This window comes from Streptacidiphilus neutrinimicus (genome assembly GCF_000787815.1).
Taxonomy (GTDB): Bacteria; Actinomycetota; Actinomycetes; order Streptomycetales; family Streptomycetaceae; genus Streptacidiphilus; species Streptacidiphilus neutrinimicus.
Genome location: NZ_BBPO01000006.1, coordinates 46,278 through 102,637, shown reverse-complemented (window position 1 = coordinate 102,637; position 56,360 = coordinate 46,278). Strand labels below are relative to the sequence as shown.

The window sequence follows — 56,360 nt, the reverse complement described above, 5'->3', positions numbered from 1 at the left end:
AGGACGGCCCGCACCGGCTCCGACCGCTGCTCGCCGCACGCAGCGACGGGATCCGCGCGCACCCGCGTGCCCTGCTGCAGTCCCTGCGCCAGGAGCTGCCGCCGGCGGATCTCAACGCGATCCGCGACCCCGGCCTGCGCAGCACCATCGCCCGCAACTTCGCCGAGGCGGTCCGGGTGGGCGACGACGGCTGGAACGACGACGTGCTGGCCTTCGTCCGCCCCTGGGGCTTCGACCCGGCCGAGATCAAGGGACGGGTCGACCTGTGGCACGGCGAGGCCGACGTCTTCTCCCCCGTCGACCACACCCGCTGGCTGGCCGCGCACATCCCGGAAGCACACCCGATGGTGGAGCCGGGGCAGTCCCACTTCGCCGCCTGGCGCCTGCTCCCCGACATCCTCTCCCGGGTCGCCCTCAACACCTCGTGACCGCCCGTGGCCGGGCGCCCGGAACGGGGCGCCGGCCGTCGGTCGCGGATGCGTGGGTCAGGCCGGGAGGAGTTCCAGGTCGCGGCCCATGCGGCGCCAGGCGCGGGCGTCGTGCACCGTCTGGTGGTTCTCGCCCAGCCCCGCGATGAGCTGGTCGATGGCGCGCCGGCGCAGGTCCTGCGCCTCGGCCTCGCGACCCAGGCCGCGCAGGGTGATGGCCAGGTTGCTCTGGCAGACCAGCGTGTCCGGGTGGCCGGCGCCGTACCGGGTCAGCATGCCGTCCAGCGCGGCGCGTCCCAGCTCCTCCGCCTGGACGAGGTCGCCTATGTCGCCGTAGGTGTTCGCCAGGTTGAGCATCGCGCAGTGGGTGTAGGGGTGCGTCGCGCCCACGGTGTGCCGCAGCGCCTCCAGCGTGCGCTCTCCGAGCCCTACCGCCTCGCGCAGCTCGTTCGGCTGGCCTATGTCGCGCTGGTAGATGGTCAGGTTGTTGGCGCAGATCAGGGTGAACGGGTGGGCGTCGCCGACGCGCTCGAGGTAGGTGTCGAACACCTCCTTGGCGGTGTCCCTGGCCCGTTCCTTGTCACCCGCGGAGGAGTACTCCGCGGCCAGGTTGAGCGCGCAGGACAGCGCGTCCGGCACCTTGGCGTCGTAGCGCTCCAGATAGCGGTTGTACGTCTCGATGGTCAGCCGGCGGGCCTCGTTCTGCTGTCCGGCCCGACGCAGCGAGACCGCGTAGGACTTGGCGTAGCGCAGGGACGCCAGGTCAGGAACGGGGACGGAGTACTCCTCCCGGAACTCGCTGAGCAGGCTGATCGAGCGCGTGTAGTTGCCGAGGGCGCGCTCGTCGTCGGCGAGATTGGCCTTGGAGCTGAGCGTGTACGGGTGCGTGGCGCCGAGCACCGCGGTGCGCAGGTTGTAGACCTCCTCGTCGAGGATCCGCGCGGACTCGTAGTCGCCGGTGAACCGGTAGTCGATGGCGAGGTTGTTGGCGATGTTGAGGGTGCGCGGGTCCTCCTCGCCGAGTTCCTCCTTCATCTTCAGGTAGGTCTCCTGGTCGCGCTTGAGCGCCTCGGTGAAGCGGCCCAGCACGCGGAGGTCGGCGGCGAGGTTGCCGGCGGTCTGCAGGGTCAGCGGATGGTCGGGACGCAGCACGCGGCTCTGCCGCTGCAGCGTGTTCTCGTCCAGCTCCAGGCACTCCTGGGCCAGGCCCTTGCTTCGCAGCACGCTCGCGAGCTGGAAGCGCAACTGGAGGGTCTGCCGGTCGTCCTCGCCCAGCTTCTCCGTCCACGCGGTGTTCAGCCGTCGGCCCAGGTCCTCCGCCCGGTCCAGGTCGCCGCGCTTCCACAGGTACCGGACACGGTCGATCAGCAGCTGCCGGGTGTCGGCCTCGTCGCACGTCTCCGCGCTGGACGGGCCGAGGTGCGGCCAGATCAGTTCGAACCGCGGCCAGTTCTCCGGGTCGTCGGTGTCGCCGATGTCGGGGCGCGCGCCGACGAGGACCCGGTGCACCTCGTGGACCAGCTCCTCCTGCTCCTCGAAGCTCAGGCCGGACCGGATGACCGCCTGCACCATGCGGTGAACCTGGAAGGTCCGGCTGCTGTTGTCGACCTTGGCCAGCGCGTACCGGCCGATGGCCCGGATGACGCGGCCCATCATGTTCTTGTCGCGCAGCTCGTCGTCGAAGGGCAGCAGCGCGTTCATCATCTGGTCGCTGTAGAAGATGCTGATGGCGATCGAGTCCGGTGACAGGAACGCGCACAGCTGGAGCAGCCGGACCGCCGCCGGCATCTGCTGCCCCAGGCGCTCGATGGAGACCTTCCAGGCTCGGCCGAAGCTGTCCGGGTAGTCGTCGGGGGTCGCGCCGCCGAGCGCCTTGTCCGGCTGGCTCTGCAGCTCCTCGACGTACTCGCCGACGGGGACGCCGGTGGTCTCCAGCCAGGCCGCGGCTATCTCGACCGCCAGCGGCAGGTCGCCGACCGCCTCGGCGACGAGCGCCGCCTCCTGCTGCGACAGGGCCGGTGCGCGCCGGCAGAGGTGCTCGACCGACTCCTCGCGACGGAAGACGTCGACCTCCAGCGCCTCGGCGTGGCTGGTCCACGCCTGGTTCCGGGAGGTGACCAGCACGTCGCCGGAGCCGCCGGGCAGGAAGCGGACGATCTGCGCCGGGTCGTCGGCGTTGTCGAAGATCAGCAGCCAGCGCTTGGCCTTCGGGTGCATGCCCAGTCGCAGCGTCTCCTTGACCAGTTCGGCGTTCTCGTTCGCGTTCTCGCCCATGCGCAGGTCCAGGCGGCGGCCGAGCTCGGAGAGCGAGGTGGCGACCTGCTCCGGCTCCTCGGACTCGATCCACCAGACCAGGTCGTAGTCGGCCATGAAGCGGTAGGCGTACTCCAGCGCGACCTGGGTCTTGCCGACGCCGCCGAGCCCGTAGAGGGTCTGCGGGGTCGGCAGCACCACCGTGGAGCGCCGGTCCCGTTGCTGGCCGCGCAGTTGGTCGCGCAGGCGGTCCAGCACGGCGGCGCGACCGGTGAAGGACGGGTTGCGCAGCCGGAGGTTCCAGATCGCCGGGCGGCGTCCGGGAAAGCGCGGCCCCTCGCCGGGGACGGAGTCCATCAGCAGCGTCTCGGGCAGGCCGACGGCCCGCAGCAGCACCGCCCGCGCGGCGTCCTCCTCCAGGCGGACCAGCTCGACGGAGTTGCCGCCGAAGTTGGAGGCGGACCGCACGTCGCCGACCCGCACGGTGATCAACTCGGGCTGGTCCGGGGTGCGTTCGCCGACCAGCAGGTCGCGGGCCTGGCGCGACTGGACGGCCTTGGCGTAGGCCTGGCTCCAGACCGCCAGCGTCCGGGTCACCGCCTCGCGGACCCGGTCGGAGTCGACCCTCGGCAGCGAGCCCAGCTCGCGCGGCACGACCCGCAGCCCGGCCCGGGTCAGCACCCACTCGATCCACTCCGCCCACATCCGGTCCTCGGAGGCGTAGGACACGATGATGTCCTCGCGCGCGGTGGGACGCGGGCGGGTGAACAGGTCCACGTAGTGCAGCCGGACGTCCTCGTCCATCGGCGGCAGCCCGATCACCCGGTCCTTGGTGACCGAGGCGACCAGCCGCTCGACGGCCGAGAGCATGGACAGCGGCGACCCCGGCTTGTCCCCGAACGGCGCCAGGATCTCCTCGTAGGCGTAGTACGGCAGGTAGGGGATCTCGACGGAGTCCCAGTGGCGCTCCCGCGCGCTCTCGGAGAGCCCCTGCGGCAGGCCGCTGAACCGCTTGCGGGCCAGCGCACGCCCGGCGTCGGCCTTGCCCTTCTCACCGTCGTCGATGCGCATGGGCACCGGCAGGATCCGGATGCCGCGGTTGTAGTGCCGCTCGGTGATCTTCCGGGCGATCTCGGAGGCGCCCTCGATGCTCTGGTTGCTGAGCGTGAAGCAGATGACCAGGTCGTCCGGCAGCTCGACGGTGCAGATCTCCTGGATGTCGGAGAGGCCGGTGCGGCTGTCGAGCAGGATGTAGTCGTACTGGCGGCTCATGTCGGCGCGCAGCGCCTTGAAGAACTCGGCGCCGTGCCGCCGGGCGTAGAACTCGTCCCAGTTGATGTTGGCGACCATCGCGCCGTAGTCGCTGTGCGCCTGACCGGCGGGCAGGAAGTCCAGGCACCCCTCGCCGGGGAAGCCGGTCCAGGTGAGCGAGAGCACGTGCGGCAGCACCCGCGCCCACTGCCGCATCGCCGTCGGATCGAACTCCTCGCTCTCCAGCGGCGCGTCGCAGTAGTCGTAGATCAGGTCGATGACGCCGGTGGAGGCGTCGAGCGCCGCCTGCTCCAGAAAGGGAGCGAAGAAGCGGTGCAGGCCTGGCGCCTCCAGGTCCCAGTCGACGGCGAGGACCCGGTAGCCGTTGGCCGCCAGGATCCAGGCCATGTTGGCTAGGGCCATGGTCCGGCCGGTACCGCCCTTGTAGGAGTAGAAGGTGATGACCCGTCCGTCACGCTGGTCGCGCATCGGCAGCAGCACCGGCTCGGCCCCGTCGCTCTCGGGTGCGGTCGCGCTCATGGATTCCCTCCCCCGGAACCGGTTGCCGGCCCCTCGTCGGCGGCGGCGTGGTCGGACGCGGTCGGCGCGGTCGGCGGGCTGCCGTCCGGTCGGCCGTTCCCGCGCTTGATGTGCTCGTCTCGCAGATTCGGGCGTGGCGGCGACCCGCTCGCCTCCGGCGCCGCGGCCGACCCTCCGTCCGCCTCGTCCAGTTCCTCGAAGGCGTGCATGGCGCTCAGCGCCACATGCGGCAGCATGCTCTCGAACTCGTCGAGGCTGGACACCACGTCGACGCCGCGCAGCTTGGCCCGTTGATGACGTTGGGCCCGCAGGTTCACCAGTGTGCGCTCGGAGAGGGCGCGCAACTCCTCGTGCCGGGCGATGTTCTCCGGATCGTGCGGGTCCCAGGGTTCCATCAGCCCCAGCCAGGTCGGGTTACAGGCGTCCACCTGCCGTAACGTCTCCCGGCGTTGGGTGTCGAGGAGGGTCCAGCGGTCCAGCAGCAGCAGCGCGGGGGCCTTCGGCCGTTCGCCCGCGAGCACCCGGGCCGCCTCCTCGGCGAAGGGCTCGATGCTGGCGTGGAACTCCCACTCGCGGGCCACGGCAGCGGCGCGACGGGCGATCGCCTCCTCGCTCTGCCCCCCGAAGGGCCGCCACTCGTGCGCCCAGGTGCCGTAACCCGCCGCGGAGCGGCCCTCCGGCAGGTGGTGGACGTCGCAGGCGGCGACGGAGATCCGCAGCGTGCGTCGGCGTTCGGGGGCCGGGAAAGCCGAGTCGTAGTCCTGGAAGTCCCGGCGGGCGCCGATGCGCACGCGCATCCGCTCGGACACGTCGACGATGCGCTGCGCCAGCCGGTAGACGGCCAGCTGGTAGTCCGACTGGAACTTGTTGACCTTGAGGAGCGGTTGCATGCCCTCGGTCCGGTAACCCTCGCCGAAGGCCTGGTGGTCGAACTGCAGCGCCTTGGCCACCGGCGGCAGCCGCTCCTCCTGCACCCGGACCCACTGCACCGGCACGATCGCGGACGGCAGCCCGCCGCCCGGCGTCACCGAGAGCACGTCCCGGGAGGCGAAGGCGGCCCATTCCTGGCCGCACGCCTGGCTCTTGAAATAGTGCACCGAGTACAGCGGCACGAAGACCCGGCAGTGCGCCAGCGACTCACTGATCCGCTCGGACCAGCCCTCGCCGACATTGAGGCCCGAATCCATGAATCCGGGCGGCTCGTTCGCGTCCCATCCGGACAGATCCACCACGGCTTCGCACAGATCCCGGAATAAGCGGGCCTCCCAGAGGTTCGAGACGCTCCTTGGCCGCCCGGCGCCCCGAGGGGAATGTGCGTAACTCAGAAAGAAGATGGGCCGAGGTATGTCCTCGTCCCAGCCCTCTTGTTCCGCCACGCGCGCACCCCCGAACGATGTTGCCCGTGCTGTAGAAATGATGGAACCGCGCCGCTTGATGGTCCGTCAACACCGTCAGCCGGCAACGCCCGTCGCACGGACGGCCACCTTGGCCGCGAGGTCCACGACGGCACGGATGGGCACCAGGGCGACGCTGGTCCCGCCGATCGGCGCCCGGGGGATCCGCAGCGGCGGCTCCGCCGCGCGGCCCAGCGCCAGGACCCGGCGGCCGAGCTCGGGAAAGTGCAGGTCGTCCAGGGACACCCCCTGGAACGCGTGCCAGTAGGGCCGGCCCGCCCGGTCGAGACGCTTGGCCCGGTAGGTCTGCACGGGCGCGTCCAGGCGGTAGTCCAGCAGGTGGAACGGGGTGAAGCTGCGCGCGCCGGTGCCGATGAGCAGCGCCTGGGCGCCGCAGCCGTACAACCGGCCCAGCGGCGAGTCCCAGCCCAGGTGCTGCGCCAGCGGGTGCTCGCCGGTGATCTCCTCCGCCAGCGGGCCGACCGCGGCGAAGGAGGTCTGCGGGTGCGCGCTGCGCCGCGCGCCCGGCAGCAACCGGATCGCCTCGGAGAGCCGGCCCACGGTGGGCGAGCTCGGCGTCCGGACGGGGTCGAACGCGGGCATGCGCTCGTGGTAAATCTCCAGCTTGGCCGCACTGAGCCCCGCCGTGGCCTCCCGGTAGAGCCGGGAGGTCTGCGAGTTCTCCGGGGTCGCGGTGTAGGCGACCAGCGTGCCGTCCTCCCCGAGCGCCTCGCGGAGCGCCCGCGCGACCACGCCGGCCCGGCCCTGCGGATCGTCCTCCTCGCCCGCGACCGGCCCGAGGCGGTGCAGCGACGCCTGGACCAGGAGGACGCCACCCGGCGGCCGACCCAGGGCCCCGAGCAGGCCTCGCCACGCTTGGACGTCCACCCGGCCGCCGCGGTCCGCCATCAGCCCTCCTCGCCTGTGGCGGCCTCGCGGACCCATGGCTCGACGGTGGCCCGCATCCCCGCCACGAAGCGGCGGCCGCGTTCGGTCAGGGCTCCAGAGTCCGTCATGACCCCGATGGCGCGAAAGGTGTGGTCGAGCCAACGTGTGTACTCGGCTCGAGCCTCCTTCGAGCCGGTCGCCCGCCACCGCGAGCGCCAGAACTCCACCACGGCGATGTGCGCGTAGGCGCCCTGGAACAGCCCCTCGAAGGGGCGCGGGTCGGGCCGCCAGGGGGCGTCGAAAGTCCTGGTGTCAGCACGGTCGAACAAGTCCTCGACGTCGAAGACCGCGCCGAGCTTGACGTGCTGGAACTCGTGGATCAGCAGCAGTGCGAGCAACTCCTCCGCACCCGGCCGGGCGATGCCGACGGTGCCGAACAGGTCGCGCGCGGCGCCGCTGACGTAGCTGCCGTCGGCGGCGGGCCGCAGCGGCACGACCGTGCCGAGACCAGCCCGCAGACCGGGCGCGTAGCCGGGGAGGGTCTCGTCGACCAGCCGCCAGGCGCCGGCCAGCTCCGCCTCCCAGCGCGCCGCCTCCGCGTCGTCCATCGGCTCGGCCGGGGTCCAGTGGTGGGCGCGGCGCTGCGGATCGGTGTCGTCGAGCCGCAGCAGCCAGCCCTGCGTGTCGGCCCGCGCCGCGACATCCCGGGCGGTCGCGGGGCCCGACACCGGCCGGACCGGGCGCCAGCGGGGCTCGTGCCCGGGCGCCCGCAGCCGGACCTCGACCCGCTCCTGGGCCGTCTCGGCCGCGAACCTGCCGTGCTCGGTCGCGACGAGGGCGGAGCGGCCCCCGACCGCCGTCAGCACCCCGTGTCCCGGCAGCCGGAGCTCGCCACCGGGGCGAACGGGCAGCGTCAGCTTCTCCTCGCGGCCGGCGAACAGCGCCGCCGCGGCCGCGAGTTCGGCGACACCGCCGAAGCGCTCGGCGGCGGGCCCCGACCGCCGGAGGCACTCCAGCGCCCAGGAGCGGGTGAACGGGTGGGCCAAAGCGCGGTCCAGCGCCTGCGGGGCGCTCTCGTCGAGGCGGGCGATCAGCTCCCACGCCTCCCCGTACGGCAGCTCAGCCTCGGGCGCCGCCGCCCAGGCCTCGGCGACCTGGTCGAGCAGCGCGCGGTTCAGCTCCACCTGGGCCTCGGCCAGCACCGCGACGGCGTCGGCACTGCCGTACCCCGAGGCCAGCTCGTCGAAGTGCCGGTCCGACAGCAGGCCGGTTGCCATGGGGCGTTGCTCCTTGGGGGCGGAGCCGCCTGCGGACGCGTCCTGGGCGTCGCGCACGGCGGTGATCAGGGAGAGGAGGTCGGGGCAGAAGACGCTGGGGTGGTCGAAGCCGCCGTCGGGTGCGTGGAAGCCGCCCTGCGGGCTGCGGTAGCGGTGCGCGTAGAGGCCGCCGCCGCAGGACTCCACCACGGGGCAGGCGCGGCACTGGGCGCTCAGCCCCGCCAGGCCCTGCTGACGGTCGATCATGCCCGGGTGACGGGCCGCGGTGTCGAAGTCATGGCGGAACACGTCGAAGCCGGTCGCGGCCGCGCCGTCGTAGGCGGTCTTCAGCGAATCGGCCTGTTCCAGGGTGCCGTCCGTCTCGACGACGACGAGGTCGGCGGGGGCGAGGCCGAGGGACTCGGTCAGGCTGCTCAGGCCGCGCAGCGTCCGGTGCAGCGAGTCGAACATCCGGACCGGCACCGGTCGGTCCTGGGCGTTCCAGCGCTCGTAGACGCGCCAGAGCCAGTCGGCGTACGGGGTCGTGCCGGGGCCTTCGGGCCGCAGCGGGGGCTCGTCCCAGGTGGCGTGGGGCAGCAGGAAGTCGATGCGGGGCGGTTCGAGCGCCACCAGGGCGTCGTAGACGGCGACGGGGTCGCTGCGCACGTCGACGGTGCAGAGCAGGCCGGCGTAGAGATGGCGCCAGCGGGGCAGGCGGAGCAGGTCGACCGCCCGGACCACCCGGTCGTAGCTGCTACGGCCGTTCGCATAACGGCGGTGCAGATCGTTGGCGGCGCGGTCCCCGTCGAGGGACACGCCGACCTTCACGTCGTACTGGTCGAAGATCTCAAGGAACCGCTCGTCGAGGGTCACCGCGTTGGTGTGGATCCTCAGATCCAGCTCGCACACCCCGCGCAGGGCGTCGTGCAGCACCTGCGCGGCACGCCGCAACCGGACCGGCCCAGCCAACAGAGGCTCTCCGCCGTGGAGCACCACATGGACCCGCGCCAACCGGTGTTCCCGCGCGTGCTCCGCGATCCTGCCGGCCGTCCGCACGAGGACCTCGTCGGGCGGCACCGTGGGGCGCCCGCGCCAACTCGTGTCGGCGTGCTCGTACACGTAGCAGTGGTCGCACGACAGATCGCATCGACTTTCGAGTTTGATGACGAACTGTCTGAACGGCGTGGTGACAGAACGGTTGAGATCCATGGTAGTTTTTTGTCTACAGACAGACAGCCTCTGCGCCTCGTCAGATCGAGGAGTTGAAGGCTGCCACGTCCAGCCGGGAGACGCCGCTGTCGGGCAGCACGCGGCTCAGCATCATGCTGTGCGCGGCATCACCCCGCCTGGCGAGCCGGACCGGGGCGGGACGGGTGCCCTGGCCCTCGGCGACGGACGAATCCGCCTCTGTGGCCTGGGACTTGGTGTCGCGGGATGCGGACATTGAGGACCCCTTGGGTTTGAAGGGAACGGTGACCGGGCAGTTGGCTGCCAGGCGGCCTTCTCCTCGCCCCGTTCGATGGTCTGCATCGCCAAGAGCCAGGAACCGTACGGCAAACCATCCACCCGCGCGGAAACTTACCCCTCCACGGAAGATTCACGTAATCGCCGGGCGGGCGGCACCCCGGCCCCGCGCGCCCACCACCGCCCAACGGCGCAGGTCATGGGCAATGCCCTCACCCTGACGACTGCAAAAAGGCGATGTCGAGGAATCACTCGTGCGAGTCAGCGCCTACTCCAGCTGTCGTAGGTTTTCTCATCACCCGTCCGCATCAGTGGAGACTCCGGCGCACGACCGTCGCAGGGGGCGCACACCCTGGCGCGCACAGCGGCCGCCGGGAGGCGCCCGATGGGGAGGCTCAGGGGCAGAGCCGGTCCACCCGCCAGCCGGTCGGGGCGGTGGGGTCGGCGTCGAAGCGCAGACGGTCGTGCAGGCGGTTCTCGCGGCCCTGCCAGAACTCGACGGAGGTCGGGGAGACCCGGAAGCCGCCCCAGAACGGCGGAACGGGGACGCCCTCGCCCTCCGGGTAGCGGGTGGCGAGGTCCGCGTAGCGGCGTTCCAGCTCCTCGCGGGAGGCGACCGGCTGGGACTGGGCGCTGGCCCAGGCGCCGAGCTGGGAGCCGTGCGGGCGGGAGCGGAAGTACCCGGCCGTCTCGTCGCGGCCGACCCGGGTCGCGGTGCCGGTGACGATCACCTGGCGCGCGATCGGGTGCCACGGGAAGAGCAGCGCGACGTGCGGGTTGTCCGCGATCTCGCGGCCCTTGCGGCTTTCGTAGTTCGTGTAGAAGACGAAGCCGCGCTCGTCGTAGCCCTTCAGCAGCACGGTGCGCATGCTGGGCCGGCCGGCCCGGTCCACCGTGGAGACGATCATCGCGTTCGGCTCGTCGATGCCGGCGTGCTGCGCGTCGACGAACCAGCGGGTGAACTGCTGGACCGGGTCCGCGGCGAGCTCCGCCTCCAGCAGGCCCTCGGCCCGGTACTGGCGGCGCATGTCCGCGGGGTCGACGTGGCCGAGCGGCGCGAGGGGTCCGTGGTCCGGCGCGAGAGGAGCATCCGATGCGTGCACGTCGCCATCATCCCAGTCCGAGCCGGACAGCCGGGCTGAACGTACCGGGAAGATCGTCCGACAACCAGGCGGCCGGCGCGTCATCCGCGCGGTACGGCGGGACGCACCGGGACGAGCGTGGATTCTCTCGACGTCGAGAGAGTATCGTTGCCGCGCTCCGTCGACGAAGCCGGCAGCAACAGGTGAATACGACGCGTGTGCAGGGCATCACCGACGTGGGATCTGGCGCGATGCACCCAGTGCCTGAGAGGCTGACACCGCGTGCCACGCGCGCCGCACCGTCACCCGCGCAACCGCGCGGCCACAAAAACAGAGACGACTTGGCCACACCACCAAGCCTTCCGCCGATCCGACCAGTCAGAACCGACCGGTCAGAACCGATCCGAGGAGCCGCCTGATGTCCGACTTCGTACCCGGACTCGAAGGAGTCGTTGCGTTCGAGACGGAGATCGCCGAACCCGACAAGGAGGGCGGCTCCCTCCGCTACCGCGGTGTCGACATCGAGGAGCTCGTCGGGCACGTCTCCTTCGGCAACACCTGGGGCCTGCTGGTCGACGGCAAGTTCAACCCGGGCCTGCCCCCGGCGGAGCCCTTCCCGATCCCGGTCCACTCCGGCGACATCCGCGTCGACGTGCAGTCCGCGCTGGCCATGCTCGCGCCGGTGTGGGGCCTTCGCCCGCTGCTCGACATCAGCGCCGACCAGGCCCGTGACGACCTCGCCCGCGCCGCGGTCATGGCCCTCTCCTACGTGGCCCAGTCCGCCCGCGGCCAGGGCCTGCCGATGGTCCCGCAGAGCGAGATCGACAAGGCCGAGACCATCGTCGAGCGCTTCATGATCCGCTGGCGCGGCGAGCCCGACCCGAAGCACGTCAAGGCCGTCGACGCGTACTGGACCTCCGCGGCCGAGCACGGCATGAACGCCTCCACGTTCACCGCCCGCGTCATCGCCTCCACCGGCGCGGACGTGGCCGCCGCCCTGTCCGGCGCCGTCGGCGCCATGTCCGGCCCGCTGCACGGCGGTGCGCCGTCCCGCGTGCTGGGCATGATCGAGGACATCGAGCGCAGCGGCGACGCCGTCGCCTACGTCAAGAACGCCCTCGACAAGGGCGAGCGCCTGATGGGCTTCGGCCACCGCGTCTACCGCGCCGAGGACCCGCGCGCCCGCGTGCTGCGCCGCACCGCCCAGGAGCTGGACGCTCCGCGCTTCGAGGTCGCCGCCGCGCTGGAGAAGGCGGCCCTGGAGGAGCTGCACGCGCGTCGCCCCGACCGCGTCCTGGCCACCAACGTCGAGTTCTGGGCGGCCATCGTCCTGGACTTCGCCGAGGTCCCGGCGCACATGTTCACCTCGATGTTCACCTGCGCCCGCACCGCGGGTTGGTCGGCGCACATCCTGGAGCAGAAGCGCACCGGCCGTCTGGTCCGTCCCTCCGCGCGCTACATCGGCCCGGCGTCCCGCAGCGTCACCACGATCGAGGGCTACGAGTCCATCTCCAAGTGACGGACCCGTACCCACCCGGGGTTCACCCCCCGTCCACGGGGGCGCGAGGAACTGTTCCCTTCGGTTCCCTGCGCCCCTGAGGTGCGCCTGAGCACCGTCTCACTCGACGGACTCTCCACTTCGAGACGGCCGTCAGCCGATACGATTCCACCGTGGCTGATATCCAGATCCCCGCTGACATCAGGCCCGCTGACGGCCGTTTCGGCGCAGGTCCGTCCAAGGTCCGGCCGGAGGCGCTCGGCGCCCTCGCCGCCGCCGGCGACTCTCTGCTCGGCACCTCCCACCGCCAGGCCCCGGTCAAGAACCTGGTCAAGCGTGTGCGCGAGGGCATCAGCAGCCTCTTCTCCCTGCCGGAGGGCTACGAGGTCGTCCTCGGCAACGGCGGCTCCACCGCCTTCTGGGACATCGCCGCCTTCGGGCTGGTCGAGAACAAGTCCCAGCACCTCAACTTCGGCGAGTTCTCCTCCAAGTTCGCCGGCAGCGTCAAGGCCGCGCCGTGGCTGGCCGAGCCCACCGTGATCAAGTCCGAGCCCGGCACGCACCCGCTGCCGCAGGCCGAGGCCGGCGTCGACGTGTACGCGCTGACGCACAACGAGACCTCGACCGGTGTGGCCATGCCGATCCGTCGGGTCGCGGGCGCGGACGAGGGCGCGCTGATCCTGGTCGACGCCACCTCCGGGGCCGGCGGTCTGCCGGTGGACATCACGGAGTCGGACGTCTACTACTTCGCGCCGCAGAAGTCCTTCGCCTCCGAGGGCGGGCTGTGGATCGCGGTCTTCTCCCCCGCCGCGCTGGAGCGCGCCGCGCGGATCGCCGCGTCCGGCCGCTACATCCCGCCGTTCTTCGACCTGCCGACGGCGATCGACAACTCGTCGAAGGACCAGACGTACAACACCCCGTCCATCTCCACGCTGTTCCTGCTCGCGGACCAGCTGGACTGGATGAACGGCAACGGCGGGCTGGAGTTCACCACCGGCCGCACCGCGGACTCCTCCTCGCGCCTGTACACCTGGGCCGAGAAGTCCTCCTACGCCACCCCGTTCGTCGCCACCCCGGCCGAGCGCTCGCAGGTCATCGGCACGATCGACTTCGACGACGCGATCGACGCCGCCGCGGTCGCCAAGGCGCTGCGCGCCAACGGCATCGTGGACACCGAGCCCTACCGCAAGCTGGGCCGCAACCAGCTGCGCATCGCGATGTTCCCGGCCATCGACCCGGCGGACGTCGAGGCGCTGACGGCCTGCGTCGACTACGTGATCGAGCAGCTGTAGCCGGACGCGCACGACACGCGCGAAGGGGCGGGCCGCCAGGCCCGCCCCTTCGCGCGTTCACCGGATCAGTGCTGCGTCACCGGCAGCGGCACGGGCAGGCTCAGCCCGAGGCTCGCGACGGTCTGGGTGACCACGGCCAGCAGGTCGGCGACGATCGCCGTCAGCGCCGCCGTGACCTTGGTCAGATCCGCCGGCACCGCCGTCAGCGCGGACACCAGGCTGGTGACGTCGCCCTGAAGCTTCGTCAGCGCGTCGCCGATCGCGTCCGTCGGCGCCGCAGCGGGGGTGTCGCGGCCGACCACCGGCACCTTCGTGGGAATGGACTTCTGCAGGTCGGTGATGGCCGCGGTGACCTTGGCCGCCGCAGCCTGGACCTCGGCGGCACTGGGTGCCGGCTTGGCCTGGGCCAGCGCGGTGAGCTGAGCGATGGCGTTCTGCACGGCGCCGAGGTTGCCGAGCACCGTCAGCACGGTGGAGGGGTCGGCCGCAGGCAGCACGGCGCCGGGCTGGGCCACGTGCTGGGTCGAGCTGTCGGCGGGCTTGGGTGCGGCTTCCGCTGTCGCCACGAGCGAGCTGCCCGCCAGGACGGCGGCGAGCGTGGCACCGGCGATCACGGAGTGGACGCGACTGACATGCATGAGCGTGACTTCCCTAACTCAAAAGGGGTTGGTCGGACACGCTCAAACTTCGCCCCGCTCGTCACCCTCGGCAACGCGAGAGATCCGAACGGTTATCACCCACATGGCTAGCGCAGGGCCGCGCCGATCACCACGGCGATCAGGAGCAGCACCAAGGCACCGGTGACGATGCGCGTTCTGGTCTTGGGATCCACACGTTCAGCCTATCCCCCGCCCGTCCCCCGTCCGCCCCGGGTCAGCGTCCGGTGGACCCGCGCACGACGAGATGCGTCGGCAGCGGGTCGGGCTCCGGCGGCCGCACGCCCGCGCCCGAGCGTGCTCCCGGCCCGGCGGGGGCGGTGAGCGCGGTGAGCAGTCTCACGCCCGCCGCGCCGAGGCGCTCGCCGGGCAGGTCGACGGTGGTGAGCGCGGGTGAGAAGAGCGGCGCGGCGACGATGTTGTCGATGCCGACGACCGACAGGTCCTCGGGGATGCGCAGACCCAACTCGGCGGCGACGTGGTAGACGCCCGCGGCGACCACGTCGTCGTCGCAGACGACGGCGCGAGGGCGGTCCTGCGCGTCGGCCAGCAGCAGCCGCGCGGCGGCCCGGGCGGCGTCCAGGCCGCCGTTCACCGAGACGCCGACCTCGACGACGCGCGCGCCCGCCGCGGCGGTCTCGAAGCCCGCCTGGCGAGCTCGGAAGGTGTGCGCCGACTCAATCGAGCGCAGGTGTCCCAGCCGCTCGTGTCCGAGCGCGCGCAGGTGCGTCACGGCGGCGGCCATGCCGGTGCCGACGTCCAGCTCCTGGGTGCGGCGGCGCGGGTGACCGGCGCTGAGGGCCGGGTCGGCGTCGAGGAAGACGACCGGGACGTCGTCGGGGAGGTCGCCGCCGAGCTGGCTGTCGTCGGGCGAGCAGATCAGCAGGCCGTCGTACTGGCCGCCGCGGGCGGCGCGGGCCAGCGCGGCGTGGTCCCAGGCCGAGGAGACGACGACGGACAGGCCGCCATCGCCGGCCCCGGCGGACCCGACCTGCGCGGCCTCCGTCTGCGCGCCCGCGACCACCCGGGCGAAGAACGGGCCGAGGATGTTCGGCACCGCGAGCAGCAGCAGACCGGTGCGGCCGAGCCGCAGCTGGCGCCCGGCCGCCTGCGGCGCGTAGCCGAGCTCGGCGGCGGCGGCGAGCACCCGCTCGCGCGTGGCCTCGGAGACCCGGTGCGCGGCCGCGCCCGAGCCCGTCCCGGAGCCGGAGAAGACCAGCGAGACGGTGGCCTGGGACACCCCGGCGCGCTCGGCGACGTCACGCCCGGTCGGACGCCTGCTCACCCGCACCGCCCGGCCTGGTCCAAGAGAGGCCGGGGTTACTTCTGCTCGGCGCGGACCGCGTCGTCCAGCGCGTCCTCGGCGGCGTTCTGCGCGGCGATGCGGGCGCCCATGCTCCGCTTGTCCGCCTTGCGGCGCTCGATGCCGCCGGTGATCTGCTCCGACATCGCGTCGCGCTGACGGCTCAGCACGACGAAGCTGATCGGCGCGGAGACCAGACCCGCGATGAGCAGCAGCAGGAAGACCCCGGAGGCGCCGGCCGTCACCGGCAGCACGCCGACGTGCGCGAGCACGAGGGCGATCAGGAAGCAGGCGAGGAAGATGCTGGCCCGCATCGCGCTGTAGCGGAGGGTGGCGTGCGACTTGGTGCTCACGGCACGGATTCTCTTTCCCTACGGGGTCCCTACGGGAGGGCAATACCCAACAAGTGAAGCACGCCGCCCGCGGCGATCTTCACAGGGCTGTGGACGACCCTCGGAGCCGTACCTCAGAAGCGCATCGGCTGCGGCGCCTCCCGGCGGGACGCGTCCGGGCCCGGGTACTCGCGGATGATCTCGTAGCGGGTGTTCCGCTCGACCGGGCGGAAGCCCGCGTCGCGGATCAGGTCCAGCAGGTCGTCCCGGGTCAGCTTGTTCGGCGTGCCGAAGCCGTCCGCGTCGTGGGTGATCTTGTACTCGACGACCGAGCCGTCCATGTCGTCCGCGCCGTGGTTCAGCATCAGCTGGGCCCCGGCCAGGCCGTGCATCACCCAGAAGACCTTGACGTGCGGGACGTTGTCGAAGAGCAGCCGGGAGACGGCGAAGGTGCGGATCATGTCCGCGCCGGTGGCCATGGTGGTCCGCGCCTGCAGCGTGTTGCGGATCTTGCCGTCGCGCGAGTCGTGGAAGTCGTGCTGGTAGCGCAGCGGGATGAAGACCTGGAAGCCGCCGGTCTCGTCCTGCAGCTCGCGCAGCCGCAGCACGTGGTCCACCCGGTGGCGCGGCTCCTCGACGTGGCCGTAGAGCATGGTGGAGGGCGTCTTGAGGCCCTTGCTGTGCGCCAGGCGGTGGATCCGCGACCAGTCCTCCCAGTGGGTGTCGTGGTCGACGATGTGCTGGCGCACCTCCCAGTCGAAGATCTCGGCGCCTCCGCCGGTCAACGACTCCAGGCCGGCGTCGATCAGCTCGTCGAGGATCTCGTCGGCCGAGAGGCCGGAGATCTTCTCGAAGTGGTGGATCTCGGTGGCGGTGAACGCCTTCAGTGCGACGTTCGGCAGCGCCTCCTTGAGGGCGCGCAGCGAACGCGGGTAGTACCGCCAGGGCAGCGTCGGGTGCAGGCCGTTGACGATGTGCAGCTCGGTCAGCTGGTCGTTCTCCATCGCCTTGGCGAGCTTGACCGCTTCCTCGATGCGCATCGTGTAGGCGTCCTTCTCGCCCGGCTTGCGCTGGAACGAGCAGTACGCACAGGACGCGGTGCAGACGTTGGTCATGTTCAGGTGACGGTTGACGTTGAAGTGGACGACGTCGCCGTTCTTCCGGGTCCGCACGTGGTGGGCCAGCCCACCGAGCCAGGCCAGGTCGTCGGTCTCGTAGAGGGCGATCCCGTCCTCGCGGGTGAGCCGCTCCCCGGCGTAGACCTTCGCCTCCAGCTCGCGCTTCAGCCCTGCGTCCATCCGAGTCCCGCCTCCATCAGCGCGTTGAACAATCCGTACGAGCCTACGCCCCCGAGCGGTGCGTCAGTTGCAGGCCCCCTCCGGGGCGTGGGGTTCCGGTCAGACGGCGAGGATCCGCGCCAGCAGCGCCGGCTCCACGTTTCCGCCGCTCACCACCGCGGCGAAGCGGCTGCCCGGCAGCTCCTCGCCGTGGAAGAGGTAGGCCGCCGTCGCCACCGCGCCCGAGGGCTCGGCGACCAGCCGGCCGCGTCGGGCCAGGACGGCCACCGCCTCGGCGATCTCCTCCTCCGAGACCGTGACGATGTCGTCCACGTACGCCTGCACGTGCTCCCAGGGGAGCTCGCCCAGTGACGTCGTGCGCAGGCCGTCGGCGATCGTGCGGTAGGTGTCCGCATGGGCCCAGGCGCGCCGCTCCCCGGCGCGGAAGCTTTCCGCCGCGTCCCCGGCGAGCGCCGGCTCGACGCCGATGATCCGCACGCCGGGCATGGTGAGCTTCAGCGCCGTCGCGACGCCGCTGATCAGGCCGCCGCCGCTGACCGGGACCAGGACCGTCTGCAGGTCGAGGTCGAGCGCCGCGGCGTCGTCGGAGATCTCCAGCCCGGTCGTCCCCTGGCCCGCGATGATGTACGGGTCGTCGTACGGCGGCACCCAGACGTAGCCGTGACGCTCCACCAGCTCCCGCGGGAGGTCGTCCCGCTGCGTCATGTCCACCAGGATCACCTCGGCCCCGTAGGAGCGGGTGTTCTCGATCTTCACCTCGGGCGAGGTGTCCGGCATGACGATGACGGCCTTGATGCCGAGCTCGCGGGCGGCGTAGGCCACGGCCTGGGCGTGGTTGCCGCTGGACTGGGCGACCACGCCGCGCGCCCGCTCCTCGGCCGTCAGCGCCGCCAGGCGGTTGTACGCGCCGCGGATCTTGAACGCGCCGGTGGGCTGGAGGTTCTCCGGCTTCAGATGCAGGCTCCGGCCCGCCCGTCGCCCGCCACCACCCTTGTCCGAACTGCTTCGCAGCGCACCCTCTGACTGGTCCGCCCACGGGCAGGGCATCAGCGGGGTGCGCACCGCGACCCCGGCGATCCGTCGCTGGGCCTCGCGCAGTTCGTCCAGTGTCACCAGGGCCATGTGCGGATCACGCCTTCCGTGTGGCGTCCGTGAACTCGGTGTCGGGCAGTTCGACCGCCCGGTTCTCCCACTTGGTGGAGAGCACGACGGTGGTGCGGGTGCGGGCCACGCCCTTGGTGCCGGAGAGGCGCTTCACGATCGACTCCAGGCCGTCCACGTTGGGAACGCGGACCTTGAGCATGTAGGAGTCGTCGCCCGCGATGAACCAGCAGTCCTCGACGTCGGGCAGGTCACGCAGGCGCCCGGCCACGTCCTCGTGGTCCGCGGCGTCGGTCAGCTGCAGACCGATCAGGGCGGTGACGCCCAGGCCCAGCGAGGCCGGGTTCACCGTGGCGCGGTAGCCGGTGATGACGCCCGCCTGTTCGAGGCGGTTGATCCGGTCGGTGACACTGGGGCCCGACAGGCCGACGAGCCGTCCCAGCTCGGCGTAGGAGGCGCGCCCGTTCTCGCGCAGCGCCTGGATGAGCTGCCTGTCCACCGCGTCCATGGTCGAAAACCTGGCCTTCCAATCGTTGGGGAACCTGCCGACAGTATCCGGAATCAAAAACTCCAGGCCCATGCGGCCCCCGGTTCGCAAAGAAGATACTCCGACGAGGTGACCTCCATCACGTCGAGGTGGCGCCACCGCCCAGTTCACCCGCCCAGCGGAGGTACAGCCGGTGCTCGACCCCGACCGCGTCGAGCACGCGTCCGGCGACGAAATCCACGAGCTGCTGGACACTGGCCGAGCCCGCGTAGAAGCCCGGCGAGGCCGGGATCACGATCGCGCCCTGCTGGTCCAGGTCGGCAAGTTGACGCAGGGTCACCCCGCTGAGCGGGGTCTCCCTGACGCACAGCACGAGCCGACGGCGCTCCTTGAGCGTGACGCTCGCGGCCCGTTGCAGCAGGTCCTTGCTCAGGCCGATCGCGATCCCCGCGACGGCCGCCGCGCTGCACGGCACCACGATCATCCCTTTGGCAGGGTACGACCCGCTGGACGGGCCGGCGGCGAAGTCTCCGGCCGTCCAGTACCGCACGTCGTCCAGCTCGAACGGCTCCGGCTTGCCCCGGTCCAGCGGCCGCTCCAGCCACTCCCGCAGGTCCTCGCGCCAGTGCCCGTCGCGGAACGGGATCCCCGTCTCGTCGATCAACGTCAGCCGCGCCGCGCGGCTGACCACCACGTCCACGGCCTCCCCGGCCCCGAGCAGCCCCCGCACGACCGCAGCCGCATACGGCGTCCCGGACGCCCCCGTCACCCCAACGACCCACGGTTCACGCTTCACGCCATCGACCCTAGCGCCGCCTCAGACCTTGACGATCTCGACTCCGGGCCCACAGAGCAACGTCAGGTCCTCCGGATCAGAGGTGAGCACGGTGACGGGCTTACTCGCCGCCAGTGCCGCCGCCGCGAGGACGGCGTCGCTGGCGTACTTGCGGCCCCGCAGGCCGTGCGTCCGCAGCAGGCCTGCGGACGACTTCATCAGCGGGACCGTCACCTCGACCACGTCGATGCGGGAGAGCACCCAGGCACACCGCGCCTGATTCACGCGCTCGGAGTCCGCCTCCAACACCGTCATCACGGTCGTGGCCACGCGGACGCCTTCCTGCATCGCGGCGGCGACATACGCCACGATCAGGCGGTCGTTCAGGTAGAGCTTGGACAGGCCCTCGGAGTCGAGCAGGAGCGTTCCCGCCATGTTAGGCCGCTGCCCCCTCAGCGGCGCGGCCGTCGCGCCGAAGCACCGCCGCGGCCGCGGCGATCTCCTCGCGGCTCAGCGGACCGTTGTCCGCCTCGAAGTCGGACACGATCTCTGCCAGCCGATCCATGGCCAGCTTCTGCTCGAGCGCCTCGGCAAGATAGGCCGAGAACCCACCCGGCCCGGTGCGCTCACGCACGGTCTCGGCGAGGTCTTCGGGAAGGCTGACGGAGTACTTCCTGCTACCGGACATGCTCCCGATGCTACCGCCGGTAGCATCGGGAGCCAAGGGGCTCTAAAGAGTGAGTCCGCGCAGCGCCAGGTCCAGCAGGGCGAAGCAGAACAGCGAGATCCCGACGAAGCCGTTCACCTGGAAGAAGGCCCGGTTCAGACGGCTCAGGTCACCCGGGCGGACGATGGAGTGCTCGTAGACGAAGGCGGCGCTCACCACCGCCAGGCCCATCCAGAACGCCCAGCCGGCCGCCGTCAGCCACGCGTACCAGCCGAGCAGCAGCATGGTGACCACGTGGGCGGCGCGGGCGCCGTAGAGGGCCTTGGCGACGCCGAAGCGGGCCGGGACGGAGCGGACGCCGTCGGCGCGGTCCGCCATCACGTCCTGGCAGGCGAAGATGAGGTCGAAGCCGCCGATCCAGACGCCGACCGCCAGGCCCAGCACGCAGGCCTCCCAGGACCAGGTGCCGGTGACCGCGATCCACGCGCCGACCGGGCCCATCGCCTGGGCGAGGCCGAGGATCGCGTGCGGGAAGTCGGTGAACCGCTTGCCGTACGGGTAGACGACCATCGGGATCACCGCGATCGGCGCCAGCGCCAGGCAGAGCGGGTTGAGCAGCGCCGCCGCGGCCAGGAAGACGACCAGCGCGACCGCCGAGCCCGTGTACGCGGTCCGCAGCGAGACCGCGCCGGTGACCAGCTCCCGCCCGGCCGTGCGCGGGTTCCGCGCGTCGATCTCGCGGTCGATGATCCGGTTCGCGGCCATGGCGAAGGTCCGCAGGCCGACCATGCACACCGTCACCAGCAGCAGCTGGACCCAGTGCACGTGCGCGTCCTGCAGGAACATCGCCGTCAGCGCGGCGATGTAGGCGAAGGGCAGCGCGAAGACCGAGTGCTCGATCATCACAAGCCGCAGGAACGCCTTCGTTCTGCCGATCTCCGGCGTGGCGACAGCCGTCGTCATGAGAGCCCGTACTCCTTCCAGCGGTTGTCCACGAGTGAGGCCGTGGCGGGGTCCGAGAGCACCATCTCGGGCCAGCCGCCGTCGCGGGTGTAGCCCTCCTCGGGGAGCTTGCGGGTCGCGTCGATGCCCGCCTTGCCGCCCCAGAACTGCTGGTAGGAGGCGTGGTCGAGATGGTCGACCGGCCCCTCCACCACCGACAGGTCACGGCTGTAGTCCACGTTGCCGAGCGCCCGCCAGGCGACCTCGTGGTAGTCGTGGACGTCGCAGTCCGAGTCGACCACGATGATCAGCTTGGTCAGCGACATCATGTGAGCGCCCCAGATCGCGTGCATGACCTTCTGCGCGTGCTTGGGGTACTTCTTGTCGATCGAGACGATCACGCAGTTGTGGAAACCGCCGGCCTCGGGCAGGTCGTAGTCGACGATGTCCGGGACGATCACCTTCAGCAGCGGCAGGAAGAACCGCTCGGTGAACTTGCCCAGCGGGCCGTCCTCGGTCGGCGGGCGGCCGACCACGATGGACTGGAGCAGCGGTCGGCGGCGCATCGTCACGCAGTCGATGGTCAGCGCCGGGAACGGCTCCTGCGGCGTGTAGAAGCCGGTGTGGTCGCCGAACGGGCCCTCGGGCAGCATCTCGTCCGGGTCAAGCCACCCCTCCAGCACGACCTCGGCGTCGGCCGGGACCTGGAGCGGGACGGTCCTGCAGTCGACCATCCTGACGCGCTCGCCGCCGACGAAGCCCGCGAACAGGTACTCGTCGATGTCCCCGGGCAGCGGCGCGGTGGCCGCGTAGGTGACGGCCGGCGGGCAGCCGAAGGCGATCGCGACCGGCAGCTTCTCGCCGCGCCTGGCCGCGACGGCGGCGTGGTTGCGGCTGTCCTTGTGGATCTGCCAGTGCATGCCGATGGTGCGCCTGTCGTGACGCTGCAGGCGGTACAGCCCGAGGTTGCGCACGCCGCTGTCCGGGTCCTTGGTGTGGGTCAGGCCCAGGTTGAAGAAGGACCCGCCGTCCTGCGGCCAGGTGAACAACGCCGGCAGCTGCATCAGGTCCACGTCGTCGCCGGTGAGCACGACCTCCTGGACCTTGGCCTCTCCCGGCTTCACCTTCCTCGGCGGCACGTGCGTCATCCCGGCCAGCTTGCCGAAGGCCTCGCGCACGCCGGTGAAGCCGTGCGGCAGCTCCGGCTTGAGCAGCCCCGCGATCTTCTCGCCGATCTCGTCGGCGGACTTGAGGCCCAGCGCCTTGGCGAGGCGCCGCTCGGTGCCGAAGACGTTCATGGCCAGCGGCATCGCCGAGCCCTTCACGTTCTCGAAGAGCAGCGCCGGTCCCTTGGCCTTCTGGACCCGGTCGACGATCTCACCGACCTCCAGGTAGGGATCGACCTCCACCTTGATGCGCTTGAGGTCGCCCTCGCGCTCCAGCGCCCGGAGGAAGGACCGTAGATCGTCGTAAGCCATGGTGCTCAGTATCCGTCACCGTGTGGTGGCGCCATTCTCCGGGGCCGGGCGCCGAACGCGTGTCGCCGGGCCTCGGGCCGGTTCGGGCGGGGCCGGCCGAGGCATCGTAAGGGCATGTCCTCTCTCGACTACCGCGCACTTCTCTCCGTCGCCGTCGACGAGGCCCGCCGCGGCCTCGCCGAGGGCGGCATCCCCATCGGCGCGGCGCTGTTCGGTCCCGACGGCGAGCTGCTGGGCGCGGGCCACAACCGCCGCGTCCAGGACGGCGACCCGTCCATGCACGCGGAGACGGCCGCGTTCCGCGCGGCCGGCCGCCTGCGCGGCTACCGCCGCACCACGATGGTGACGACGCTCTCCCCGTGCTGGTACTGCTCGGGCCTGGTCCGCCAGTTCGGCATCGGCCGCGTCGTCGTCGGCGAGGCGACGACCTTCCACGGCGGCCACGCGTGGCTCTCCGAGCACGGAGTCGAGATCGTCCTGCTGGACGACCAGGACTGCGTCGGCATGATGACGGACTTCATCCGCACCCACCCGGACCTCTGGAACGAGGACATCGGCGAGTAACCGTTCGGGGCCGCGGGGCCGCGCCCATGTGCGGCTCCTCCGCGCGCGCGGCAAGCCACCGATGAGCGGATGGTCCGAGGCGTGCAGGGCCATCCGCACAGGGTGGTTGCTCGCGCCCACGCTGGGGGCACCTCCCGGCCGAAGGCTGGGGGAGGTGCCGCACATCACCAGAGCCTCGCGCCCCTGGAGGCTCCGCCCCCGAAAGCGGGTCAGCTGTGGCCGAGTTCCTCGGCCGGGGTGCTCTCCTCGACGGAGCCGCCGGAGCGGTCGGGGTGGAGGGGGAGGGGTTCGAGGCTGAGCTCGTCCAGGACCGGCGGGGCCGGGACCACCGGGGCCGGCATCACCGCCGCCTCGGAGTGCGCGCCGCACCCGTACGCCAGCGAGACGATACGGCCGTCCGCGGGGCTGAACTCGTTGCTGCACACGCCGAAGGCCTGGCTGAGCGACGAACCGCTCAGGGGGACTAGGAAGCCGCACGAGACGCACGCCGCCGGCGCCGCCTGCGCCATCGGCGAGTGCGCGCCGAACTCCTTCTCCCAGCGGTCCGCGGCCAGGTTGAGGCCCAGTCGGCTCAGCACACGCGCGCGGCCCATGCCCAGCTCGTTCGCGACGGACGCGATCTCCGCGCGCTCCGTCTCGGGCGCGACCGCGACCCGCTCGCCGTTCGGCTCGATCGCCACGTCCTCGCCGGCGATGCCGGAGAGCCGGTCCTCCGCGAGGACCGAGTTCGGCGCGGGCTCGTCGTCACCGGAGTAGCCGGGCTCCAGGCGCAGGTCGTCCGCCTCGGTGGGGAGCAGGTCGCCGGGGCCGAGGTCGCCGGGGCGCAGGCGCTCGCTCCACGGGACCCACTCCGGCGCGATCAGCGCCTCGGGGCCGGGCAGCAGCACCGTTTCATCGAGAGTGACCTGCTTGGCGCGCGCGGCGCGGGTCACGGTGACCGCCCAGCGCCAGCCTCGGTAGGCCTTCTCCGTCGTGGCGAAATAGTGCGTGACCACGCGGTCGCCCTCGACGTCCAGGCCGAGGTGCGCGCCGACTGCGGTCGCGCCGACCGCCGCGACGGCCGCGTGCCGGGCGAACTCCACGGCCTCGGCGCACAGGCGGTCAGGGGTACGGCTTCGCGTCGTCGCAGCACTCATCACGGACTGATTCTCTCCCAACCATCGTCGCGGCCATAACCACGGACTCCGCACCACCGCCGGGGCGACGAGTGCGCGCGGTTCCGGTCGGACTCCTATTCTTGCCGACCGGCCCGTCCCGTGTCCCGCGTGGACGCGGAACCGGATCCCGAAAGTACCGTGCCAAGTGCCACGGCTTCTCTTTCCCGTCGTGCACCATGGGAGATATGGCCGAGGCGGGAGTGGGCAAGGCGCGGCGCGCGGCGTCCTCCGTGCACCGGTTCGCCTCGGCTGCGGCGGTGCGCACCGGCAAGGTCGCGAACGCGACCGGACGGCGGATCCGCCGCGCCACCTCCGCCGAGGGCGCGGGCGAGTCGGGCCTGGCCAAGCTGATCGAACTGCACGCGGTCAACTCCGCCGGCGACATGATGATCACGCTCGCACTGGCGTCCACCATCTTCTTCTCCGTGCCGACGCACGAGGCGCGCGGGCGCGTCGCGCTGTACCTGCTGATCACCATGGCGCCGTTCGTCCTCCTCGCGCCGGTCATCGGGCCGATGCTGGACAAGATCCCGAGCGGACGGCGCGCCGCCATGGCGGGCAGTCTGCTGGCCCGGGCCGGGCTGGCCTGGATGATGACGGGGGCCATCGCCGGAGCAAGCCTGGCGATCTACCCGTTGGCGCTGGGCGTGCTGGTGGCCTCGAAGGCCTACGGGGTCGTCCGCAGCGTCGTGGTGCCGCGGCTGAGACCGCCACAGCTGCCGCTGGTGAAGGCGAACTCGCGGGTCTCGCTGGCCGGGCTGCTGTCGACCGGCGTCGCCGCCGCGCTCGGCGGGCTGCTGCACCTGATCGGCCCGGACTGGCCGCTGCGCGGCGCGTTCCTGATCTACATCGTCGGCGCCGGGCTCGCCTTCGCGCTGCCGCACACCGTGGACGTGGCCAAGGGCGAGGAGCGCGCCCTCCTGCACGCGGAGGTCACACCGGCCGACGGGGCCAAGGTCGGGCTGCGGACGGTCGGCCCCGGCGTCGTGCTGGCGCTGGGTTCGGAGAGCGCGCTGCGCGTGCTGTTCGGCTTCCTGACCTTCTTCCTGGCCTTCCTGGTGCGCGAGCATCCGCTCGCCGGGCTGCCGGCCACGGCGTCGCTGGGCCTGGTCGCCGCGGCGCTGGGCATCGGCAACACGCTCGGCACGGTCGTCGGCGCCTGGATGCGCACGAAAGGCCCTGAGACGCTCGTCACGTTGATGGTCGCACTCGCGTTCGTGTCCTCCCTGGCCGCCGCGATCCTCTTCGGCGCCCTCACGGTCGTGCTGCTCGCCTTCGTCTCCGGCTTCGCCCAGTGCATGGGCAAGGTGGGCCTCGACGCCCTCATCCAGCGCGACGTGCCGGAAGCCGTCCGGACCTCGGCGTTCGCCCGTTCGGAGACCGTGGTCCAGCTGACCTGGGTGATCGGCGGCGGCCTCGGGATCGTGCTGCCGCTGGTCGGGGAGGTCGGCATGGCCACCGCCGCCGCGCTGATGGGGGTCGCCCTGGTGTGGTCCGTCCGGACCCGGCTCACGCTTCGGCCGCGGCACGCGACGGCAGCCCCCGACGTGGCGTGATCGTCGCGGGACGGTAGCCTGCCACCATGAGTCTCAACCGCGGTGTCGCCGCCCTTGGAGCCGTCGCCGTCGTGGGCGCCGCGACGCTCGGTATCACGCTTCCGATCGCCGCCCACTACGCGCCCTCGGTCGCCCGGGTCTCCGTCGTGGCCGGCTCCCACTGGACGCAGATCGCCCCCCTCGACAACTGCTACAAGGGCGGCAAGGCCCTGAGCACGGCCGACCAGGCCAAGTGCAGCGCGTCGATCAAGGCAGCGCTGAGCGACGACAAGAAGATGCCGACGGCGATCGTGCCGAGCGCGAACGGCAACTTCGGCATCAACGTCGACCAGCCGATCACCAAGAACGGCTGGGTCGCGCGCACCGGCAGCGGCTTCCTGGTACAGCACCAGACCAACGCCTACGCGGGTCCGCTGTCCATCGCCCAGGTCCTGACGACCCAGGACCCGACCACGGGTCAGACCACGACGTCCAACACCGGCCCGATCCTGATCGTGGAGACCGACAAGGGCGGCAAGGGCATCTACGGCGAGTGGCTGCTCCAGCTCAAGGTCGCCGGCAGCTGAACCGCGCCCTGACGGCCCGTTGACCTCCCCGCGCGTTCTCGTCGTCACCGCCGTCGCTCCCGAAGCGGCGGCGGTGCTTCGTGGTGCTGGCGCGGCGCTGCCGCACGCGGACGAGGTCACGCGGACCCTGCCCGGCGGCTACCCGCTGACGGCCCTCGGCCCGGTGGACGTGGTGATCGGCGGCGTCGGCCCCGCCGCGGCGGCCGCGGCCACGGCGACGGCCCTCGCACTCGCCCCGACGGCCTACGGCCTCGCCGTCTCCTCCGGCATCGCGGGCGGCTTCGCCCCCGCGGCCCCGGTCGGCTCGGCGGTCGTCGCCGAGGCGATCGTCGCGGCGGACCTGGGCGCGGCGACGCCCGACGGCTTCGCCGACGTCACCGAGCTGGGCTTCGGACGCGTCCGGCACGCCTGCGCCTTCGTCGACCCGGTCGTCCGGCGCCTGCGCGACGCCGGGCTCCCGACGGCCACCGGCCCCGTTCTGACGGTCTCCACCGTCACCGGCAGCGCGGAGCGCGCGGCCGAGCTGCTGCGGCGTCACCCGGACGCGGTGGCCGAGGCCATGGAGGGTTTCGGCGTCGCGGAGGCGGCGGCCGGACACGGCGTCCCCGTGTTGGAGCTGCGGACCGTCTCCAACGCGGTCGGCCCCCGCGACCGCGCCGCCTGGCGCATCGGGGAGGCGCTGGCCGCCCTGGCGGACGTCCACGCGCGGGTGCCGTACGAGACACTGGTCCGGTGACTTCTTCCAACCCGGCCCTCAGTATCGCCTTCTCCCCCTGCCCGAACGACACCTTCGTCTTCCACGCCTGGGCCGACGGCCTGGTCGCGGGGGCGGTGCCGCCCGAGGTCACCTTCGCCGACATCGACATCACGAACGGCCTGGCCGAGCGCGGCGAGCTCGACGTCCTGAAGATCTCCTACGCGCAGTTGCCGTGGGTCCTCTCCGAGTACGCCCTGCTCCCCTGCGGCGGCGCCCTGGGCCGCGGCTGCGGCCCCCTGGTCCTCACGGGCCCCGACGCCTCCTCCGAGCCCGCCGCGCTGCGCGGCGCCACCGTGGCCGTCCCGAGCGAGCGCTCCACCGCGTACCTGCTGTTCCGGCTCTGGGCGGCGGAGGCCGTCCCCGGCGGCCTCGGCGAGATCGTGGTCATGCCGTTCCACGAGATCATGCCGGCGGTGCGCGACGGCAAGGTCGACGCGGGTCTCGTCATCCACGAGGCGCGGTTCACCTACCAGAACTACGGCCTGCGCTGCCTCGCGGACATGGGCGAGGCGTGGGAGTCCGCGACCGGCCTCCCGATCCCGCTCGGCGCGATCGTCGCCCGCCGCTCGCTCGGCGCGGAGCGCCTCGCGGCGCTGGCGGACACCGTCCGCGCCAGTGTCCGCGCCGCGTGGGCGGAGCCCGCGCTCTCGCGGGACTACGTGATGTCGCACGCCCAGGAGATGGACCCCGCGGTGGCGGACCAGCACATCGGCCTCTACGTGAACGAGTTCACCGAGGACCTCGGCGAAGCCGGCTACGCCGCGGTCCGCGCCCTCCTCACCCGCGCCGCGTCCGAGGGCCTGACCCCGGCCGTCCCGGACGAGCTCCTGGCCTTCCCTTCCTGAGGTTCCGCTCCCGCCTCAGGTTGCAGCACGCGAGGGGCGCGGGGAACTGCGCGACGAGCCACCGTTGAGCGGGTGGTCCCCAACGCGCGGGGCCATCCGCACAGGGTGGATGCTCGCGCCCACGCTGGGGGCGCCTCCCGGCCGAAGGCTGGGGGAGGAGCCGCACATCAGCAGAGCCCCGCGCCCCTGGGGCAGTGCACCTACACGTCCAGTTGGTCGGCGACGTGGTGGAGGAGGGTGGCGATGCGCTTGCCGACGGGCTTGTCGGGGTAGCGGCCCTTCTGGAGGCCCGGGATGATCTTCTCCAGCACCGTGGTGAGGTCCTGGACCATCGCCGCGAGCTCGTCCGGCTTCTTGCGGGACGCCGCGGCCAGCGACGGGGCCTCCTCCAGGAGTGTCACGGTCAGCGCCTGGTCCCCCCGGTGGCCGGCGACCACGCCGAACTCGACCCGCTGGCCGGGCTTCAGCGACTCCACTCCGACAGGCAGCGCCTTGGAGTGGACGAACACGTCGCCGCCGTCGTCGCGCGAGAGGAAGCCGAAGCCCTTCTCAGTGTTGAACCACTTCACTTTGCCCGTAGGCATGGGGAGACCTCGTCGTTGGGTGAGTCGTTGAGTCGGAGTGTGTCGTACGGGGGTGCGGCACCCCACCGGTGACCGGTGGTGACCACGGAGCGCCGCAGGCGAACTAGCGCTGGGCCATTGTTCCAGGTCGGAGCCGAAATGATCGACCGGATTGCTCCGCCGGAGGCACCTGCGCCACGGCCGACCGACGTGTCGTCCAGATCGGGGACATGGCGCACCTCCTCATCGAACAGCCTGGTCACGCCACAGCGGTCCCGCTGCGCGCACGCACGGTCCCCGTGCGTGACGTGCATACCCGGCCGGGGCACTCCGCTAACCCCGTGCGCGCCGCGCACCTGTGCGGACCCGTTAGCGTGGAGGGTGTGAACGCTGACTCCCTCTCCCGCGCGCAGGACCCGGCCGCCCCCGGCGACCGGCTGGTCCGTGTCGGGGCGATCCTCTTCGCAGTCGGCGCGGTGGCGACCATCGCCACGGTGCTGCCGCTCTTCCTCGGTCTGCACCGGCTGCCGACGCCCGCGTACTTCGTCTGCATGGTGATGCCGCTGGGCTTCGCGGTCGCGCTCACGGGCCTGTTCGTCTCGGCCCGCTCGCAGAAGCGTCAGGTCGCCGCCAAGTAGTCGTCCAGCCAGGCCGGGAACCCGGTGAGGTCCGGCAGGACCACGCCCGCACCGGCCGCGCGCAGGCTCGCCGCGTCGTAGGGCCCGGTGGGGACCGCGACCGGGAAGGCGCCCGCCTCGCGTGCGCCCAAGACGTCGCCCAGGTGGTCGCCGACGTAGACCCGCACGCCCTCGGCGCGCAGCGCCTCGGCCTTGCCCGCGGCGAAGACGTCGCCGTGCAGCGCGTCGACGCGCATCTCCAGCGCCTCCAGGTTGAGCCGCGCGTTGGGCGTGTGCTTGCCGGTCACCACGACCGTCCGCCCGCCGGCCGCGCGCACCGCGGCGAGCGCCGCCACCGCGCCCGGCAGCGGGGTGACCCCGGCGACCCCGTACTCCGCGTAGAGCTTCCGGTACCGGTCCGCCATGGCCTCGACCTCGTCGGCCGGGAACCAGTTCGCCATCTCGACCTCGACCGGCGGTCCGAGGCGGGAGCAGACGAGCGCGGTGTCGATGTCCGTGCCGGTCTCCTCAGCCAGGTACGCGTAGGCCCGGGCGATCCCGGGCCGGGAGTCGATCAGTGTCATGTCGAGGTCGAACCCGACGGCCAGCGGAGGGAGCGGCGTCAACGGCGTCATGGCCTTCACCCTAATCGGGCCCGCTGTGGGCGATACTGCGAACTAGAACAGACCGGGAGAGACGGGGACGAAAGGTTCGGGAGGCCCGATGCCGCGCGCCTACTCGCGCAGGGCGCTGCTCGGCGCGCTCGGCGCTTTCGGCGCGTCCGCCGCGCTGGCGGGCTGCAAGGGCGACAACGGCTTCCCGCCCGACTCCGGCTCCGCCGCCAGCCCGACGTCGAGCCAGAGAGGCGGCGGGCTGCTCGCCGTCCAGGCCGCCCCCGGCAGTTCCTCCCCCTCGCCACCACCCACCAGAACCGTCCACGCCGCGACCGGCCCGGTGCAGGTCCCGGCCGCGCCCCGACGGGTCGTCGTGCTCGGCACCGCGGAGCTCGACTCCGCGCTGGCCCTCGGCTTCACGCCGGTGGGGGCGGCGCGCCCCGCCTTCGACAGGGGCCTCCCGGACTACTACCCCACCGGCTGGCTCTCCCCCGTCCGCCAGGTCGGCGTCGTCGGCACGCCGGACCTCGCGGCGATCAAGCGGCTGCGGCCCGACGTGATCCTGTCCAGCCGCTCCGTCGACGGCACGCGCTTCCAGCAGTTGTCGGCGATCGCACCGACCGTTCTGACCGAGACGACCGGCGCGTCCTGGAAGCAGGACTTCCAGCTCCACGCGCAGGCCCTCGACGCGCAGTCCGTCGCCGACGCGATCACCTCCGCCTACCAGGGCCACGTCCGCGAGGTCACCGCCGCGCTGGGCGGCCCGGGCGCGACCCACCGGCAGCAGATCAGCGTGGTCCGCTTCGTCCAGGACCAGAGCCCGAGCGTCATCGCCGCCCACAGCTTCCTCGGCGTCCTGCTCGCCGACGTGCAGCTGGGCCGTCCGGCCGCGCAGAACGCGCCGACGGAGTCGGTCCCGCTCCCCACGACGGACCAGCTCGACGCGGCGGACGGCACGACGATCCTCTACTCCACCTACGGCGACCCGGCCAAGGCCCAGACGAACGAGGTGCTGAACAGCTCCGCGTGGAAGAACCTCGCGGCGGTCAAGGCGGGACGCGCCCACGCGGTCGACGATCAGCTCTGGAACCAGGGCGTCGGCTACCTCGGCTCCGACCTGATCCTGGCTCAACTGCGGCGCTACTTGGGTGGTTAGCGACCGATACGTGCCAAGAGTCTTGTGATGCCCGTCACTCGGGAACACCATGTCACCATGCCGACGACAACGACGCAGGAGCAGCGGGACCACCGGTCGCAACGCGAGCGTGAGCGCGCGGCCGCGGCACGCAAGGCCTTCATCGCGGAGAGCTTCGACCTGGTCGCGGACACCTACGGGACGGTTGACCGCGCGTTCTTCGAGACAAGCGGCACGCGCCTCGTCGAACACGCCGCCCTGCGCCCGGGCGACCGCGTCCTCGACCTCGGCTGCGGCCGCGGCGCGGTGCTGTTCGCCGCCGCGACGGCGGTCGGCCCCGACGGATACGTGGCGGGCCTCGACCTCTCCCCCGGCATGGCCCACGCCACGGCCGCCGACATCGCCCGGCGGGGCCTGCGCAACGTCACCGCCCGCGTCGGCGACGCGGAGGACCCGGGCTTCCCCTCCGGCTCGTTCGAGGCCGTGCTGGCCGGGCTGATGATGTTCATCACCCCCGATCCAGCCGCGGTGCTGCGCGCGGCGCATCACATCCTCGTCCCCGGCGGCCGCTTCGCCATGTCGAGCTGGGGCGGACTGGTCGACCCCCGTTGGACCCGCCCGCTGGACGCGGCGCTGGCCTTCCTCGACGACCCCGTCCCCGCGTCGTCCCCGCGCCAGGGCGCACGCGGCGGCCACCCGGCGTTCGACTCCGCCGAGTCGATCGCGGACCTGTTCCGCTCGTGCGGCTTCGCCGAGGTGCGGACGGTGGAGGAGTCGTCGGCGCGGGTGATCGAGAGCGGCGAGGAGTGGTGGCGCTCGCAGTGGTCGTCGGGGCGCCGGATCTGGCTGGAGAAGATCCCCCCGGACCGCCGCGCCGCGGCGAAGGCGGCGGCCCTCGCCGCCCTCGACGACCTCCGGGACTCCGAGGGAACGCTGCGCACCGAGACGCACCTGCGGCTCACGTCAGCCGTGCGGGTGCCCTGAGGCACGAACCACCCTGTGCGGATGGCCCTGCGCGTTCGGAGCGCTAGCTACGTGGGTGGTTGGTCGCGCCCACGCCGGGGGCACCTCCCGGCCGAAGGCTGAGGGAGGGCCGCACGTCAACGGAGCCCCGCGCCTAGCGCGGAGCTGAGTCAGCGGCGGGTGATGCGCCAGGCGAGAAAGGCGGCGGACAGGGCCGAGGAACCGCGGAGCCACAACGCGTACGCGTTGTGGGTCGCGGTGGCGACCTGCGCGTTCGTCAGGGCCGGGTGGCCCGTGTGGCCGGACTTGCTGTAGAGCCAGAAGCCGCAGGCCGCGGCCATCAGGCCGGGGATCCACAGGGCGGCGACCCGGCCGACGCCGTGGCCGAACCTGCGGCCCGCGTAGGCGAGGAGCCAGCCGAGGATCGCGATGTACCAGAGGCCCGTCACCGCGCCGCCGACCAGCACCAGCGTGGCCAGGGCCTCCACGAACGGGATCGGCGCGCGGGGCACGGAACCCGCCGCGCCCGCCGTCGCGCCGCCGCGGAGCCGTCGGAGCAGGCCCGGCCTCGGCTGCGCCGCCGCCTGCCGGCCGGTGTCGCCGAGCCCGTTCACGCCCGCGCCGGTCGCCGCCGCTGCCGCCGCGGGCTGCGCCGCGGGGAGGCCGGTGACCGGGTCGACGACCGCCGTGCCCTCGGGGACGAGGAAGTCGCCCTCGAAGGATCCCGACCAGCCGGGCGGCTGGATCATCCGAACGCCGCCCGCGCCGGGGAAGCCTCCGCCGCCGGACTCGAAGGTCCACCACTGCGCGCCCGTCGCCGGCACGCTGCCGGCGTCCGCGCGGACGAACTCCGCGCGGCCCTCGAGCGACGGCGCGCCGCCCTGCGTCGGGACGGATCTGGGAACGGAGGGAGTCGTACGTGCCGACGGGCCCGGGGCGGAGGCCGTCGGGACCGCGGGACCGGAGCCGACCGCGCCGCCGCCCCCGGCCGCGCGGCGGACCACCTGCTCCGGCGTGCCCAGGCCCGCGAGGATCTTGCGCACGGAGCCGACCTCGGCGCGCGCCGAGGAAGAGCGCGCGGACGAGGAGTTGGCGGCCCGCTGGGAGTCGATGGCCTGGCGCAGGTCGTTCACGAGGCGGACGCGCTCCGCCGCCGTCAGGCCCCCTGTCTGGCCGGCGAGATCGCCCACACGGCTCAGATAGTCGTAGACCAGCTGCTCGCTCTCGATGCCCATCGCGCTTCCCCGCCCTCCCCGCAACCACCGCCGGCGTCAGCTTAGGGTGCGTCGTGCAGACGTCACGGCCTTACCCGGAGAACCGCTGCCGTACTCGCGGTCGGTCAGGGGCCGCCCCGCATCGCAGCAAGTAATCTGAGGCGGATGAGCACCGGGAGAACCGAGGAGTCGCACGACGGCGTCCGCACGCTGCCCCGCACCCTCGCCGAGGACCTGCGCGGCCGCGACGACGCCGCGCTCGCCGCGCTGCTGCGGGCGCGGCCGGATCTCGTGCACCCGGTGCCCGCGGACCTGAGCCAACTGGCCACCCGCAGTGCGACGCGGGCCAGTGTGATCCGTGCGCTGGAGCGGCTGGACCGGTTCACCCTCCAGGTCGCCGAGGCGCTGGCCGTGGCGGCGGACCCGTGCACGCCGCCGCAGCTGCGCGCGCTGCTGGGCGCGGACCAGGACCCGGAGGTCGAGGCGGCGTTCGAGCCCGCCGTGGCGGCGCTGCGCGACGCGGCGCTGGTCTGGGGCGGGCCGGAGCGGCTGCGGCTGGTGCGCACCGCGCGGGACGTGCTGGCCCCGGCGGGCGGGCAGTCGGGGCCGACCGGCCTCGGCCCCCTGTACGCGGAGGCGGGCGCGGGGCTGTCCCCGGCCCGACTGCAGGGGATGCTCGCGGACGCCGGGCTGCCCAGCACCCACGACCAGGTGAGCGCGCTGGCCGCGCTCAGCAGTCTGTTCGCCGACCGCAAGCGGGCCGACGCGCTGCTCGCCCGCGCGCCGGAAGGCGCGCGGGGCGTGCTGTCCAAGCTGACCTGGGGGCCGCCGTTCGGCGCGTCCCCGCCGCGCGTGGTCCGGGCCGCGGACGCGCGGACCCCGGTCGAGTGGCTCCAGGCCTGCGGCCTGCTGCTGCCTGCGGGCCGGGACGCGGTGGTGCTCCCCCGCGAGGTCGCCCTGCATCTGCGCGGCGGCCTGGCCCACCGTCAGGTGGAGCCGGTCGCGCCGCCGGTGACCTCGGCCCGGAGCGTCGAGCCGGATCAGGCGGACCACGCGGCCGCCGCGCAGGCGTTCACGGCCGTGCGGACGGTCGAGGAGGCGCTGAGCCTGTGGAGCACCGAGTCGCCCTCGGTGCTGCGCGCGGGCGGTCTCGGCGTCCGCGACCTGCGGCGCACCGCGCAGGCCCTGGACCTTTCCGAGCCCGGCACCGCCTTCTGGCTCGAACTCGCTTACGGAGCGGGCCTGGTGGCCCCGGACGGCGAGGTGGAGGAGCGCTGGGCGCCCACCCCCGCCTACGACGAGTGGCTGCGCCGGCCCGTCGCGGAGCGGTGGCTGCTGCTGGCCCGCGCCTGGCTCGCCGCGACCCGCGTGGCCGCGCTGGTCGGCACCAAGGACGCCAAGGACAAGGTGCTCCCTCCGCTCGGCAGCGGCCTCGACCGCGCGCTCGCGCCGGTGCTGCGCCGTGACGTGCTCGGCCTGCTGGCCTCCCTGCCGGGGGGCAGCTCGGCGGACGTGCGGGCGCTGACGGCCCGGATCACCTGGGAGCACCCGCTGCGCGGCGGCGAGCTGCGCGACCAGCTGGTCGCCTGGACGGTCGCGGAGGCCGAGGATCTCGGCCTCACCGGCCGCGGCGCGCTCGCGCGTTTCGCTCTGCCGCTCCTCGACGGCGACGAGGCGTCCGTCCTCGGCCGCCTGGCCCCGCTGCTGCCGGAGCCGCTGGACCAGGTGATCCTGCAGCCCGACCTCACCGCGATCGCCCCCGGCCCGCTGCGCACACCGCTGGCGCAGACCCTCGCCGTCGCGGCGGACGTGGAGTCCAAGGGCGGCGCGACGGTCTACCGCTTCACCCCCGACTCCGTCCGCCGCGCCCTCGACGCCGGGCGCAGCGCGGCGGAGCTCCACACCTTCCTCGCGGAGCACTCCAGCACGCCGGTGCCGCAGCCGCTGACCTACCTCGTCGACGACGTGGCCCGCCGCCACGGCCGACTGCGCGTCGGCGCGGCCTCGGCGTACCTGCGCTGCGACGACGACGCCCTGCTGGACGAGCTGCTCGCGGACCGCCGCGCGGCGCAGCTGCGGCTGCGCCGCCTCGCCCCCACGGTGCTGGCCGCGCAGGCCGATCCGGCAACGGTGCTGGGGCAGCTCCGCACGATGGGCTACGCCCCCGCGGCGGAGACCGCCGAGGGCGACGTCATGATCACTCGCCCGGACGCGCGCCGCACACCCCCGCGCACGCCTCCGGCGCCCGTCCCCGACGGCCCGCCCCCGGTCACCCAGGGCCTGCTGACCGCCGCGGTCAAGGCCATTCGCGCGGGCGACCGCGCCGCCACGGTGAGCCACCGCGTCCCGACCCCGGGGCCGCTCCCCCGCACCCCGGCCGCGGAGACCCTGGCCACCCTCCAGACCGCCGTCCTCACCGGCGACGCCGTCTGGATCGGATACGTCAACGCGGACGGCGCGGCCAGCCAGCGCGTCATCGAACCCGTCCGCGTCGAGGGCGGCTTCGTCACCGCCTTCGACCAGGTCCACGAGGAGGTTCGCACCTTCTCCCTGCACCGCATCACCGGCGTCGCGGAACTGGCCGACGACGAGGCGTAACGGCCGAGGCCCCACGGCGAGCCGCGAAACGGTTCGTCCTCACCCGAAGGTGTGGTGTGCACGTCGCTGCCCGCCGCTACCGTGGGACCGAGCGCTTGAATCCCGTCCATGGGAGGGACCATGACCGCTGAGCCCATGCACGACTGGCCGTACCCCTGGCCTCGCCCGCCGGAGGGCGGCTACACCGTGGACGACTTGCTGACCTTGCCAGACCTCCCGCCGCACACAGAGCTGATCGACGGGAGCCTGGTCTTCGTGAGTCCGCAGAAGGAGTTCCACACCCTGATGCTCTTCCTGCTGGAAGCCGGTCTTCGGGCACTCGTGCCCGACGATCTGCGGGTGCGGCGCGAAATGGCGGTCGTCATAGACCGCCAGAACTCACCCGTACCCGATGTGTGCGTGGTGAAGGCAACGGCTACCGGACCTGGCAGGACTCGCTATGGGGTGGAGGACGTCGTGCTGGCGATCGAGGTCGTCTCCCCCGAGTCCGCGTCCCGTGACCGGGACACCAAGCCCCACAAGTACGCCCGCGCGGGGATCGGACACTACTGGCTCGTCGACAGTCCTGCGGGCGAGAACCGGCCGGTCCTCAGCACCTACCAGCTCGACCCCGACAAGCGCAGCTATGTCCTGACCGGCATCCACCACGACCGTCTCGTCCTCGACGTCCCCTTCCCGATCGACATCGACCTCACCGCCATCGACAAGCTGTAACGGCATCCGCTTTCCGCTCCGCCGCGCGATGCGGGACACTGGGTGTTTGGCCATCGCCCGGACCGGAGGAGACGCACGTGCACGACGGGCCGCTGATCGTTCAGTCCGACAAGACCCTGCTGCTGGAGACCGGGCACACCCTGGCCGACGAGTGCCGGCGCGCCATCGCGCCGTTCGCGGAGCTGGAGCGGGCGCCCGAGCACGTGCACACCTACCGGGTAACGCCGCTCGGCCTGTGGAACGCGCGGGCGGCAGGGCACGACGCCGAGCAGGTCGTGGACGCGCTGGTGCGCTTCTCCCGCTACCCCGTGCCGAACGCGCTGCTGGTCGACATCGCGGACACCATGGACCGCTACGGCCGCCTCCGGCTGAGCAAGGACCCCGTGCACGGCCTGGTGCTGACCGCCACCGACCGGCCGGTGCTGGAGGAGGTGCTGCGGTCCAAGAAGATCGCTCCGCTGGTCGGCCCGCGGATCGACCCGGACACGGTGGTCGTGCATCCCTCCGAGCGCGGGCAGATCAAGCAGATGCTGCTCAAGCTCGGCTGGCCGGCCGAGGACACCGCCGGCTACGTCGACGGCGAGGCGCACCCGATCGAGTTGGCCCAGGACGGCTGGAAGCTGCGCGCCTACCAGGAGCAGGCCGCCGAGGGCTTCTGGCACGGCGGCTCGGGCGTCGTCGTGCTGCCCTGCGGCGCCGGCAAGACGCTGGTCGGGGCTGCCGCGATGGCCAAGGCCAAGGCGACCACCTTGATCCTGGTCACCAACACCGTCTCCGCCCGCCAGTGGAAGCACGAGCTGGTCAAGCGCACCTCCCTCACCGAGGAGGAGATCGGCGAGTACAGCGGCGCGCGCAAGGAGATCCGCCCGGTCACCATCGCGACGTACCAGGTGATGACGACCAAGCGGAAGGGCGTCTACCCCCACCTGGAGCTGTTCGACTCCCGTGACTGGGGTCTGATCGTCTACGACGAGGTGCACCTGCTGCCCGCGCCGGTCTTCAAGTTCACCGCCGACCTGCAGGCGCGCCGCCGCCTCGGCCTGACCGCGACGCTGGTGCGCGAGGACGGACGCGAGGGCGACGTCTTCTCACTGATCGGGCCCAAGCGCTTCGACGCCCCGTGGAAGGAGATCGAGGCGCAGGGCTACATCGCCCCCGCGGACTGCTGCGAGGTGCGGGTCACCCTCACCGACTCCGAGCGGCTCGCCTACGCCACCGCGGAGCCGGAGGAGCGGTACCGGTTCTGCGCCACCACGGCGACCAAGCGCCGCGTCACCCAGGCGCTGGTCGAGAAGCACCGGGGCACGCCCACGCTCGTCATCGGCCAGTACATCGACCAGCTCGACGAGCTCGGCGAGGCGCTGGACGCGCCGGTCATCAAGGGCGAGACGACGAACGCACAGCGCGAGAAGCTGTTCGACGCCTTCCGGGAGGGCGAGATCAGCGTGCTGGTGGTGTCCAAGGTCGCCAACTTCTCCATCGACCTGCCCGAGGCGACGGTGGCGATCCAGGTCTCGGGGACCTTCGGCTCACGCCAGGAGGAGGCCCAGCGGCTGGGCCGGGTGCTGCGTCCCAAGGCGGACGGGCACATGGCGCACTTCTACTCGGTCGTGGCCCGGGACACCATCGACCAGGACTTCGCCGCGCACCGGCAACGGTTCCTGGCCGAACAGGGCTACGCCTACCGGATCGTGGACGCGGACGACGTGCTGTGACCGGCCGCCCGGTCAGGCCTGCTTGAGCACATCCTCGGGAAGGCCGTCATGGCCGAGGACGACGACGGAGAAGGCCGTGGCGGCGAGGATGCCGACGCCGCGGGCGCAGGCCGCGATCGGATTGCGCGGCTTGCGCGCCGCCTTGGGGGCGCCACCGGCGACGACGTGCGGATGCGGGGTACGGGGGCGGGGGTCGATGGGTGCGGTAGCCATGTCTCCACGCTAGATTTCCGGCCCCCTGAAATCGTCAGCCCAATGGCCCATTCCGCAGGGCCCTCGGGCTCATCCCGCAGAGGGACACGGCCTCGTCCGCACGTCAGGGTTACCCCTGATATCCGCTGGATAAAAAGGGATTCGCCCACCGGTCGTTCGTGGGTATAGGGTGTCCGGTCTGCCGCCTCCCCGGGGACGCACGTGGGGAGGCGCCGCCCGGACGGAAACCGGGTGGCTCTCAAATTCCACCGCAGACTTTTGAGACCGCTGCGCGCCGGACACCCCCGGTGTTCCGCAGCCGGGAAGGCTCCTCCGTGCCTGCGCACACCCCCGCCCCCACGAACCCGCTCGATCGCGAGCGCGCCCATCTCGCCTCCTCCCGGGCCGCGCTGCGCGCCATGCGCGAGGACGTGGAGGCGCTCGACATCAAGGACGTGACCGGCAACTGGGTCAACGCCGCGATCCTCGCCCGGGAGATCGACGACCGCATCAAGGCCCTGGCCGACCTCGCCGACACCCCCCTCTTCTTCGGCCGGCTCGACTTCCTGACCGCGCCCGGCGCGGATCTGGCGGAGGGCGGCGACGGCGAGCAGTTCTACATCGGCCGGCGTCACGTCCACGACGGCGACGGCGACCCGATGGTCATCGACTGGCGCGCGCCCGTCTCCCAGACCTTCTACCGGGCCAGCAAGAAGGACCCGATGGACGTGGGGCTGCGCCGCCGCTTCGGCTACACCGGCGGCGAGTTGACCGCCTACGAGGACGAGCACCTCACCGACCCGGAGGAGCAGCAGGGCGCCAGCGCGCTGCTCACGGCGGAGATCGAGCGCCCGCGCGTCGGCCCGATGCGCGACATCGTCGCGACGATCCAGCCCGAGCAGGACGAGATCGTCCGCGCCGACGTGCACGGCACGGTCTGCGTCCAGGGGGCGCCCGGCACCGGGAAGACCGCCGTCGGCCTGCACCGTGTCGCCTACCTGCTCTACGCCCACCGCGAGCGCCTCGCCCGCACCGGCACCCTCGTCATCGGCCCGAACCGGTCCTTCCTCCACTACATCGAGCAGGTCCTGCCGGCGCTGGGCGAGTTGGACGTCGCCCAGGCCACCGTCGAGGAGCTCGTCGCCCACGTCCCGCTGCGCGGCGAGGACTCCACCGAGGCGGCCCGGCTCAAGGGCGACGCGCGGATGGCGGAGGTGCTGCGCCGCGCCGTCCGGTCCGGCATCACCCTGCCGACGGAGGGCTGCGTCGTGGTCCGCGGCTCGCGCCGCTGGCGCGTCGCCTCCTACGAACTGGAGGAGATCGTCCGCGAGCTGATGGACCGCGACATCCGCTACGGCGCGGCCCAGGCCGCGCTCCCGCAGCGGATCGCGCACGCCGTGCTGGTGAAGATGGAGCAGGCGGGCGAGGCCCCCGACGACCGCGTCCAGGACGCCGTCGCGCGCAACCCCGCCGTGAAGGCGACCGCCAAGGCGCTGTGGCCGCCGGTGGACCCGGCCAAGCTGGTGCTGCGGCTGCTCTCCGAGCCGGAGTTCCTGGCGCAGTGCGCCGAGGGTCTGCTGACGCCGGAGGAGCAGGCGACGGTGCTGTGGCCCAAGCCCGGCCGGAGCGTCAAGACCGCTCCGTGGACGCCCGCCGACGCGACCCTCGTCGACGAGGCGCGCGACCTGGTCGAGCGGACCTCCTCGCTCGGCCATGTCGTCCTCGACGAGGCGCAGGACCTCTCCCCCATGCAGTACCGCGCGGTGGGACGACGCTGCACGACGGGTTCGGCGACGATCCTGGGCGACATCGCGCAGGGCACGACGTCGTGGTCCACCGACTCGTGGGCGACCGCCCTGCACCACCTGGGCAAGCCCGGCTCGCGCGTGGAGGAGCTGACGACCGGCTTCCGCGTCCCCGGCGAGGTCATCGACTACGCCTCCCGGCTCCTCCCCGCGATCGCGCCCGGCCTGGCGCCCGCGACCTCGATCCGCACCGCGGCCGACACGCTGACCATCCGTCGCGTGGACGGCTCCACCGCGCCGCAGGACGCGGACGCGCTGGACGCCGCCTCCGCGCTCGCCCCGGCGACCCCGCCGGCCCTGACCGACGCCGTCGTGACGGCGGTCCAGGCCTCACTGCGGCACGAGGGCAGCATCGGCCTGGTCGCCGCGGACGCCCGGATCCCGGTCCTCGGCGCGGCGCTGACGGCAGCCGGGCTGCCGTATCTGGAGCCCGGAACGGAGACGAACGCGGAGAGCAGGCTCACCCTGGTCCCGGCGTCACTGGCCAAGGGCCTCGAGTACGACTACGTGGTCCTCGACGAACCCGCCGCCATCGTCGACGGTGAGGCGGACCTCCGCACGGGCCTGCGCCGCCTCTACGTCTGCCTCACCCGCGCCGTCTCCGGCCTCGACGTCCTCCACACCCGCCCCCTGCCGACGGCGCTCGGGTAACCCCGAAGGGCCAGTTGCCTGCCTCAGGGCGCCAGGCTCCGCTGATGTGCGGCCCCCCGCGTTCGCGAGCCCGCGTATCAGCTACGCGGCGACGGGCTCGGCGTCGAGCAGGCGGCGCCACTGCTGGACGAGGCCGGCGTCCAGCGGGCTGGTCCAGCCCGCGCTGCGGACCATCGTGCCGACGTGGAAGCCGTCGATGCCCGCCGCGCGGAGGCGCGGGATGTGCGGGGTCTTGAGGCCGCCGCCGACGAGGATCCGCGGGCGGTAGCCGGGGGCGCCCGCGCGGGACGCCTCCTGCGCGAGGACGTCCATGCCCGAGGCCACGCCCGCGCTGCTGCCGGCGGTGAGCACGGTGTCCAGGCCGGGGAGGCCGTCGATCGCCGCGCGGACGTCCTCGCGGGAGGCCGCGTTGTCCAGCGCGCGGTGGAAGGTCCACCGGCAGCCGGGGATGGCGTCCAGCAGGGTGCGCACCGACGCCAGGTCGAGCTCCCCCTCGGGAGTGAGGAAGCCGAGGACGAACTCCTCCGCCCCCTCCGCGCGCAGCGCCTGCGCCTTCGCGCAGAGCGCGTCGAGGTCGCGGACCACGAAGCCGTCGCCGTCGCGGAGCATGACCCGCAGCGGCACGTGCACCGCGGCCCTGATCCGGACGAACTCGGCGAGGTCGGGCGTGAGCCCGTCGGCCGCCATCTCGCCGGCGAGTTCCAGGCGGTCGGCCCCTCCCGCCGCGGCCGCGACGGCGTCCTCCGCGGACGTCGCGATGACCTCGAAGATCGCCCGATCGCTCATGTGCAGCCTCTCTGCTCCGCTCCGAAAACGGACCAACAGGTCTAGTCCAATACGGACACCCTAGCCGTTGGCGCGACGCGGCGACAGCGACGGCGCGGCTTACGACGCATCGCCAGCGAACGGGGCGGCGTCCGTACCACAATGTCCCTATGCCCGAGTCGTCGTCGCATCCCGACCAGAACCTCGCCGAGGCTCTGCTCACCCGCTGGACCGCGCTCTTCGCAGCGCCGGAGGCGGAGCCCTACGGCGAGCATCTGCTGCGGCGCTGGTCGGAACCGCAGCGCAAGTACCACACCCTGCGCCACCTCGCCGCGACGCTGCAGGTGATCGACCGGCTGGCCGGCCACGCCGACGACGCCGACCTGGTGCGCCTCGCCGCCTGGTTCCACGACGCGATCTACGCCCCGGACCGCAGCGAGAACGAGGAACGCAGCGCGCGGCTGGCCGAGAAGGTGCTGCCGGAGCTGGGCGTCTCCGACGAGGCCATCGCCGAGGTGGCCCGCCTGGTGCGGCTGACGGCCACGCACGATCCGGCCCCGGACGACCGCAACGGCGAGGTGCTGTGCGACGCCGACCTGGCCATCCTCGGCGCTCCCCCGCAGGTCTACGCCGGGTACACGGCGGCGGTCCGCGCCGAGTACGCGTTCGTCCCCGAGGAGGACTTCCGCCAGGGCCGGGCCGCGATCCTGGAGCAGTTGCTCACCAAGAAGCCCTCCCTGTACCGGACCCAAGCCGCCCAGGCCACCTTCGGACCCCGCGCGGAAACGAACCTCCGTTCCGAGCTTGCACGGTTGCGCGATAAGGTGCCGCCCGTTACGTGAGTCCCTTGGGCTGCCGGGTGGGGTGCATGGATATCGAGACCGAGTTCGAGTACCAGCACGGCGAAGCACGCCGCTACTGGCTGCGCCAGCAGGGCGTCTACGTCGTGGCCGCACTGCTCGTGGGACTCACCTCGGTGGTGGTCGCGGCCCTACCGGGCGCCGCGCATCCCGCGCGCGGGACGCTCGCCCTCGTCGGCGTCCTCTGCCTGGCCTGGACGGTGTACGGGATCCGCTACGCCCTGCGGAACCTGCCCCGGCCCGGCTCTCCGACCAACCTGCGCTTCACCGACGTCGGACTGTCGATGCGCGACCAGTTCCAGTCGACGCAGATCCGCTGGCCCGCGGTGCGCCGCGTGCAGCTGCGGCGGGGCTGGCTCGTGGTCGAGGGCACCCAGACGGTCCGCACCCGGGCCATCCCGGCCCGCGTTCTCAGCGAAGTGCAGCTGGAGGAGCTGCGCAGCTGGCTCACCGCGCAGAAGCTGATGCGGTAGCGGCTCGCCGCCGCTACCGGTGCTTGGGCCGCCGCAGACCGGCGGCCGAGAGCCGGGCGACGATCTCGCGGCTGCGCACCGGGGTCGCCCCGAGCGCGAGCGCCTGCGCGTACAGCCGCTCCGGCACGTCGTAGTGGTCGCGCTCGAAGCCGCGCTCGGGCACGCCCAGCAGGCGCGCGAACGCGTGCAGCTCGTCGTACGAGGCGTCGGAGACCAGGTGCGACCAGAGCCGGCCGTGGCCGGGCCAGGTCGGAGGGTCGATGAGGATCACGGCGCGAGCTCGCCGACGGCCGCGACGGCTCGCCCCTCCTTGCCGCAGACCCAGTGCGGATCCGGCCCGAGCTCGGGCTCGACGGCGAGCGCGTGCGGATCCCCCTCAGCGGCGCACTCCGTGCACAGCGGCCAGCGGCCCCAGCCCTCGAGCAGCGCGTCCTGCACGTCCTGCGCGACCAGCCCCAGCAGGTAGTCCACCCCGTCCGGCCACTGCTCGACCCACCACCGCCGCTGCGCGATCGCGTCCTCCAGCACCGAGACGATCGCGGCATCCGCGACGTCCCTCGCGGTCAGATCCCTCAGCAGCGCGCTCCGCGCCCCGTGCAGGGCCGTCTCCAGTGCAGTCTCCATACCGCCAGTCTCTCTCAGAGGGACGATGCGCCGACCCCAGGGGCGCACCGTTCCCACAGGGCGACGAAAAGCAGGCGGCCACCCGACCCTCACGGGTCGGATGGCCGCCTTGAGAACTCGTGACCCGTCAGGATCAGAAGTCCATGTCACCGCCCGGCATGCCGGCCGGCGCGGCCGCGGCCTTCTCCGGCTTGTCGGCGATGACGGCCTCGGTGGTGAGGAAGAGCGCGGCGATGGACGCCGCGTTCTGCAGCGCGGAGCGCGTCACCTTGGCCGGGTCGATGATGCCGGATGCGATCAGGTCGACGTACTCGTTGGTCGCGGCGTTCAGGCCGTGACCCGCGGGCAGGTTGCGGACCTTCTCCACCACGACGCCGCCCTCGAGGCCGGCGTTGGTCGCGATCTGCTTGATCGGGGCCTCGAGCGCGACGCGCACGATGTTGGCACCGGTCGCCTCGTCACCCTCGAGCTCGAGCTTCTCGAACGCGACACCGGCCTGGAGCAGGGCCACGCCACCACCGGCGACGATGCCCTCCTCGACGGCGGCCTTGGCGTTGCGGACGGCGTCCTCGATGCGGTGCTTGCGCTCCTTGAGCTCGACCTCGGTGGCCGCGCCCGCCTTGATGACGGCGACGCCACCGGCCAGCTTGGCCAGGCGCTCCTGCAGCTTCTCGCGGTCGTAGTCCGAGTCGCTGTTCTCGATCTCGGCGCGGATCTGGGCCACGCGGCCCGCGACCTGCTCGCTCTCGCCGGCGCCGTCCACGATGGTGGTCTCGTCCTTGGTGACGACGACCTTGCGGGCGCGGCCGAGCAGCTCGAGACCGGCGTTCTCCAGCTTGAGGCCGACCTCCTCGGAGATGACCTGGCCACCGGTGAGGATGGCGATGTCGCCGAGCATGGCCTTGCGACGGTCACCGAAGCCCGGGGCCTTGACCGCGACGGACTTGAAGGTGCCGCGGATCTTGTTGACGACCAGGGTGGAGAGCGCCTCGCCCTCGACGTCCTCGGCGATGATCAGCAGCGGCTTGCCGGACTGCATGACCTTCTCGAGCAGCGGGAGCAGGTCCTTGATCGAGCCGATCTTGGAGTTGGCGATGAGGATGTAGGGGTCCTCGAAGACCGTCTCCATACGCTCCAGGTCGGTGGCGAAGTACGCCGAGATGAAGCCCTTGTCGAAGCGCATACCCTCGGTGAGCTCCAGCTCCAGACCGAAGGTCTGGGACTCCTCGACGGTGATGACGCCTTCCTTGCCGACCTTGTCCATCGCCTCGGCGATGAGCTCGCCGATCTGGGTGTCGGCGGCGGAGATGGAGGCGGTGGAGGCGATCTGCTCCTTGGTCTCCACGTCCTTGGCCTGCTCGAGCAGCTGGGCGGAGACGGCCTCGACGGCCTTCTCGATGCCGCGCTTGAGGGCCATCGGGTTGGCGCCGGCGGCGACGTTGCGCAGACCCTCGCGGACGAGCGCCTGGGCCAGCACGGTCGCGGTGGTGGTGCCGTCACCCGCGACGTCGTCGGTCTTCTTGGCGACCTCCTTTACGAGCTCGGCGCCGATCTTCTCGTACGGGTCCTCGAGCTCGATCTCCTTGGCGATGGAGACACCGTCGTTGGTGATCGTGGGGGCGCCCCACTTCTTCTCCAGAACGACGTTGCGGCCCTTGGGGCCCAGCGTGACCTTGACGGCGTCGGCGAGCTGGTTCATACCGCGCTCGAGGCCGCGACGGGCCTCTTCGTCGAACGCAATGATCTTGGCCATGGAAGCGGTCCTCCTGGACAGACTGGCTGCTTCGGACCGCGCCTGCGCCCGCGACGGACGGCTCCGGCCTTCGGCGGTTCCGTCCCGCCTCGCCCGGGGCCTCACCGACCCGGCCCGTTGTCACTCTCTACCTCAGAGTGCTAACGCCAATGATTAGCACTCGACCCCGTCGAGTGCAAGCAGCTCACCCGAACCCGGCGACTCCCGGGACAAGACGAAGGACCCCGGCCCGCGAACGGGGCAGGGGTCCTTCGAAAGACCTGCGTGGATGCATCGTTTCGTCTGGAACGAGCTCTGCGGGTCCTGATTCAGTCAGCGATCGCTGCCGAGTCAGCGGTGGTGGTGGCGCTTCAGCCGATGACCTTGACCATGTCGGCCTGCGGGCCCTTCTGGCCCTGCGAGATCTCGAACTCCACCCGCTGGCCCTCTTCGAGCGACCGGTACCCGTCCATCTGGATCGCGCTGTAGTGGACGAACACGTCCGCACCACCGTCGACCGCGATGAAGCCGTACCCCTTCTCCGCGTTGAACCACTTGACGGTGCCCTGAGCCATTCCAAACTCCCCTATTACTGGCCCTTTCACGGTCCGCACACCGCGGACCGGGCCGGAACCGGACGCTGCGGGGTGCAGTGCCGTTGCTCGGCCGACGCTGAATGTATCCACTCCGATGCCCTCAGCAACAGAGCATTCGACGGCCAATTCTCACGGGGAGTAATGAGACATAAGCGGCGAGCGTCGCCGAATGGGAACGATTCGGGCCGGGCATATCGGGCGATTCCCGACATGTCGCCGAATGAAAAAGAGCACGTCAACCGTCTCGTAGGACGGGACAGGAGCACTCTACTCCTCTTAAACCTCCGGAAATGACAGCCGCCCGGCCACCCCGGTAAGGGGTGGCCGGGCCTCCGCACCTGACCGAACAGTAGGGTTCAGCAGCCGCCGGCGACCGCCGGGATGATCGAGACGCCGGCGCCGTCCGGGGTGGCCGTCTCCAGGCCCTCGGCGAAGCGGACGTCGTCCTCGTTGACGTAGACGTTCACGAAGCGGCGCAGCTTGCCGCCGTCGTCCAGAAGACGGGCCGAGATGCCGGTGTGGTTGGCCTCCAGGTCCTTGATCACCTCGGCCAGGGTCGCGCCCTCGGCGCTCACCTCGGCGTTGCCGCCCGTGTAGGTGCGCAGGATGGTGGGGATGCGGACGGTGACGCTCATGCGAGGCCTGCCTCTCGGAACGAGTCAAGGGTGGGGCGGATGACGGCGGTCGGGCGGGCGGCGTCCGCCACGGCCTCCAGGGTCTTCAGGCCGTCGCCGGTGTTGAGGACGACGGTCTCGGCAGCCGGGTCCAGCTGACCGCTCTCGATCAGCTTGCGCAGCACGCCGACGGTCACGCCACCGGCCGTCTCGGCGAAGATGCCCTCGGTGCGGGCCAGCAGCCGGATCGCGTCGACGACCTGCTCGTCGGTGACGTCCTCGACCGCGCCGCCGGTACGCCTGACGATGTCGAGCACGTAGACGCCGTCGGCCGGGTTGCCGATGGCCAGCGACTTGGCGATGGTGTTCGGCTTCTGCGGGCGGACCACGTCGTGGCCGGCCTTGAAGGCGGCGGAGACCGGGGAGCAGCCCTGCGCCTGGGCACCGAAGATCTTGTAGGGCTTCTCCTCGACCAGGCCGAGGGCGATCAGCTCCTTGAGCCCCTTGTCGATCTTCGTCAGCTGGGAGCCGGACGCGATCGGGATGACCAGCTGGTCCGGCAGCCGCCAGCCGAGCTGCTCGCAGATCTCGTAGGCCAGCGTCTTGGAGCCCTCGCCGTAGTAGGGGCGCAGGTTCACGTTGACGAAGCCCCAGCCCTCACCGGACGGGTCGCCGATCAGCTCGGAGCAGAAGCGGTTCACGTCGTCGTAGTTGCCCTCGATGCCGACGACGTCGCCGCCGTAGATCGCGGCCATGACGACCTTGCCGGCCTCCAGGTCGTGCGGGATGAAGACGCAGGCGCGCAGGCCGGTGCGGGCGGCGGCGGCGGTGACGGCGCCGGCCAGGTTCCCCGTGGAGGAGCAGGAGAGCGTGGTGAAGCCGAAGGTGCGGGCCGCCTCGACGGCGATGGCCACGACCCGGTCCTTGAAGGAGTGGGTCGGGTTCCCTGAGTCGTCCTTGACGTGCAGCGAGCCGGTGATGCCCAGCTCACGGGCGAGGTTGTTCGCCTTGACCAGCTTGGTGAGGCCGGGGTTCAGGCTCGGGCGCTCAGCGACATCAGGGGAGACCGGCAGCAGCGGGGCGTAGCGCCAGATGTTGTTCGGGCCGTTCTCGATCTGCTTGCGCAGACCCTCCGGGTCGCCGGCCGGGAGCTCGTAGGCGACCTCCAGCGGGCCGAAGCACTCGGTGCAGGCGAAGTTCGGTGCGAGGGGGGTGCGTGCTCCGCACTCGCGACAGGACAGGGCGACGGCGGGGCCGAAGGCGTCGGGTGCGACAGACTGGCTGACAGGAGCCATGATGGCGAGAACCTCTCTCTCCTCATCTTCCCCGGGGCGCGTCTCGCCACGGGCCGGAATTGGCACCTTCCCGGCCGGGCCGCGGGTCCTTCGACGCCGCGCCGCATGGCAGGGGGGTTGCCGGGACGTCAACGGGCCGTTCCCTCAGTCCCTCTGGATGAGCGCTATGGCGGCGCACTGCAGAGCGCGTCGCATTTGTCGGAGGTGGACCCCAATGTGCGATGACCACACCTCGTCCTCAAGACTGTAACCGAAGGCCCACCGCGCGCCGACTGCCGTCCGAGAAGCGAGACGGTCACCGTGGGCGACCGGGCCCCGCAGGACAGAACCGCGACAGAGAACCGAACAGCATCCGAGACGGACCCGAGGGAGCCCCGTGCTGGACCAGGTCGAGGACTGGCTGAGCCGCAGATCCTGGAGCGCGGCCGCCCGGCCCCTGCCCGCGCTGCTGGAGGCCAAGCGCCGCAGCGGCCTGACGGTCAGCGTGGTGCTGCCCGCGCTCGACGAGGAGGAGACGGTCGGCGAGATCGTCGCCACGATCCGCCGCGACCTGGTCGAGGCCGTGCCACTGGTGGACGAGCTCGTCGTGGTCGACTCCGGCTCGGTGGACCGCACCGCGCACGAGGCCGAGGCGGCGGGCGCGCGGGTGGTGCACCGCGATCAGATCCTGCCCCACCTGCCCGTCGAGCCCGGCAAGGGCGAGGTGCTGTGGCGGTCGCTGCTGGCCACCAGCGGCGACATCGTGTGCTTCGTCGACTCCGACCTGCGGGCCTTCGACTCCGCCTTCGTGTCCGGCATCGTCGGACCGCTGCTGACCGACCCGGACGTGGCGTTCGTCAAGGCGATGTACGACCGGCCCTTCGAGACCGAGACCGGCTCCATACCCGCCGGCGGCGGGCGGGTCACCGAGCTCGTCGCCCGTCCGCTGCTCAACCTGCACTGGCCGCTGCTGGCCGGCTTCGTCCAGCCGCTCGGCGGCGAGTACGCGGCGCGCCGCTCGCTGCTGGAGCGGCTGCCGTTCCCGACCGGCTACGGCGTGGAGCTCGGCCTGCTCGTCGACGCGCTGGGGCTGGTCGGCCTCGACGGCCTCGCTCAGGTCGACGTGGGCGTGCGGCGCCACCGCCACCAGGACGCGCAGGCGCTGGGCCGGATGGCGGCCACGATCTACCGCACCGCGCTGGAGCGGCTGAAGACCCCCGAGGAGACGGTGCGCCCCGAGCTCGTGCAGTTCACCCGGACGGCCGCCGGGTTCACCCCGCACAGCACCGAGGTCGTCACGGTGGAACGCCCGCCGATGGCGTCCGTACCCGAGTACCGGGCCCGGCAGGGGTCCGTGCAGCGGGAGGTTTGCCCGCATCTCTGAGAGGCAAGGGTGACTGATATGGCTTCGACCACCGCCCCGATCGTCCTCGCGTCCAACCGCGGTCCCGTCTCGTTCACGGCCGAGGACGACGGCACGCTGACACCACGCCGGGGCGGCGGCGGGCTGGTGTCCGGCCTCTCCGCCATCGGCACCGGGCAGCGCAGCATCTGGGTCTGCGCGGCCCTGTCCGACGCCGACCGCACGGCCGCCCGGCAGGGCCTGACCGAACCCGACGTCCGCATGCTCGACATCGACGCGGGCACCTTCGCCCGCGCGTACAACGGCATCGCCAACTCGACGCTCTGGTTCGTCCACCACCTCCTCTACGACACGCCGACCAAGCCCGTCTTCGGCGCGCAGTTCCGCCGCGAGTGGGCCTCCTACGAGGCGTACAACCACTCCTTCGCCGAGGCGCTGGCAGCCTGCGCCGAACCCGGTGCGGCGGTACTCGTCCAGGACTACCACCTGTCACTGACACCGCGGCTGCTGCGCGAACTGCGCCCGGACGTGCGGATCGCGCACTTCTCGCACACTCCCTGGGCCCCGCCGGACTACTACCGCCTGCTCCCCGACGACGTGGCCCCGCAGGTACTCGCGGGCATCCTCGGCGCGGACCACGCCGGGTTCCTGACGGAGCGCTGGGCCCGCGCGTTCGCGGACTGCTGCCGTGAGGTGCTCGGCGCGACCGTCTCCGAGGACCTGGTGGTCACTTACGCCGGTCGCGCCACCCGGCTCGGCGTGCACGGGCTCGGGGCGGACGCCGAGTTCCTGCGGGAGCGCGCCCACCGCTCCGACGTGGACTCGCGACTGGCGGCGCTGCGCGAGGCCGTCGGGGACCGCCGCACGATCGTGCGGGTGGACCGCACCGAGCTGAGCAAGAACATCGTGCGCGGCCTCCAGGCGTACCAGCACCTGCTGCGGACCCGCAGCGAGTGGCTGGACCGGGTGGTGCACATCGCCTTCGCGTACCCGTCACGGCACGACCTGCCGGAGTACCGCGAGTACACCGCGGCCGTGCTGCGCACCGCACAGGAGATCAACGACGAGTTCGGCACCCCGAGTTGGCAGCCCGTCATCCTGCACGTCAACGACGACTTCCCGCGCTCGCTGGCCGCCTACCGGCTGGCCGACGTCGCGCTGGTCAACCCCATCCGCGACGGCATGAACCTCGTCGCGAAGGAGGTCCCGGTCGTCTCGGACGCGGGCGTCGCCCTCGTGCTCTCCCGCGAGGCGGGCGCGCACGCGGAGCTGGGCGAGGACGCGCTGACGGTCAACCCCTACGACGTGATCCAGACGGCGGAGGCGCTGCACGCGGCGCTCACCATGCCGGAGGACGAGCGCTCGGGCCGCAGCAAGCGCCTGGCGGAAGCGAGCACCGCGCTTCCGCCGACGGCCTGGTTCATGCAGCAGCTGGACGCCCTGACGGGCGCTCAGCCGGCGCAGGAGTAGGTGAAGGTCCCCGTCTCGGTGAGGGTCGGGTGGTCCTGGATCTGCAGAGTGGCCTTCCCACCGAACGTGCCCGGTCCGGACAGCGTCCAGATCAGCGGGAGCTGGACCTGCCGGGTCCCGGCGGCGACGGTCTCGGTGAGCAGCCCGCTGTCCGTCCCGTCGTTGCGGGTCCAGCGGTAGCGGAAGCTGCCCGCGCGGCCGTCGGTGGTGACGGTCGCGGTGATGGTGGCCTTGCCGCCGCAGCCGACGGTGGCCGGGGCGACCTGTACGGACGCGCCGGTCAGCTGTATCTGCGGGGGCGCGAGGAGACCGTCGAGCCACCAGCCGAGCAGGGCGAGGAACACCAGCAGCACGGGCACCCAGAAGAGCCACCCGCGCCGCCGCTTCTTCTCCTCGGCCTGCGGCTGGGGAGCGACCTCGCCCCGCCACACCGCGACCGTCCGCGCGGTCTTGGGGTCGGGCACCCCGGGACCGAACCTGATCAGCCCCTGATCCGGCGCCGGCCCGGTCGTCTCGACCGCGGGCACCGGCGCGGGCGCGGGGATCGACGCGAGGGCCTCGGCCACGGTCGGGCCGACGGACATGTGCAGCGTCGGCTCGGGCGCGGGCGCGGCCTGCGGCTCCACCGGGATCTGCAGGGTGGGCGTCGGCACGGCCTCCGACCCGGCGGGCAGCCGCACCGTCGGCACCACCGCCGGGTCGCCGCCGAGCCGCACGGTCGGGACGACGTCAGGCGCGGCGGGCAGCCGCACCGTCGGCATCGCCTCCGGCTCGGCCGGGAAGCGCACCGTCGGGATGACGTCCGGGTCGGCCGCCGCACGGCCCAGCCGGACCGTGCCGACCTCGTCCGGCACGGCGTCCTGCGGCGCAGGCGGAGTGTCCTCCGGAGGCAGGCGCAGGTGCATCGTGCCCCCGTCGGGCACGGAGTCCTGGGGTTCGCGGTTGTCGCTCATCCGATGCACGTCTCCTCACCGGTCGCCGTGACCGTGCCGTTGGCGGCGGCGGGGTTCGTCGTCAGGTGGACGCCGAAGCCCAGGCAGTTCCCCTGCGGGAGTGTGACCGAGAACCGCACCCGGCCGTAGCTGGTCCTGCCGGACAGGGGGATCGTCTGCTGACTGACGATCTCCTCGCCCGACACCGTGTCGATGTACCAGACCGCCGTCATCGAGAAGGCGCCCGTGGTGTTGGTGTCCGCGTAGCCGTAGACGGTCTGGGCCGTCCCCTGGCTGAAACCGGCCACGTCCGACAGCTGCGAGACCTGCAGCGCGGGAGGCTTCGGCGGCGTGGGCGAGCTGCTCGGTGACGTCGTCGGCGGCGCAGGCTTGGTCGGCGACGTCGTCGGCGTGGAGGGCGTGGTCGGGGAGGAGGACGGGCTCGCGCCCGCGCTCGGGGAGGAGCTCGCGCTCGGGCTCGCGGAGGCCGAGGGCGAGGCCGAGGGGGACACTGACGCGGACGGGCTTGCCGTGACCGAGACCGCGCCCGTCGGGGTGATGGAGGTGACCGCGACCGGGGTGGGGCCGCCGGTGACGTGGGGCAGGTTGCCGTTGGTGCCCGCCAGGGCGACCCCGCCCACGAGGCCGACCAGGACCACGCCGACACCGGCGCCGACCGCGACCCGGCGCGGGATCCGCCGGACGATCGGGCGGCCCGAGCGCAGCACCGTGCTCGCCAGGGCGGTCGTGCCGCTCGTCGCCGCTCCGCCGCCCGCCGAGGGGAACAGCAGCGGCAGCAGCGCCGCCATCGCGGCGAGGCGCTTGCGGCCGCGCTCCTCCCACTGCGGGCCGTAGGCAGCGCCCGCGACCGCTTCCAGCTCGGTGACGAACGCCGCCGCGCTCTCCGGGCGTTCGGTCGCGTGCTTGGCCAGGCCACGTCGGATGAGCGGGCGAACCGCCTCCGGCGCGAGCTCGTCGGGGATGGGCGCGGTGGTGTGCTGGACGACGAGCTCGGCGAAGGTGACGCCGGGGTACGGGCGCGAGCCCGTGAGGCACTCGAAGAAGGTCGCCGTCGCCGCGTAGACGTCGGCCGCGGGCGACGCGGGGTCGCCCGTCCACTGCTCGGGGGCCATGTACGGCGGGGTGCCGGCGATGCCGCCCTCGTCACCCGACTTCACCGCGATGCCGAAGTCGACGAGCTTCGACGATCCGTCCGCCGCGACCAGGACGTTCTCGGGCTTGTAGTCGCGGTGGACCACGCCGAGCGCGTGGGCCGCGGCGAGCCCGAGCAGCGAACCCTTGAGCACGACGAGCGCCGCCTCCGGGCCGGTCGCCCCGGCCTGCTTCAGCAGCGCCCGCAGGGCGATGCCGTCGACGAGCTCCATCACGATCGCCGCGCCGGCCGGGCCCTCGACGTACTCGAAGAGCCGGACCACGTACGGGCTGTCGAGGTCGCCCAGCAGTCGGGCCTCGTCGCGGAACTCGGTGAGGAAGTCCGGGTCGGCCCGGAGCTCGTCACCGAGGTACTTGATCGCGACAGCCGTGCCGGTGGCCTCGTGCAACGCGAGCACCACACGGCCGCTCGCGCCCGAACCCAGTTCCCGGGTATGCCGATACCCCGGAACGATCCATTCCATGACCTGTCCCCCCTTTTGTCGCGAACGTAGCGCCGAAAGGGGTCCTCAGACAGGGGCCGTGACACCACGGTTACCGCCTAGGAGCGGAACTCTTATGCTCCGCATACATCGTGTCGCGCCAAGTCGCGCGCTGTGGTGCGGGCGCTCACTCCGCGCACACGGCAGAACGGAGGCGCCCCGGCTCCCCCGCGGGGCCGGAACGCCTCCGTCTCGGCCGTTTCCCCCCAGAAACGGCCGACCGCCCCGACCGGTCCCCGTCAGTACCGGACGTGCCGAGGCGGGTTCGGATGGCTCTCTGTCCGTAAATGAGTCTGAATGCGTTGACCGCTGAGCGACAATGAACTCGGTCAGGTCCGGACGGATCCGGTTGCCCGCGGCTCTGCGGCGACCGGCCGAACATGGGGGGACGACATGACGGGGGAACAGCCACGCCCTGAGGCGGGCGGACCGGTCGACAGCGTGACCGGTTACATCCGCGACCTGCGGGCGTTGAAGGTGACGGCCGGCCAGCCGTCGTTGCAGGAGCTCCAGCGGCGCAGCGGCGTCGCGCGCAGCACCCTGTCCGACGCGCTCAACCCGAACCGGCGGGAGCTGCCGCGGCTGGAGGTCTGCCTCGCCCTGGTCCGTGCCTGCGGCGTGACGCCGCCCGAGGCGGCGAGCTGGCGGGCGCGCTGGCAGCGGATCGCGCAGGCACGCGACGAGTCGCGCTCGCTGCCGTCGGCCGAGGCCGCCGCCTCGGCGCGGGGCACAGCCCCGGCCCCCGCCTCAGCCGGAACGGGGACCGTAGCCCGTACCGGGGTCGCCGGCGGCGCCGGCGACCCCGGTACGGCGACGTCCGCGTCCGCAGCGCCCGAGACGCCGGCGGAGCCGTCTCGGCGGCCGGGACGCCGGTACCTGCCGCCCGCACCGGCGGACTTCACCGCACGGGACGAGGAGAGCGCCGCGATCCTGGCCGCGGCCCTCGAACCGGCGGGACAGGCGCCGGTGGTGGTCGCCCTCGACGGCATGGCCGGCGTCGGCAAGACCGCGCTGGCGCTCCACGTCGCGCACGGCCTGGCGGACCGCTTCCCTGACGGCCAGTTCTATCTGGATCTGCACGCGCACACGCCCGGCCAGAGCGCTGTTCGGCCACTCGCCGCGCTGGACACCCTGCTGCGGGCCGACGGCTGCGACCCGGCCGCGGTGCCGTCCGGCCTGGAGGAGCGCGCGGCCCGGTGGCGGGCCGAACTCGCGGACCGGCGAACGCTGTTGCTGGTGGACAACGCCGCCGACGCGGAGCAGGTCCGGCCGCTGCTCCCGGGCACGGCGGGGCATCTGGTGCTGGTGACGAGCCGTCGCCGCCTGCTCGGTCTGGAGGGAGCCGTCTCGCTCTCCCTGGCCCCCTTCCACATGCCCGACGCGACGACGCTGTTCCGGCGGATCGTCGGACCGCGCGCGGACGCCGAACCGGAGGCCGTGGCCGAGGTCGTCGGCCTGTGCGGTCGGCTCCCCCTCGCGGTGCGGATCGCCGCCGCCCGGCTGCGGCACCGGCCGGCCTGGACGGTGGCAGTGCTGGCCGAGCGGCTCCGCGCCGAGCGGGGCCGGCTGGACGAGCTCGCCAGCGGCCACCTGGACGTGTCCGCCGCGTTCCAGGCCTCCTTCGACCACCTCGAACCGGACGAACGCGAGGCGTTCGCGCTCCTGGGCGTGCACCCCGGCGCGGACATCGGCGTCGCCGCGGCGTCCGCGCTGCTGGACCGGTCGGCCGGGCCGACCGAGGACTGCCTGGAGGAGCTGCTCGACGCCAACCTGCTGGAGCAGCGCCGCGTCGGCCGCTACACCTTCCACGACCTGCTGCGCGTCCACAGCGCCGCGCACGCGGCGCGGCTGCCGCAGGACCGGCGCACGGACGCGTTACGACGCGTGCTGGACCACTACCTCTCCCGCTCCTCCCTGGCCATGGACGCGCTCTACCCGCACGAGCGGTACCGCCGCCCGGAGATCAAGGTGCCCCCGGCCGAGCACCCCGGCTTCCCGGACCGCGAGACGGCGCTCGGCTGGCTGGACCTGGAACGCGCCAACCTCGTCGCCGTCTCCGCCCAGCAGGTCACCGCGGAGCACGGCCTCCCGCAGCGCGTCATCGACCTCTCCGCGGTGCTGGCCCGCTATCTGGAGCGGGGCGCCCACGGGGCCGAGGGGCTGGTGCTGCACGAACGGGCGCTGCGCCTGGCCGAGTCGCTCGGCGACCCCCTGGCCGAGGCCGCAGCCCTGCGGCACCTCGCCCTGACCTACCTTCAGCTTCGTAGCTACGCACCGGCCCTGGACCATCTGACCCGCTCCCTGGAGGTGCTGCGCGCGGCTCCCGGCGACCACGGCTCGCAGATGGCCTCCACCCTCACCAACCTCGGCGCGGTCAGCGGCCGGACCGGTGAACTCGCGGCCGCGTTGCGCTACTTCGACGAGGCCTTGACGCTGAGCCGGGCCGTCGGGGACGAAGCGACCGCTGCGATCGCGGCGAACAACCTGGGGCTGATCCACCGCCGGTTGGGCAACTTCGCGACGGCCCTGGAGCACCACCGCGGCGCGCTGGAGCTGGACGTCCGGCTGAACAACGCGGCCGGACAGAGCATCTGCCACGACAACCTGGGGGTCGTCCTGCGCCTGCTCGGGCGCCTCGACGAGGCACTCGACCACCACCGCCGGGCGCTGCTCCTGGACCGGGAGGCCAACGACCGCGTCGGCGAGGCCATCAGCACCGACAACCTCGGCCTGGTGCTCCTGGAGATGGGCGACCACGCAGGCGCGCGCGAGCACTTCGAGGCCGCGCTCGTCCTCGGCCGGGAGCTCGACGACCTGGCCAGCGAGGGGATCGCGCTCGGCAACCTCGGCACCGTGCTCCGGACCGAGGGCAGGCCCGCCGAGGCCCTCCCGTTCCACGAGGAGGCGCTGGCGCTGTTCCGCACGTCGGACGAGCAGCTCAACCTCGCCGAGGCGCTCAACAACCTCGGGCAGACCCGGTGTTCGCTGGGCGACCCGGGGTCCGCACCCGGGCTGCACGAGGAGGCGCTGGCGCTCGCCCGCTCCTGTGGCGATCCGGTGGAGACGGCCCGCAGCCAGGAACTGCTCGGCAACGCCCTGCACGCCCTCGGCGACGAGGCCGGCGCCGTGGCCGCGCACCGGGCCGCCCTCGACGCCTACCGCCGGATGGGGCTGCCCCGCGCCGACGCCCTCGCGGAACACGCGTGCGGCGAGCCCGTGCGGACGTGAGCACAGGCGCGGCGGGCCCGGATATGGTCGTCACCATGGGCATCCCCGAAGGCAGTGCCGAAGGCTCCCCCGAACCGACGAACGACCGTGCGACCGGTGCGACCGACCAGGCGGGGGCGCGGACCCCCGACGGTCTGCCGACCCCGCGCACCGAGGCGGGCGC

At 72.4% G+C, this 56,360-nt stretch carries 51 protein-coding genes and 1 riboswitch (1 of these 52 only partly in view); of the genes, 20 read left to right on the top strand and 31 right to left on the bottom strand.

The genetic code is table 11. From position 1 onward, the window contains the following. A protein-coding gene (locus TR48_RS06660) for an alpha/beta fold hydrolase (protein ID WP_084728912.1) crosses the window boundary here: on the top strand, window positions 1-428 show its end. It extends 448 nt beyond the left edge of the window; the window shows 428 of its 876 coding nt (coding positions 449-876); its start codon lies off the left edge, out of view; the stop codon is at window positions 426-428. A 57-nt stretch (window positions 429-485) separates the two neighbouring features. On the opposite strand, the gene fxsT is transcribed toward TR48_RS06660, so the two are convergent. The 6 genes from fxsT to pdxH all read right to left on the bottom strand — a co-directional run bounded on the left by fxsT (window position 486) and on the right by pdxH (window position 10,502). Further along, a complete protein-coding gene (gene fxsT, locus TR48_RS06655) occupies window positions 486-4,472 on the bottom strand; it encodes an FxSxx-COOH system tetratricopeptide repeat protein (RefSeq protein ID WP_369405559.1) in 3,987 nt (1,328 codons plus the stop codon). After that, a complete protein-coding gene (locus TR48_RS06650) occupies window positions 4,469-5,848 on the bottom strand; it encodes a TIR-like protein FxsC (RefSeq protein ID WP_236652039.1) in 1,380 nt (459 codons plus the stop codon). Before TR48_RS06650 ends, fxsT begins: the two co-directional genes overlap by 4 nt. A gap of 75 nt (window positions 5,849-5,923) precedes the next feature. Next, complete coding sequence (locus TR48_RS06645; RefSeq protein ID WP_042364962.1) at window positions 5,924-6,775, bottom strand: AAC(3) family N-acetyltransferase; 852 nt, start codon at window positions 6,773-6,775, stop codon at window positions 5,924-5,926. Next, window positions 6,775-9,219 (bottom strand): FxsB family cyclophane-forming radical SAM/SPASM peptide maturase, encoded by a 2,445-nt coding sequence (locus TR48_RS06640; protein WP_042364961.1) that lies wholly within the window; start codon window positions 9,217-9,219, stop codon window positions 6,775-6,777. Before TR48_RS06640 ends, TR48_RS06645 begins: the two co-directional genes overlap by 1 nt. A 40-nt stretch (window positions 9,220-9,259) precedes the next feature. After that, window positions 9,260-9,454, bottom strand: coding sequence for an FXSXX-COOH family cyclophane-modified RiPP peptide SjiA (sjiA, locus tag TR48_RS06635; protein ID WP_042364960.1), 195 nt, complete (start codon window positions 9,452-9,454; stop codon window positions 9,260-9,262). Between the two features lie 415 nt (window positions 9,455-9,869). Then, window positions 9,870-10,502: a pyridoxamine 5'-phosphate oxidase gene (gene pdxH / locus TR48_RS06630; protein ID WP_042365038.1), complete on the bottom strand. Its 633-nt coding sequence runs from the start codon at window positions 10,500-10,502 to the stop codon at window positions 9,870-9,872. Window positions 10,503-10,974: 472 nt separating this feature from the next. On the opposite strand from pdxH, the gene TR48_RS06625 reads away from it, so the two are divergent. Continuing rightward, window positions 10,975-12,075: a citrate synthase 2 gene (locus TR48_RS06625; protein ID WP_042364959.1), complete on the top strand. Its 1,101-nt coding sequence runs from the start codon at window positions 10,975-10,977 to the stop codon at window positions 12,073-12,075. 152 nt (window positions 12,076-12,227) lie between these two features. Continuing rightward, on the top strand, window positions 12,228-13,346 hold the full coding sequence (gene serC / locus TR48_RS06620; RefSeq protein WP_042364958.1) for a phosphoserine transaminase: 1,119 nt from the start codon (window positions 12,228-12,230) through the stop codon (window positions 13,344-13,346). 65 nt (window positions 13,347-13,411) lie between these two features. Here serC and TR48_RS38630 read toward each other — a convergent pair whose 3' ends face one another. From TR48_RS38630 to TR48_RS06565, 11 genes are all read right to left on the bottom strand, one after another. Beyond that, a complete protein-coding gene (locus tag TR48_RS38630; RefSeq protein ID WP_052442444.1) occupies window positions 13,412-13,984 on the bottom strand; it encodes a hypothetical protein in 573 nt (190 codons plus the stop codon). A gap of 235 nt (window positions 13,985-14,219) precedes the next feature. Beyond that, complete coding sequence (locus TR48_RS06610; RefSeq protein ID WP_161789786.1) at window positions 14,220-15,287, bottom strand: LacI family DNA-binding transcriptional regulator; 1,068 nt, start codon at window positions 15,285-15,287, stop codon at window positions 14,220-14,222. A gap of 35 nt (window positions 15,288-15,322) precedes the next feature. Next, complete coding sequence (locus tag TR48_RS06605) at window positions 15,323-15,658, bottom strand: DUF4229 domain-containing protein (protein WP_052442443.1); 336 nt, start codon at window positions 15,656-15,658, stop codon at window positions 15,323-15,325. 113 nt (window positions 15,659-15,771) lie between these two features. Then, a complete protein-coding gene (gene mqnE, locus TR48_RS06600) occupies window positions 15,772-16,935 on the bottom strand; it encodes an aminofutalosine synthase MqnE (RefSeq protein WP_042364956.1) in 1,164 nt (387 codons plus the stop codon). A gap of 99 nt (window positions 16,936-17,034) precedes the next feature. After that, on the bottom strand, window positions 17,035-18,057 hold the full coding sequence (locus TR48_RS06595) for a threonine ammonia-lyase (protein WP_042364955.1): 1,023 nt from the start codon (window positions 18,055-18,057) through the stop codon (window positions 17,035-17,037). A 7-nt stretch (window positions 18,058-18,064) separates the two neighbouring features. Beyond that, entirely contained in the window at window positions 18,065-18,544 is a 480-nt protein-coding gene (locus TR48_RS06590; RefSeq protein WP_042364954.1) for an Lrp/AsnC family transcriptional regulator, read from the bottom strand. A gap of 118 nt (window positions 18,545-18,662) precedes the next feature. Next, a complete protein-coding gene (locus TR48_RS06585; RefSeq protein ID WP_084728908.1) occupies window positions 18,663-19,319 on the bottom strand; it encodes a UbiX family flavin prenyltransferase in 657 nt (218 codons plus the stop codon). A 21-nt stretch (window positions 19,320-19,340) separates the two neighbouring features. Then, window positions 19,341-19,733: a DNA-binding protein gene (locus TR48_RS06580; protein ID WP_042364952.1), complete on the bottom strand. Its 393-nt coding sequence runs from the start codon at window positions 19,731-19,733 to the stop codon at window positions 19,341-19,343. A gap of 1 nt (window position 19,734) precedes the next feature. Next, on the bottom strand, window positions 19,735-19,986 hold the full coding sequence (locus TR48_RS06575) for a hypothetical protein (RefSeq protein WP_042364951.1): 252 nt from the start codon (window positions 19,984-19,986) through the stop codon (window positions 19,735-19,737). Between the two features lie 42 nt (window positions 19,987-20,028). Beyond that, complete coding sequence (mqnP, locus tag TR48_RS06570) at window positions 20,029-20,928, bottom strand: menaquinone biosynthesis prenyltransferase MqnP (RefSeq protein WP_042364950.1); 900 nt, start codon at window positions 20,926-20,928, stop codon at window positions 20,029-20,031. Next, the gene (locus tag TR48_RS06565; protein ID WP_042364949.1) at window positions 20,925-22,385 is read right to left on the bottom strand and encodes a menaquinone biosynthesis decarboxylase; all 1,461 of its coding nucleotides are present in this window, start codon (window positions 22,383-22,385) and stop codon (window positions 20,925-20,927) included. The genes mqnP and TR48_RS06565 overlap by 4 nt, the downstream gene beginning before the upstream one ends. A 114-nt stretch (window positions 22,386-22,499) precedes the next feature. Here TR48_RS06565 and TR48_RS06560 point away from each other — a divergent pair, with 114 nt between their 5' ends. Further along, entirely contained in the window at window positions 22,500-22,949 is a 450-nt protein-coding gene (locus TR48_RS06560) for a nucleoside deaminase (protein WP_042364948.1), read from the top strand. A 209-nt stretch (window positions 22,950-23,158) separates the two neighbouring features. Here TR48_RS06560 and TR48_RS06555 read toward each other — a convergent pair whose 3' ends face one another. Further along, window positions 23,159-24,085 carry a DUF3027 domain-containing protein gene (locus tag TR48_RS06555; protein WP_042364947.1) on the bottom strand — a complete coding sequence of 309 codons (927 nt, stop codon included), beginning with the start codon at window positions 24,083-24,085 and terminating at the stop codon, window positions 23,159-23,161. Window positions 24,086-24,282: 197 nt separating this feature from the next. Between TR48_RS06555 and TR48_RS06550 the strand changes: the two genes are divergently transcribed. The 4 genes from TR48_RS06550 to TR48_RS06535 are packed head-to-tail and all read left to right on the top strand — an operon-like array spanning window position 24,283 to window position 27,830. Continuing rightward, window positions 24,283-25,662, top strand: coding sequence for an MFS transporter (locus TR48_RS06550; RefSeq protein ID WP_084728906.1), 1,380 nt, complete (start codon window positions 24,283-24,285; stop codon window positions 25,660-25,662). A gap of 26 nt (window positions 25,663-25,688) precedes the next feature. After that, window positions 25,689-26,228: a hypothetical protein gene (locus TR48_RS06545; protein WP_042364946.1), complete on the top strand. Its 540-nt coding sequence runs from the start codon at window positions 25,689-25,691 to the stop codon at window positions 26,226-26,228. 19 nt (window positions 26,229-26,247) lie between these two features. After that, the gene (locus TR48_RS06540) at window positions 26,248-26,964 is read left to right on the top strand and encodes a futalosine hydrolase (protein ID WP_042364945.1); all 717 of its coding nucleotides are present in this window, start codon (window positions 26,248-26,250) and stop codon (window positions 26,962-26,964) included. Beyond that, the gene (locus tag TR48_RS06535; protein ID WP_042364944.1) at window positions 26,961-27,830 is read left to right on the top strand and encodes a 1,4-dihydroxy-6-naphtoate synthase; all 870 of its coding nucleotides are present in this window, start codon (window positions 26,961-26,963) and stop codon (window positions 27,828-27,830) included. The genes TR48_RS06540 and TR48_RS06535 overlap by 4 nt, the downstream gene beginning before the upstream one ends. 200 nt (window positions 27,831-28,030) lie before the next feature. Here TR48_RS06535 and TR48_RS46480 read toward each other — a convergent pair whose 3' ends face one another. After that, entirely contained in the window at window positions 28,031-28,414 is a 384-nt protein-coding gene (locus TR48_RS46480) for a cold-shock protein (protein WP_042364943.1), read from the bottom strand. Window positions 28,415-28,776: 362 nt separating this feature from the next. On the opposite strand from TR48_RS46480, the gene TR48_RS06525 reads away from it, so the two are divergent. Beyond that, window positions 28,777-29,031, top strand: coding sequence for a hypothetical protein (locus TR48_RS06525; protein WP_042364942.1), 255 nt, complete (start codon window positions 28,777-28,779; stop codon window positions 29,029-29,031). Here TR48_RS06525 and TR48_RS06520 read toward each other — a convergent pair. Further along, the gene (locus TR48_RS06520; protein WP_042364941.1) at window positions 29,013-29,645 is read right to left on the bottom strand and encodes an HAD family hydrolase; all 633 of its coding nucleotides are present in this window, start codon (window positions 29,643-29,645) and stop codon (window positions 29,013-29,015) included. The genes TR48_RS06525 and TR48_RS06520 overlap by 19 nt on opposite strands. An 88-nt stretch (window positions 29,646-29,733) precedes the next feature. Between TR48_RS06520 and TR48_RS06515 the strand changes: the two genes are divergently transcribed. Continuing rightward, window positions 29,734-30,780, top strand: a complete 1,047-nt coding sequence (locus TR48_RS06515; protein WP_042364940.1) for an iron-siderophore ABC transporter substrate-binding protein — start codon at window positions 29,734-29,736, stop codon at window positions 30,778-30,780. 57 nt (window positions 30,781-30,837) lie between these two features. After that, on the top strand, window positions 30,838-31,743 hold the full coding sequence (locus TR48_RS06510) for a class I SAM-dependent methyltransferase (RefSeq protein WP_161789785.1): 906 nt from the start codon (window positions 30,838-30,840) through the stop codon (window positions 31,741-31,743). Window positions 31,744-31,892: 149 nt separating this feature from the next. On the opposite strand, the gene TR48_RS06505 is transcribed toward TR48_RS06510, so the two are convergent. After that, a complete protein-coding gene (locus TR48_RS06505) occupies window positions 31,893-32,957 on the bottom strand; it encodes a hypothetical protein (protein WP_042364939.1) in 1,065 nt (354 codons plus the stop codon). A 144-nt stretch (window positions 32,958-33,101) separates the two neighbouring features. Here TR48_RS06505 and TR48_RS06500 point away from each other — a divergent pair, with 144 nt between their 5' ends. From TR48_RS06500 to TR48_RS06490, 3 genes are all read left to right on the top strand, one after another. Then, window positions 33,102-35,534: a helicase C-terminal domain-containing protein gene (locus tag TR48_RS06500; RefSeq protein ID WP_042364938.1), complete on the top strand. Its 2,433-nt coding sequence runs from the start codon at window positions 33,102-33,104 to the stop codon at window positions 35,532-35,534. Window positions 35,535-35,654: 120 nt separating this feature from the next. Further along, window positions 35,655-36,248, top strand: a complete 594-nt coding sequence (locus TR48_RS06495) for a Uma2 family endonuclease (protein ID WP_042365033.1) — start codon at window positions 35,655-35,657, stop codon at window positions 36,246-36,248. A 77-nt stretch (window positions 36,249-36,325) separates the two neighbouring features. Then, window positions 36,326-37,963: a DNA repair helicase XPB gene (locus tag TR48_RS06490; RefSeq protein ID WP_042364937.1), complete on the top strand. Its 1,638-nt coding sequence runs from the start codon at window positions 36,326-36,328 to the stop codon at window positions 37,961-37,963. Window positions 37,964-37,975: 12 nt separating this feature from the next. On the opposite strand, the gene TR48_RS06485 is transcribed toward TR48_RS06490, so the two are convergent. Next, the gene (locus TR48_RS06485; RefSeq protein WP_042364936.1) at window positions 37,976-38,176 is read right to left on the bottom strand and encodes a hypothetical protein; all 201 of its coding nucleotides are present in this window, start codon (window positions 38,174-38,176) and stop codon (window positions 37,976-37,978) included. Between the two features lie 314 nt (window positions 38,177-38,490). On the opposite strand from TR48_RS06485, the gene TR48_RS06480 reads away from it, so the two are divergent. After that, window positions 38,491-40,611 carry a HelD family protein gene (locus TR48_RS06480; protein WP_236652037.1) on the top strand — a complete coding sequence of 707 codons (2,121 nt, stop codon included), beginning with the start codon at window positions 38,491-38,493 and terminating at the stop codon, window positions 40,609-40,611. Between the two features lie 81 nt (window positions 40,612-40,692). Here the strand turns inward: TR48_RS06480 and TR48_RS06475 are convergent, their stop codons facing one another. Then, window positions 40,693-41,397 (bottom strand): copper homeostasis protein CutC, encoded by a 705-nt coding sequence (locus TR48_RS06475; protein WP_042364934.1) that lies wholly within the window; start codon window positions 41,395-41,397, stop codon window positions 40,693-40,695. A gap of 149 nt (window positions 41,398-41,546) precedes the next feature. Between TR48_RS06475 and TR48_RS06470 the strand changes: the two genes are divergently transcribed. Further along, window positions 41,547-42,218 (top strand): HD domain-containing protein, encoded by a 672-nt coding sequence (locus tag TR48_RS06470; RefSeq protein WP_042364933.1) that lies wholly within the window; start codon window positions 41,547-41,549, stop codon window positions 42,216-42,218. 26 nt (window positions 42,219-42,244) lie between these two features. Then, complete coding sequence (locus TR48_RS06465; protein ID WP_042364932.1) at window positions 42,245-42,709, top strand: YcxB family protein; 465 nt, start codon at window positions 42,245-42,247, stop codon at window positions 42,707-42,709. Between the two features lie 13 nt (window positions 42,710-42,722). Here the strand turns inward: TR48_RS06465 and TR48_RS06460 are convergent, their stop codons facing one another. From TR48_RS06460 to thrC, 6 genes are all read right to left on the bottom strand, one after another. Then, window positions 42,723-42,980 (bottom strand): DUF4031 domain-containing protein, encoded by a 258-nt coding sequence (locus TR48_RS06460; protein WP_042364931.1) that lies wholly within the window; start codon window positions 42,978-42,980, stop codon window positions 42,723-42,725. After that, a complete protein-coding gene (locus TR48_RS06455; protein ID WP_042364930.1) occupies window positions 42,977-43,333 on the bottom strand; it encodes a DUF8819 family protein in 357 nt (118 codons plus the stop codon). Before TR48_RS06455 ends, TR48_RS06460 begins: the two co-directional genes overlap by 4 nt. Before the next feature lie 133 nt (window positions 43,334-43,466). After that, window positions 43,467-45,086, bottom strand: a complete 1,620-nt coding sequence (groL, locus tag TR48_RS06450) for a chaperonin GroEL (RefSeq protein WP_042364929.1) — start codon at window positions 45,084-45,086, stop codon at window positions 43,467-43,469. A gap of 350 nt (window positions 45,087-45,436) precedes the next feature. Next, on the bottom strand, window positions 45,437-45,640 hold the full coding sequence (locus TR48_RS06445; protein ID WP_042364928.1) for a cold-shock protein: 204 nt from the start codon (window positions 45,638-45,640) through the stop codon (window positions 45,437-45,439). A gap of 377 nt (window positions 45,641-46,017) precedes the next feature. After that, the gene (locus TR48_RS06440) at window positions 46,018-46,296 is read right to left on the bottom strand and encodes a MoaD/ThiS family protein (protein WP_042364927.1); all 279 of its coding nucleotides are present in this window, start codon (window positions 46,294-46,296) and stop codon (window positions 46,018-46,020) included. Further along, a complete protein-coding gene (thrC, locus tag TR48_RS06435) occupies window positions 46,293-47,570 on the bottom strand; it encodes a threonine synthase (RefSeq protein ID WP_042364926.1) in 1,278 nt (425 codons plus the stop codon). The genes TR48_RS06440 and thrC overlap by 4 nt, the downstream gene beginning before the upstream one ends. A 19-nt stretch (window positions 47,571-47,589) precedes the next feature. After that, window positions 47,590-47,734, bottom strand: a riboswitch (SAM riboswitch). Between the two features lie 212 nt (window positions 47,735-47,946). Here thrC and TR48_RS06430 point away from each other — a divergent pair. Continuing rightward, window positions 47,947-48,933 carry a glucosyl-3-phosphoglycerate synthase gene (locus TR48_RS06430; protein WP_042364925.1) on the top strand — a complete coding sequence of 329 codons (987 nt, stop codon included), beginning with the start codon at window positions 47,947-47,949 and terminating at the stop codon, window positions 48,931-48,933. Between the two features lie 18 nt (window positions 48,934-48,951). After that, window positions 48,952-50,382 carry an alpha,alpha-trehalose-phosphate synthase (UDP-forming) gene (locus TR48_RS06425; protein WP_042364924.1) on the top strand — a complete coding sequence of 477 codons (1,431 nt, stop codon included), beginning with the start codon at window positions 48,952-48,954 and terminating at the stop codon, window positions 50,380-50,382. Here the strand turns inward: TR48_RS06425 and TR48_RS44230 are convergent. Both TR48_RS44230 and TR48_RS06415 read right to left on the bottom strand, forming a co-directional pair. After that, window positions 50,364-51,335, bottom strand: coding sequence for a hypothetical protein (locus tag TR48_RS44230; protein WP_052442442.1), 972 nt, complete (start codon window positions 51,333-51,335; stop codon window positions 50,364-50,366). The two genes, TR48_RS06425 and TR48_RS44230, sit on opposite strands and share 19 nt — an antisense overlap. Further along, complete coding sequence (locus tag TR48_RS06415; RefSeq protein WP_042364923.1) at window positions 51,332-52,951, bottom strand: serine/threonine-protein kinase; 1,620 nt, start codon at window positions 52,949-52,951, stop codon at window positions 51,332-51,334. Before TR48_RS06415 ends, TR48_RS44230 begins: the two co-directional genes overlap by 4 nt. Window positions 52,952-53,362: 411 nt before the next feature. Between TR48_RS06415 and TR48_RS06410 the strand changes: the two genes are divergently transcribed. Next, a complete protein-coding gene (locus TR48_RS06410) occupies window positions 53,363-56,197 on the top strand; it encodes a tetratricopeptide repeat protein (RefSeq protein WP_152627825.1) in 2,835 nt (944 codons plus the stop codon). Window positions 56,198-56,360: the final 163 nt, after the last annotated feature.

What these genes read in the sequence shown, in the direction of transcription:
- fxsT (WP_369405559.1), bottom strand. Translation starts at nt 4,472, where the DNA reads ATGAGCGCGACCGCACCCGAGAGCGACGGGGCCGAGCCGGTGCTGCTG.
- TR48_RS06645 (WP_042364962.1), bottom strand. Translation starts at nt 6,775, where the DNA reads ATGGCGGACCGCGGCGGCCGGGTGGACGTCCAAGCGTGGCGAGGCCTG.
- TR48_RS06640 (WP_042364961.1), bottom strand. Translation starts at nt 9,219, where the DNA reads ATGGATCTCAACCGTTCTGTCACCACGCCGTTCAGACAGTTCGTCATC.
- sjiA (WP_042364960.1), bottom strand. Translation starts at nt 9,454, where the DNA reads ATGTCCGCATCCCGCGACACCAAGTCCCAGGCCACAGAGGCGGATTCG.
- pdxH (WP_042365038.1), bottom strand. Translation starts at nt 10,502, where the DNA reads ATGCGCCGCCAGTACCGGGCCGAGGGCCTGCTGGAGGCGGAGCTCGCC.
- TR48_RS06625 (WP_042364959.1), top strand. Translation starts at nt 10,975, where the DNA reads ATGTCCGACTTCGTACCCGGACTCGAAGGAGTCGTTGCGTTCGAGACG.
- TR48_RS38630 (WP_052442444.1), bottom strand. Translation starts at nt 13,984, where the DNA reads ATGCATGTCAGTCGCGTCCACTCCGTGATCGCCGGTGCCACGCTCGCC.
- mqnE (WP_042364956.1), bottom strand. Translation starts at nt 16,935, where the DNA reads ATGGACGCAGGGCTGAAGCGCGAGCTGGAGGCGAAGGTCTACGCCGGG.
- TR48_RS06595 (WP_042364955.1), bottom strand. Translation starts at nt 18,057, where the DNA reads ATGGCCCTGGTGACACTGGACGAACTGCGCGAGGCCCAGCGACGGATC.
- TR48_RS06590 (WP_042364954.1), bottom strand. Translation starts at nt 18,544, where the DNA reads ATGGACGCGGTGGACAGGCAGCTCATCCAGGCGCTGCGCGAGAACGGG.
- TR48_RS06580 (WP_042364952.1), bottom strand. Translation starts at nt 19,733, where the DNA reads ATGGCGGGAACGCTCCTGCTCGACTCCGAGGGCCTGTCCAAGCTCTAC.
- TR48_RS06575 (WP_042364951.1), bottom strand. Translation starts at nt 19,986, where the DNA reads ATGTCCGGTAGCAGGAAGTACTCCGTCAGCCTTCCCGAAGACCTCGCC.
- mqnP (WP_042364950.1), bottom strand. Translation starts at nt 20,928, where the DNA reads ATGACGACGGCTGTCGCCACGCCGGAGATCGGCAGAACGAAGGCGTTC.
- TR48_RS06565 (WP_042364949.1), bottom strand. Translation starts at nt 22,385, where the DNA reads ATGGCTTACGACGATCTACGGTCCTTCCTCCGGGCGCTGGAGCGCGAG.
- TR48_RS06560 (WP_042364948.1), top strand. Translation starts at nt 22,500, where the DNA reads ATGTCCTCTCTCGACTACCGCGCACTTCTCTCCGTCGCCGTCGACGAG.
- TR48_RS06555 (WP_042364947.1), bottom strand. Translation starts at nt 24,085, where the DNA reads ATGAGTGCTGCGACGACGCGAAGCCGTACCCCTGACCGCCTGTGCGCC.
- TR48_RS06550 (WP_084728906.1), top strand. Translation starts at nt 24,283, where the DNA reads ATGGGAGATATGGCCGAGGCGGGAGTGGGCAAGGCGCGGCGCGCGGCG.
- TR48_RS06545 (WP_042364946.1), top strand. Translation starts at nt 25,689, where the DNA reads ATGAGTCTCAACCGCGGTGTCGCCGCCCTTGGAGCCGTCGCCGTCGTG.
- TR48_RS46480 (WP_042364943.1), bottom strand. Translation starts at nt 28,414, where the DNA reads ATGCCTACGGGCAAAGTGAAGTGGTTCAACACTGAGAAGGGCTTCGGC.
- TR48_RS06520 (WP_042364941.1), bottom strand. Translation starts at nt 29,645, where the DNA reads ATGACGCCGTTGACGCCGCTCCCTCCGCTGGCCGTCGGGTTCGACCTC.
- TR48_RS06515 (WP_042364940.1), top strand. Translation starts at nt 29,734, where the DNA reads ATGCCGCGCGCCTACTCGCGCAGGGCGCTGCTCGGCGCGCTCGGCGCT.
- TR48_RS06510 (WP_161789785.1), top strand. Translation starts at nt 30,838, where the DNA reads ATGCCGACGACAACGACGCAGGAGCAGCGGGACCACCGGTCGCAACGC.
- TR48_RS06505 (WP_042364939.1), bottom strand. Translation starts at nt 32,957, where the DNA reads ATGGGCATCGAGAGCGAGCAGCTGGTCTACGACTATCTGAGCCGTGTG.
- TR48_RS06500 (WP_042364938.1), top strand. Translation starts at nt 33,102, where the DNA reads ATGAGCACCGGGAGAACCGAGGAGTCGCACGACGGCGTCCGCACGCTG.
- TR48_RS06495 (WP_042365033.1), top strand. Translation starts at nt 35,655, where the DNA reads ATGACCGCTGAGCCCATGCACGACTGGCCGTACCCCTGGCCTCGCCCG.
- TR48_RS06485 (WP_042364936.1), bottom strand. Translation starts at nt 38,176, where the DNA reads ATGGCTACCGCACCCATCGACCCCCGCCCCCGTACCCCGCATCCGCAC.
- TR48_RS06475 (WP_042364934.1), bottom strand. Translation starts at nt 41,397, where the DNA reads ATGAGCGATCGGGCGATCTTCGAGGTCATCGCGACGTCCGCGGAGGAC.
- TR48_RS06470 (WP_042364933.1), top strand. Translation starts at nt 41,547, where the DNA reads ATGCCCGAGTCGTCGTCGCATCCCGACCAGAACCTCGCCGAGGCTCTG.
- TR48_RS06465 (WP_042364932.1), top strand. Translation starts at nt 42,245, where the DNA reads ATGGATATCGAGACCGAGTTCGAGTACCAGCACGGCGAAGCACGCCGC.
- TR48_RS06455 (WP_042364930.1), bottom strand. Translation starts at nt 43,333, where the DNA reads ATGGAGACTGCACTGGAGACGGCCCTGCACGGGGCGCGGAGCGCGCTG.
- groL (WP_042364929.1), bottom strand. Translation starts at nt 45,086, where the DNA reads ATGGCCAAGATCATTGCGTTCGACGAAGAGGCCCGTCGCGGCCTCGAG.
- TR48_RS06445 (WP_042364928.1), bottom strand. Translation starts at nt 45,640, where the DNA reads ATGGCTCAGGGCACCGTCAAGTGGTTCAACGCGGAGAAGGGGTACGGC.
- TR48_RS06440 (WP_042364927.1), bottom strand. Translation starts at nt 46,296, where the DNA reads ATGAGCGTCACCGTCCGCATCCCCACCATCCTGCGCACCTACACGGGC.
- thrC (WP_042364926.1), bottom strand. Translation starts at nt 47,570, where the DNA reads ATGGCTCCTGTCAGCCAGTCTGTCGCACCCGACGCCTTCGGCCCCGCC.
- TR48_RS06425 (WP_042364924.1), top strand. Translation starts at nt 48,952, where the DNA reads ATGGCTTCGACCACCGCCCCGATCGTCCTCGCGTCCAACCGCGGTCCC.
- TR48_RS44230 (WP_052442442.1), bottom strand. Translation starts at nt 51,335, where the DNA reads ATGAGCGACAACCGCGAACCCCAGGACTCCGTGCCCGACGGGGGCACG.
- TR48_RS06415 (WP_042364923.1), bottom strand. Translation starts at nt 52,951, where the DNA reads ATGGAATGGATCGTTCCGGGGTATCGGCATACCCGGGAACTGGGTTCG.
- TR48_RS06410 (WP_152627825.1), top strand. Translation starts at nt 53,363, where the DNA reads ATGACGGGGGAACAGCCACGCCCTGAGGCGGGCGGACCGGTCGACAGC.